The organism is Arthrobacter sp. 147(2020), assembly GCF_013116715.1.
GTDB lineage: Bacteria > Actinomycetota > Actinomycetes > Actinomycetales > Micrococcaceae > Arthrobacter_D.
In genome coordinates, this window is sequence record NZ_JABFOM010000016.1 from 1 (window position 1) to 56,959 (window position 56,959).

The window sequence follows — 56,959 nt, forward strand, 5'->3', positions numbered from 1 at the left end:
CAGGTGGCTCAGTTTTCAACCGTCACAACGGCTCAATTTTCGACCGTCACCGACATGAGGTTCTGCGGGTCGGGATTGGCTGGTGTCAGACCCCTGTGCTTCTATCTGGCACATCTAATGTGCGCTATGTGTCTGTGCCGGGAGAGTGGTCTTGTTCGTCGGACTTGGAGGTGACTAGGTCGATGGCTGAACCGATCCCTGATGGGTCGGATGCGAGTGGGAATTGTTGATTCCGGCGGTGGGACGCCGATGATGTGACATGGTTTGTTAGCAACGTTAGTTGGTGTTCAAGGCACGCCCGCCGGTCTGGTGGCGCGACTGCGATCAAGTCCTCCAACGCGAATTTGAGCCGTCGGGCAACTTGGGGCGATTCGGAGCCGGCTTCCCGGATTTCTTCAAAGGCGATCAGGACGAAACCGTGCCATTGTAGAAGTGGCATAGTGAGTCGGAGCGAGCCCTGGTCGTCACTGAATTCTCCTGAGTGTAGCGGCCGGTGAACGATGTGGCGTAGGACGTCGTGGATGCGGTCGATGGATTGCACGGCGGTAGTCGGATCTTCGAACGGCCCCGAAGATAAAGCACCGATTGCAATGTCGACCAGCATACGGAGGCCGTAGGCGACGTCCTGATTCATGGTTCGTTCCGGGCCAAGAGCTACGGCATTGAGGACCGAAATCATCGACACCCTGGCCGAGTCGAAATACCTCGCCGATGAATGGAAACAGATCTACGATCATGAACGGTCCCACGGATCCCTCAACGGAATGACACCGTCGGCGTACTGGGAAAACTGGACCGCAGAAAACCAACTAGCTATCGCATAGCCGCTGGACTGCTAATGGGGCCCCAACCATTCGCACAGGGCGACCTAGACGTTGAGAGTCCAACGGTCGCACCTCCGCTCGTTTTATAGATGTCCCCAGAGCCACAACGGCATCGGTGTTACAAGACTGGGACACGGATTGAATTAGACGTGAAGCGCCTCGAACTGTCTGTCGTCGGTCCCGCTTGGACCGGTTTCCTATTTGCTGAACTTCATGCGTCCCTTCGCGAGGATTGATCGCGAAGGTGATGAATTGTTTTACACGAGTACAACCCATTCGGCGTAGAAGATGCCGAGGGCGGTGGCGACGAAGAGGGCCGCAATTATCCAGAAGCGGGCTACGACTGTGACTTGCTCCCATCCCTTGAGCTCGAAATGGTGGTGCAGCGGAGTCATCCGGAAGACACGCTTTCCGCCGGAGATTTTGAAGTAGGACACCTGGATGATGACGGACATTGTGACCATCACGAACAGCCCGGCCAGGATGATTAGGAGGAGTTGGGTGTGGGACAGAATGGCAAATCCGGCCATTGCCCCTCCGAGGGCAAGCGAGCCAGTATCGCCCATGATGATCTTTGCTGGCGAGGTGTTCCACCAGAGGAATCCCACGAGAGAACCGCACAGCGCTGCTGCAATCAAGGCCAGATCGAGTGGATCTCGTACTTCGTAGCAGATGTTCTCAGCGACACCGTGGGCAGCGCAGCGCTGGTTGAACTGCCAGATACCTATGAGCATGTAGGCACCGAAAACGAAGATAGAGACGCCTGCGGCTAGACCGTCCAACCCATCGGTGACATTCACGGCGTTGGACGTAGCAGTGAGAATAAAGGTGGACCATAGGATAAAGAGGATTGCCCCGCCCAACGGTCCGGCGAATGCCAAATCAAAGGAGGTTTCGCGGACGAACGATATCGCAGTTGAGGCCGGAGTTCGCCCGTTCTCATCCGGGAAGTTGAGGGCCGGAATGGCGAATGCTACGCCGACAGTTGTTTGCCCGATGATCTTCGCGCGTCCGGTGAGACCAAGACTGCGCTGCTTAGAGATTTTGATGTAGTCATCGAAAAGCCCACCAAGCCCATGCCGATGGCGACTAGGAGTAGTAAGAGTCCGGAGGCCGATGGGCCGGTCGCATCACCGAACAGCATCTTAATGCCGTGTGTCGTGAAGTACGCGATCACTACCGCTCCAATGATCACTGCCCCACCCATCGTGGGAGTTCCGCGCTTGGTGTGGTGTGATGTCGGGCCGTCTTCGCGGATGAACTGGCCGTAGTTCTTATTGATCAGGAAACGCGCGAACAAGGGCGTACCGAACATGGACAGAATCAGGGCCAAGGCCGCAGCAACGAGCAGCGCGATCATGTATCGAGCACCCACTTACCGTCTGAACCAAGACCGGATGCTTCGCTATTCACGTTCCCCCCATGTATGGCCTGCAAGACTTCGCCGAGGTTATCAAAGGACCAGAGCAGGATCAGGGAGGCCCGCACAAACGAACCCCCAGCGTTCGTGCGTTGCTGCTGCCATCATCGGTGCTGATTTGAGCAAACTTCCGTTCGTGGCGCTGCCTAATAAGGCATTGCGTGTGATGCTTCGAGGCCGGTCGCGCCGCTATCGTCTGCTGAGGATCAGGTACCGGTCGTCTGTGACGGGTTCTCCCCATAGGGCGACGTTGTTGCTCAGCGGATGAAGTGTTGCTTCGTGTCGGTTCCGGAGCACCAGCTCTACACACTCGTCCGATGCGAGGCCTGCTCCGGTTGTCCACCGCCCTTCGATAAGAATGAGCACTCCGCCGGGGCGGAGTAGAGCAGCCCATCTCCGTAGGACAATATCTGGATCATCAAAGACCCACAGGACGTGCCGGGCCAGCACAACATCGAAAGCGCCGTTTCCGAAGTCGGGGGTGGAGGCGTCGTCGTGAACAAATTTGATGTCGAGGCCTGCCGCCCCAGCCTTCGCCTTCGCGAGGTCGACCATTTTCTTAGAGACGTCCACACCCGTTACTTGGTGTCCTTGTTCGGCGAGGAGGATGGACAGGCTGCCAGTTCCAGACCCGAGATCGATAATGTTGCAGGGGGCTTCGGGCAGGATGGGGAGAAGGAGTGATTCCCAGACCGCTTTAACATTTGGGTCCCGGAGTCCATGGTCGGCGCTCTCGTCGAAGCCGTCGGCATACCCATCCCAAAGAATTTCAGCGCCTGATCTCATCCCGGTGTCATTTCTCACCGCATCGCGTTGATTGTCCACTTTGTGTACCTTTCCTTGTGATGGATCCTGGACCGCAGACGGGGCCAGATGGTCGGAGCATCCTGGGGAGTTCGTACACCGGCGCCGTATCCGGGCGGGGTCGGCCTGGTCAGGGTCGAGGGCAGGGCGGGTTAGGCGTGTGGTGGTTCGCCGCTGACGAGGTGGTCGGCGTGGTTAATTCCTTCTTCGACGAGTCTGGAGAGGTGCCCGTCGACGATGCTGTAGACCACATGCCTGCTGTTTCTGCGGGTGCTTACCAGGCCTGAAAAGCGTAGTTTTGCTAGATGTTGGCTTACCGAGGTTCTGCTGGCGCCGGTTTGTTCCACCAGCGAGGTGACATCGGCGGGGCCTTGCGTGAGGAGCCACAGAATGTGTAGCCGAGTGGGGTCAGAGAGCATCCGAAATGTGGCAGCGCCTGTCTCGAGGCGAACCGTGTCGGGCGGGTCCGGGTGGTGCAGGCTCGGCCTTTGGTGCAGTTGTGGTTCGTTCACTACAGTTCCGCTTCCGCTCTGCCGGGATGCTTTGGACGGGTGGATGTGGGCACTTGTTGCTCGACGGACGGCCAAATCCGTAGTGCAGTTACTGTGCCAAGTGTAGCGAGGACCGCCAGGACTGTGGCGGCTGCGGGCTGACCCGCGGTCGCGCCTACCCAGCCGGCGACGGGGTAAGTGATGATGAAGCAAGCGTGTGAGAGTGAGAACTGGGCGGTGAAAAGGTAGGCGCGGGTGTTATTGGTGGCTGCGCGTCGCAGCAATCGGGCGGAGGGCGTGTTGATCATCGAGGTTCCGGCCCCGAGGATCGCCCAGGTGATGAGGAGCAGGAGCCAAGACTGTCCTGTCCACGCGATGACACCAGATCCGAAGATGGCTACCGGGACAATAGTTCCTCCGAGAAGCATAAGTGAACGATCAGTGACTCGATCCAGAATCCGCGGGGCGGTGAGGGCGACGATCATGGAGCCAGCGCCGTAGCAGGCCAACGCGACCGCAAGGCCGGTAGTGGATCCCTCGAAAATGTTGAGGACGTAAACCACGGTGTTGACCAGCACCAGGGCGGTCCCGCTAGCGACGACGACATTAAGCCGCATCAAGCCGCGCAGTGAAGGTTCTTGCAGGAATATCCGGGTGCCCAGGGTGGTGCGGTGTAGGAAGGATCCGGATCTTTCCACTGGAGGTATCTGCGGTAACCAGGTGGTCATCACCAGCAGGGCTGAGACAAGAAATCCTGCGACCGTGCCGATGAACAAGTTGTTGTATGACATGACGGTCAGTAGCGCGGCCGCCAGTACCGGGCTGAGTAAGGATTCCAGGTCATAGGCCAGACGGGAGAGAGACAACGCCCGGGTATAGTCCCGCTCTTTCGGCAGAACCACAGGGATGAGTGCTTGGAAAGCTGGAGTGAAGGTCGCTGATGCTGACTGCAAAATAAAGATCAGGACGTAGATCTGCCAGACCTGGTCTACGAAGGGCAGCGCCGTAGCGATACCTGCACGCACTAGGTCCGATCCGACCAGGACCGCTTTGCGCGGTAAGCGTTCCACGAGCGCGGCCATTACCGGGGCGAGGAGAACGTAGGCCAGCATTTTGATAGTCAGCGCTGTACCGAGCACGGCGCCAGCCCGACTACTGGCCAGATCGAACGCCAGTAAGCCAAGAGCGACCGTCAACAGTCCCGTTCCCAGCAGGGCCACGATCTGCGCAATGAACAGTCTCCGATAAGCCGTGACACGAAGTACCCCGAACATCCTGAGCCTCTCCCATCACAGCGGACCGGACCTATTTATAGCATTAAGTGCACACTTGTGCACTTAATGTCTATGTAGTTGTCGGCTGTTATTGATCTTTGGCGCTGTAGGAATGAATGCGCGTAGGAACGAAGCGGAACGGGGCAGGTTGTGGTGAGTAGTGATTAAGCCGGGACGACTCATTTCAGTTTCAGAGCCGGGGGAGAGAGGGCATTACCGTGCAGGCGGTGGTGCCGCTCATATTGGGCTTTTTCCTGCTGATCGCGTTCGCCTCTTTAGGGGACGCGGTTTAGTGCCTTCAGATCGATCTGGCACCACTCCCGCGCCATCTTGGTCTGCCGGAAATCTAACATCACGGATCCATAAATAGTGGAACTGTGCGATGTGATCGTGGAGACCCAGCGAGAGGAAATCAGCCGAATGTAGTCGATCTTCGAGCGATACGCATCCGAGTGACAGGGGGACAGGGAATTGAGGAAGTCCCACGCTTTGCTCTCGGCCCGTCATTGTCGGGAAAAGTACAGAAGAGGGTGCCTTGACTTATACCCCTAGGGGGTATACTTTGTGGGTGCCGGAGCTGGAAGTCCGAGCCCGTCATAGGCCGCTTACTCCTTGAAGGTCCCTCGAGCGGCTGTAGCCAACGTGAATGACCACGGGTGGCTACACCCACTGATTCTCGAATAGCCATTCCTCATATTTTGGAGACTCTCATGTGCGGCACCCCTTCCAATCTGACCCTGACCGACACATCATCTTCTGAATGCGCCTGCTGCGCACCCCAGGACAACAAAACCAAATCGGTTCCCGCAGCTGGTAGCCTCAGCGCCAGCTTCGGTGTCACCGGCTTGACCTGCGGGTCGTGCGCATCCCGGGTTAGCTCTGCAGTCGGCGAGATTGATGACGTCACCGACGTCCAGATTGATCTTGTGTCCGGCGGGACCTCCACGGTCACCGTCCTCAGTAACCAGGCAGTTCCCGCAGCAGCAGTACGCTCCGCGGTCGAACAAGCCGGGTACCAGCTTTCTAACGCCTGATCTTTTCTCAGGTCCGGGACACGATCCCGTTTGACTGAAGGAGAAAAACAATGAAAAACCAGCACCACACGAATACCGATACACACGGCCAGGCCATGCCCACGACGGAACCGACTTCCGCTTTGGATCCCGATCAACACGAAAACCATGGTCACCAGACCCGGTCCGGGCATTCGGATCATGAAGTGCACTCCCACGGAGAACATGCGGGACACTCCACCGCAATGTTCAAAAACAAGTTCTGGTTGAGCCTGATCCTGGCTGTTCCGGTGGTCTTGTTCAGCCACATGTTCGCCATGATCGTCGGCTACACGCCACCGGATTTCCCGGGGGCGACGTGGATCTCACCCATCCTGGGCACCATCATCTTTTTTTACGGCGGTGCCCCGTTCCTCAAAGGTGCGGTTATTGAACTAAAGTCCCGACAACCGGGGATGATGTTGCTGATCGCGATGGCTATCAGCGTCGCGTTCATTGCTTCCTGGGTCACGACGCTCGGGATTGGTGATTTCAACCTGGACTTCTGGTGGGAACTAGCTCTGCTGGTTGTCATCATGTTGTTGGGGCACTGGATGGAAATGCGTGCCCTCGGATCCGCTGCGGGTGCACTGGACGCACTTGCCGCGCTTCTCCCTGATGAAGCAGATAAGGTCACCGACGCCGGAATCGAAACCGTTCCCGTGAGCTCGCTGGCCACGGGCGACGTCGTTCTGGTCCGGTCAGGGGCCCGGGTGCCAGCTGATGGTGAGGTCGTTGACGGTGTGGCCGAGTTCGATGAGGCGATGATCACCGGCGAATCCCGCACCGTGCAACGCACCGTCGGTGAGGTGGTGGTCGCCGGAACTGTGGCAACCGACAACGCGGTACGGGTGCGGGTGACCGCCGTCGGGGCAGACACCACCCTGGCAGGGATTCAGGGCCTGGTCGCCGAGGCGCAAGCCTCGTCATCGAAAGCCCAGGCCCTCGCCGACAGGGCCGCCGCGCTGCTGTTCTACTTCGCACTGGTAGCAGGCATCATCACTTTCATCGCATGGATCCTGCTGGGCAGCCCCGATGATGCGGTCATCAGAACCGTCACCGTCCTGGTCATCGCGTGCCCGCACGCCCTGGGTTTGGCGATCCCGCTTGTCATCGCCATCTCAACGGAGCGCGCGGCGAAAGCCGGGGTGCTGATCAAGAACAGGATGGCGTTGGAGCGCATGCGCACCATCGACATAGTGTTGTTCGACAAGACCGGAACCCTCACCGAAGGGCGGCACGCAGTCACCGCAACCGTCACCTCCGGCGAAATGGCGGATGGGGAGTTGTTGGCTCTGGCCGCAGCGGCAGAGTCCGACAGCGAACACCCGGTAGCCCGGGCCATCGTTCAGGCTGTCGAGCACAATCAGGAGGCGAATGCGTTCGGCTATCGCGGGAGTGACTTATTTTCAATGACCGGCCGGGGTGTTCGGGCGAAGGTCAACGGGTCCGAGGTCATTGTTGGCGGCCCAAATATGCTCAAGGAACTTCAGCTGGAGACTCCTTCGGACATGAGAGATACCGTCCAGGAATGGGTCGGCCGTGGCGCCTCTGTGCTGCACGTGGTCCGCGACGGCTCGGTTATTGGTGCCGTGCGGCTCGAAGACCGGGTCAGGGATGAGTCCCGGGCCGCGGTGAAAGCGCTTCAGGCCATGGGCGTGAAAGTTGCGATGATTACCGGCGACGCACGCCAGGTCGCGGACGCAGTCGGGACCGAACTCGGTATCGATGAAGTCTTCGCGGACGTGTTGCCACAGGATAAAGACTCAAAGGTCGCCGAGCTGCAGGCTCGCGGCCTGAAAGTGGCGATGGTCGGCGACGGCGTGAACGACGCCCCCGCGCTGGCCCGGGCAGAGGTGGGCATCGCAATTGGTGCCGGGACCGACGTCGCAATGGAATCGGCTGGCGTGGTGTTAGCTGGCAACGATCCACGATCAGTTCTGGCGATGATCGACCTGTCCCGGGCCAGTTACAGGAAGATGATCCAAAACCTGGTGTGGGCGACGGGATACAACCTCATTGCCGTGCCGCTAGCCGCTGGCGTGTTGGCCTTCGCTGGTTTTGTGCTCTCTCCAGCAGCGGGGGCAGTACTGATGAGTGTCTCGACTATTGTGGTCGCGCTGAACGCACAACTCCTGCGAAGGATCGACCTCAGCCCTGAACGCTTCACCATCTAGTGGAGAAAGGAGACTCCTGGCGTCATCCTCCTGATTGGAGGACGAGGCCGGGAGTTCACTAGGCTGGAAGTAATCGACGGACATGAAAGGGTAAGGCAGTGGCAGGCGCGATCAGACAACGGGCAGTGCTCGATCTGTCGCGGTCAGCCCTCACCTTTCTATGGTTTACCGCCATGATCATCGGGATCCTCGCCATGCACGTATGGATGGGCGGTCACGGCACATCAACTCACGGGGTTTCAGCGCAGGGAGTTTCAGCGCAGGGTGCCGCAACCCACGTCGTCGTGCTCTCGACGAGTTCCATGACATCGGAGACCGAACCTGCGACGTCTATGGGCGGTTCGCACCACGTTCAGGCAAACGACGTCTCTGCCGTTCCCCCCGATGGGGGCGCCGGCGAAGGGGGGCAGGGGTGTGTTGGGTCCTGCGGGAATGACGGCGTGGCCCTAGGAATGTGTCTCCTGGCGGTCATCGTCATTGCCGTGATGGCGTTCCTGATACGTTCTGGCCGGTTTGTTCCCGGGTCAGTGCTTCTGCGTGGTCCGCCTTTGATCTGGTTGCGACCCTTATCGATTCCTGTTCCTTCTCTGATTCAACTCTGTATCAGCCGGACATAAAACACCGGTACCTACCTTCTTCGTGTGCTGCACATGCTTGCACCAGTTGGCAATGCACGCCCAGTACAGGCCCCATTACAGACTTTCATTAGATGAATTCGCAAAGGATCAGATCACCATGACGCGTTACCTTTCTCTGTCAGCATTGAGCGTCGCAGCTGTCATCACCCTCGCGGGGTGTGGAAGCGACAACGAACCCGCGACCCCGGCGACGGAGCCTACGGCTTCCACCCAGGAATCATCGCCTTCGGCAACCGGATCCGGTGCTGAGGTATCCGCCGAGCACAACGACGCAGATGCGATGTTCGCTCAGATGATGATTCCCCACCACCAGCAAGCGGTGGAAATGAGCGACATGATTCTCGCCAAGGACGACATCAGCCCCGAAATAGCCGACCTCGCCACCAAGATCAAAGAAGCCCAGGGCCCGGAAATCGAAACCATGACCAGCTGGCTGGAGGCCTGGGACCGGCCGATCATGCCTGAAGGTGCCATGGAGGGCCACGATATGGGGTCCATGGACGGCATGCTGGACGAGGACCAGATGGCCGACCTCGAATCAGCCGAAGGCGACGAGGCGATCATGATGTTCCTCGAATCTATGACCGAACACCACGACGGCGCGATTGACATGGCCCAGGAAGAAATCGACAACGGCGAGAACCCTGAAGCGATCGCTCTCGCTGAGACGATCGTGGAAACCCAACAGGCTGAAATCCAGGAAATGGAAGAACTGCTCGCCGAACTCTAACTCGGCACTAGTTAGCTGGTGGGGAGGGCCGGACATCTGGACCTCCCCACCCTCGCCCTGTACTTGCTCGTGACACCGAAGGATCATCACTGTGACCCGCTCCGAATTTCCTCACACATACCCGCTACTATGCGCCAAAGTAACGGTCCTCGCCGCCGGCCTCCTGGTCTTTACGAGCTGCTCACCGCAAGTGGAACCGAGCCCGGACACCAGCAAATCCTCTGTTGCTGCTACTAGCGCGCAAGGCTATCCCTCCGGTCATGTCCACGGCATGAGCGTAAACCCGGATACGAACCAAGTCTTCCTGGCCACCCATGATGGGCTCTTCGACGTCACGGAGTCCCCGGCGATTCAGCTCGGACCATCCATCGATCTGATGGGTTTCACCACGGCAGGAAACGGTGATCTATATGCCTCAGGCCATCCTGGTCCAGGAACCAATTTGCCCGATCCGGTGGGGCTGATCCGGTCGACCGATCAGGGCCGGACTTGGGAACCGCTGTCCATGCAAGGTGAGTCCGATTTTCACGCCCTCGCCGCCACGGACGGCGGAATAGTCGGGTTCGACGGACAGCTCAGGGTCAGCGCCGATGGAATAACTTGGGAACCCGTGGATGAGCAGGTTCCGGCTTTCCATCTGGCCGCAAATCCCCGGGACAGTATTGTGCTGGCGACTACGGAGGCCGGCCTGCAACGCTCCGTCGACGACGGCGCCACATGGGCCGCCGTACCAGGGGCACCATTGCTGATGCTCACCGCACTATCTGAAGGGAAAGCCGCCGGAATCACAACCGAGGGGCAAATCCACACCAGTGATGACGCTGGTCTGACCTGGGTCGAACAAGGCCCAGCTCCCGGCGAGGCAGCGGCGATCGCAACCCAGATGCTCGACGACTCCACACTACGGATCTGGGTGGCGACCGAAAACAGTGTTCAAGTCTCCAACGACAACGGGCAAACCTTCACCGACATCAGATCGAACCATCAGTAAACATTGGTAAGCACGAATACTCCGCCACATACAGATCACTGCATAGATTTGCAGGATTCGGTGTCGCGGGGGCGTTGCCCGAGCCCCCCTTCCTTAGGCACTATTCAGGCGATCAGGCCAGTGAATGCGATCAGCAAACCTCAAATAGTCTCGCTTGACTTGTCAGGGTGGTATCCGATGGAATGCTGCACCGTCACTGAAAAAACCATGGATTTACCTCAATTGATGACAGATCAATCCGGAGCGTAGAAGACCGGGTTGGGGATGGTTCTCCGCCGGTAAGCCTCCATGAAAGATACTGGACCTGCGCCTCATGGGAGAGGGCGGCTTGGCAGGGATCGTTTGTCCGGAAGTCTGACAGGAGGATCGGAAGTGTGAAAAAGGATGAAGAGGTGAGGGTTCCGCATGGTGGTCGCCCTGTGGTTCGTTTGTTCTCTGGTTATGCAGATTCACCGATCTGGGCGGCGAGCGGTCCCGTCGATTATGCGGACTCTGCGTTGACGGAAGAACTCGTCGCGGATCTAACCACTTGGGACAGTGGTTCCTATGGGGGAGTGGATGGTCTGCTTCTCGAGAGCTCTGAACGGTCTGAGGCTCTTGCCGAAGAATTGGCTGGGAGGCTCGCCGCAGAGTTAGGCGATGGGTTCGTCGTTTCCTGCGATGGAGCAGCCGGACCGAAGATCGTCACTAGCGACATGCCTCCAACGAATCCCGACGCCGCGGCGGCGTTCACTGAACTGATTGATGAAGAGCTGAAGCTCCGGGACAACATGTACTACTACGCATCGCTTTCTGGGCAGGTCTTCACAGGCCCGGACAAGCACCGCGATAGCCGAGGACCAGGACCCTCGCCTTGAGGTGATGGACCCCCGTTGGGAGACCCGGGTTTGCCGGAGTGCCGCGCAGCGGTCCACCGGCACTAGCGCTGCCGGCCGATAGGCCGTCTGGATAAACTCTTTCTATGGATGAGAACTGGATTGAACATCGTCGTCCCGGCGGTGACCGTATCGGATGGATTCGCATGTGCGGGGAAGGCTTCGTCGCTCACGACGCGCTTGGTACCGAAATCACCGAGGAAGTCGATTGGCTATCCGCCGAAGAAGCTTTGGACGAGAAGGGCCTCGCGTTCTTGGCCGATATGTGGGTACTCGACCTACCTGGTGGACAATCAGTCCATGTGCGCATCGCAGAAGCAGGGCCAAGCGGAATCCGCGTCCAGGAAGATGACTTAGGCGCTGCGGCGGCGGTGGGCTCAGATGTGCGTCATCACTCGCTGCCATTCCCTGCGCCTAACTCGCTGCGGAGACTCTGACCCGAACGTGACTGGCCTCTACGAAACCGTGTCGTAGCTGTAGTCACTCACCAGGAGTGAAACGCTCTGGGACGGTGCTATAGATATCAAGTGAGTCCGAGGTCGGTTTTGAGGTCGTTGAAGACCTCACGGTCGATGAAGCGTTTGAGGCAGCGGAGGATGTCCTTTTTCGAGAGTCCTTCGGCCAGGCGTCGTTGCATGTAGTCGATGGTCCGTGGGTCGTAACGGAGTCTGCAGACCGCGATCATGTGGAGTGCACGATTGGCTTGCCGGTCGCCGCCGCGGTGGAGTCTCATTCGGTGTGTTCTGCCGGAAGCGACGGGGATCGGGGCGACACCGCAGAGACGCGCGAAGGCCGCGTCGGATCCGAGGCGGTCAACGTTCTGCCCCGCGGTGATCAGGAGTTGAGCGCCATGCCCGGTGCCAATCCCGAGTCGGGACACGAGGGTTGGGCAGTTGTGGCGACGAGTTTCTCGAGTTGTGCATCGAGGGCCGTGATCTCATCATCGAGCGCGTGAATACGTTTGGCGAGGCTGCGTAGCGTGAGCTTCGCCGCTTGGGCCGGATCATCGAGTCGTGTGGCATCGGCACGGAACTTTGCGCACTGGGTGGCTTGCGCGTGCCCGCCTTTCGCGGTTATTTGATCGCGGAGGTGGGCCGGTGCGGTGACGAGGACATCCTGTAGTTGAACGAGGGCGGCGGAGCGGGCTTTTATCGCGGAGTTCCGGGCCACGGTGAGGAGCCGGATCGATTCGACCGCTCCGGTCGTGGTTTTCGGTCGGGTTGTTGCATCTCCGGCGAGTACCTTTCGGGCGGCGGCCTCGGCATCGATCGCGTCGGTCTTGCCTATCCTTGCTCGGGTGTGAGCGTGAGGGGTGTTGACTTCTCGAACTTCGACCCCAGCGTCGAGCAGGAACCGGGTGAGGCCAGCCAAGTACGAACCGGTTGATTCCATACCGATCTTGTCGAGCACCCCGAAACCGGTGACCCAGCCGAGCATTTGCCGGTAACCATCGGTGGTGACGGGGAACTGTTTATCGGCAAGTCGTACGCCGTTACCGTCCAACACGACGACGTGATGGGTGTCTTTGTGGGCATCGACTCCGGCGATGATGACGGGTTGCTTGTCAGGTGGCACAGCGGTCATTCTGGAATGGTCTCCTTCACTCGTAGCGTGCTGGATGACCGAACCGGGCCGGGCGGACACAACAGTGACCGGGCACGTTGAACAGGGTCCTATGAAGTCACGTCCCCGCCCGGTCCGGCCTTCCAGACCATGGACGAGCCCCCGGCGCGGCAGACGGGTCCTAGGCAGGACAACACCCGAAAGTGCGTCAGTTTATTGGGAAGTCAAACCCCACCGGAAGCTCACTATCATCTTCACTGTTTGATGGAGACTCGCGTTATTTGATTTCCACCAGTTGATTGATGGTGGTTTTGCCAGCATAGAGCGCCTGCTCGAATTCTGCGGGCGGAATGTCCCCGAGATAGCCGTGCAGACGTTCGGTGTTGTGCCAGTGGACCCAGCCGAGGGTTGCTCGCTCGAGGTCTTCAACCGTCTTCCACGGACCAGGTCGGGCGGGGCCGCGGACGAGTTCGGTCTTGAAATTGCCGTTCATGGTCTCGGCCAGCGCGTTATCGTAGCTGTCGCCCGCTTGGGGCTCCTGAGGGCGAGAGCCGACGACGACCTCGATGGTCACGCCGGCGCTAGGTCGAAATCCGGTGAACGACCACGCCGTCTCGAGGCCAGCGTCGAGGAGAGCTGGAATGCTTGCCCCGGGGTCATCGTCCACATAGAGCCGTGCGCTTAGCCGCCTACTCATTGGGCTGCCGTCGAAGGAATCCCACATGTATGACCCGGTGACGCCGGACAACTCGTTGAGCCGGGACTCGGTCTCCCTGAGCCCACCGTCCGTGCTGCACCCCCGTCAGTGGGGCGGCGATCGCCAGCAGCCCCGCAGCAATCCCCAGTTGTCTCTTCTTGATCCGCATGAGTTCTCCTCGCCGGGCCGACGGGGTTAGCGCAGTCGCCCCCCGGTTCATCTTTCCGTAAGCCGACATGATCAGCCGGTCAGAAGAATGACTGACACGTCGGGTTCCTCGAACCTGCCCCGCCTGCACCGAGCGCCACTCCCTACGGATGCCATGTCGTCGTGGATTTGCCTGCCCAAGAGGGTGCTCGACGATCCCGGGTGATCGGGGCGGACCGAAACCGACCTCAGCGCCTCAGACGATAGGTCCGACTCAGCTGCGCCACACGGGCGAAAGTGATGACGTGGTGGTGATCAGGTGGCACAATCGGCTCCGAGCGCGGCCCGCGCACCGAACGGACCGCGGCATGAGCAGACGCACTGGCACCAAGATGAATCCGCGCTTGAGCCCCAACAGCAAGGTCGCCGACCGCCCCGCACCACCCGGTCTCGGCCAGCGCCAGATGCGCGCGATGAACCGGGTCGCTCTGGGCATCCTCTTGATCGGCCTGCTCGGGTGCGCCGCCATGCTGGGCACCATACCGTTCCTGGGGTACGCGCCGGAGAATTCGTACGCCGACGCATCCACTTACTTCCTGAGTCCCGGGCTGGTGCTGCCGCTGGCGCTGGCTCTGTTGGCCGGCTCGCTGCCCGCCATTTGGTTCAGCGCAGCGGGCGAGTGGCAGGCCCCGCAAACCGCGAGCGACGGCGCCGTCAAGATAGCTGGAACCGCCGCCGTGGGGGCGCTTGCCCTCGCCATGATCGCAGGGTCGGCCGCTCCCCTCCTCGCGATTCCCGCCGTGGCGGAGGCCATGTCCGAGTCTGTCGCGTAGTTCCTGATCGGGCTTGTGCTCTTCTCGTTGGTGCTGTCTGCGATCGTGGGCGCCATCGTGCTGGGCGGTTGGAGCGCGGGCCTCATCGGACTGGTGTTCGGCGCCGGGTTCGTAGCGCTCGTCTTCGGCGACGTCAACGCCGATCGGACGTTGATTATCGCGGGCATCATCGCCCTCGCGCTGAGCAGCGCCGGATTCTTCCTGACGGGCGTGATCAGCGAGAGGCTGCCACTGGGCCATCTCGAGACGTACCGTCAGCCCCTCGCCGCGGTCGCGAGCGTCATCGTCGCCGCCGTTGGGTTCCTCACGGGGGAGACCCTCCTGATACTCGCCGGCACCATGGGAGTTGCGGCCTTCATCGGCATCCACCTCGCACTCCGGATGCACCGGCGCTAGGTATAGAACTGAGGAGGTTGTTGACAGTCGGGTCTTCCAGTTGAAAGGAAGACTCCACGACGTCAACACCATCGGTATCAGCCCTCCGAGCGCTCGAGCGGCGCTCCGGATCCTTGATGACTGGGGGGAAACCATGGCGGGACCGAGCGGCCAACACGCCTTCATTCAGCATCGGCAGAAGAGCGTCGAGCAGAAGCAGGGTAGTGCAGGGAAGTGCGCTGGCGAAGCTTGTCGCAGCTACTTTTTCTGCTTGGCTAAAGGATGTTGCTTCGGACTAGGCGTGGAACCTGGTACCTCGGGAGCCCTTCCTAAGGCGGCTTCGTGCCCGGCAGGGTCGCGGAGTTCCTGGATCATTGCGGCAATGTAGGCCTGCGTGTAGACGTGGCTGTTGTGTGCCTTGCTGTCGATGCACCGTGCACCGTCGGCGTATTCTGCCGATGGACCGTGGCCCTTCTTTGGTCCGACACCGTCCCGATGGCGCATCTTCGTAAAGTCGTTAACTGAGAACCTGAACTTGGTCTGCTCCTCGATCGCCGCAGCTGCATTTTTCGGCAGCATTTCGTCGGCAAAGCCGCTGGCTTTGAGCTTTTCATTGATGAGGATTGGGCCCTGTCGTCCCTCGGAATGTTTCTCTTCAGCACATCCCTGACACAGCGGTTGGCCAGTTCCGCGCAGACCCCGGCCCAGAATTTCGCTCCGTCACCGCCGCAGCCTTGCGTTCCAACTCCTCCGGACGCACTTCACGGGGTTCAGTCATAGCCACAATGATCTCCAATCACCCCGACAGCTACATCCCTCCTACACAAACAATCTGACACCCCCAGATCGCCGGCCATCCGCCGGCCGATAGACAGGTCCACGGCGACCAGCATGAGCGCGCCCGGGGCAGCGACGGAAAAACGACTTCCCACACCAGCAGCAACCGTCGACGTGCCGGCCGCGAAGCCAGGGCTGTTCCGTTGGCACGAACACCATCACCGAGATCGTCGCCAGCAGAACCACGCCGCTGAAGATGAGTGCGCCCTTCCAAGGACGCCGACGGGTATATGTCACAACTATCAACTTTCCGGATCGTGCACGGTCACCGCCGAAACGGCGGGGGAGAACACGACAACGATTAGAGGCGTCTCTCGCAAGAACACCCGACTAGGGGAGGCCGGGATTCTAAGCTGCCCGGAGGGTCAGAATTGCCTTTGAGGCAAAGACAGCACCGGGAAGAATGAGAAGGATGGCGGACCCGATCAGGTACCAAACGCCGTCGGAAGTCAGTGCGGTGTATACGCCGATGAGAGAGAAAATAACTGCCCCTAGCGACCAAATGAGGGTTGCCCTTTTGGTGTTATTCATGCGCCCAGCCTAGTAGGAGGACCAGCACGGGCGTCCGCTGGCGCGGCCGGTTGTTGGGTCCAGTGCCGTCCGTCGCAGGGCTCCGGCCTGCCCTGGCCCTGTCTTGCCTACGACGATGCTCCTGTAGACGATGCTCCTATAGTCGTCAAACCGCGAAGGGGCCAAGGGCCAAGGATGCTCATTTCCGCGATTAGTAGGGACCCGGCGAAGGTGTCTTGAGCGCACGAGGCCACACGTCCCATACGCTGACCCTCCACGCGAAGTCCCCGGTAGATCGTGCTGTTGTCCGGCGGGCAGGTTTGACGGTCACGCGAGTCCCGAATGCCAGGCTACCGATCGGCAATGGAACTCGCAGACCTCATATAAAGGCCGGAGTTGTCATTGATCAGCGACTACACCGTGAACAGCGCATATTCCGTAGCGAGGTCCTTGCTGGCTGACACGCAGAACCGTCCCACCGCAATATGCTGCGCTTCAGGAGCTTCGCGCCGTCGGGCCGCAGCTCCCCGCTCGGGGAGACGTGGCAGTAAAGGGTTTGGCGGGTGACGCCCAGTTGCGCGCAGAGGGCGCCGACCTTGGTTTCCTTGTGCTCCATGGCGGCCATGGTGCAATCCTTGTAGCTCGTGATCTTGGCCTCCGGGTCCCAGATCAGCTATCCGTTATCGGAGTGGACAAGCACCCGCTTGGAACGGTTTTCGGATTGACGACTATCGATCAATTCGTGGAGGAACAGGGGACGCGGGCAGCACTCGAACTCCTGAGCGAACTAAGCGTGTCCGAGAAAGGGGACAGTAGTTCACCGGTACTGACTGAACTTCCAGTCAGTATCGTGGCACGTTCCTCCACGGCGGCCCCGACGACGAACAGAAATCCTACCTTTCACTGAGTTTTCGAGTTAAGGTCACCTTGAAAAACACTGGTGCGTGTTTCCAGATGACTCGATTTATCGTCAGTGCGCTACGCGCTCCCGGTGCCAGGACTTTGGGGACCCGGACTCCGTGCCCGCGTTCCCGAGCGGAATTCTTCCTTGCCCGGAGTGGTTCCAGGAGTATGGCCCTTCCCCTTCTTCGTATTTCCATTCTCGACCGTGCCAATGCCCGGGACGGGTTTTCTGCTTCGGATGCCCTGAACCGCGTGCTGGAACGGGCCCAGCGGGCCGCGGAGTGGGGTTACCACCGTTTCTGGGTCGCAGAGCATCACGCGGTGCCAGGCATTGCCGGTTCCGTTCCGGCCGTGCTGATGGCCGCCGTAGCCGCACGGACGCACTCCATCCGGGTGGGCTCAGGCGGCATCATGCTTCCCAACCACCGACCACTCCTGGTGGCCGAACAGGCGGCCACATTGGAGGCTCTGCATCCTGGGCGGATCGACTTAGGCGTGGGCCGATCTGTCGGTTTCACCCCGGCCGTCCGGGATGCGCTGCGCGCCGGGAAACAGGAGGCGGAGGAATTTGAAGACCATCTGGCCCAACTGCTTGCTTACCTGTCCGGAGCCGCGGCCATCACTGCCCGGCCACGGAACGATTCGGCTACACCGGTATTCGTGTTGGCCACCGGTTCGGGAATCGATATTGCAGCCCGTGCCGGCCTGGGTGTGGTGCTGGGTGGGCCAGCCGTGTTCCGGACGGATCAGAACGGCACATTCCCGGCGCTGGATAGGTATCGCACACAGTTCCGTCCATCACGCTGGTTCGAGCGGCCCTACATTATGGTTTCCGCCAACGTAGCAGTGGCCGCCACCCGACAGGCGGCGAGAGAACTGCTTCTGCCCGAAGCCGTCGCGCTGGCCCGCTCCAGGACCACCGGCGAATTCGCTGCCTTGGCGCCCGTGAGTCCGACTGAGTGGGCCGTGCTGACTCTCCGGGAGAAGGAAGCGGTCGAAAGGAGCCTGTCCACATCGATCTACGGCACGGCCTCAGAGGTTTGGACCCAAATCCAGCACCTGCTCGCGACCTCCGGAGCCGACGAGTTGCTGATCACGGGCGGAGCCTTCGACGTCGCGGCACAGGCGGAATCCGATCGGCTCCTGGCCGGAATCTTCCTCCAAGACGAGCGCCGCAGCCTGGACGACCGCCCGGGGATCCGCGCCATCCCATCGACGCCCACCGGGCTTGACGCCACCTAGCGCCATCCCAGCCCGAGCAGCCATTCCGGCCCGGCCCGGTGCTGTAGTAGGGCTGCGGTGGACGAGTTACTGCTCGGCGCCACCGCGCAGGGAGGTGTCGCCGGCGTCGCTGTCTGGTGTTGCCCCGAAAGCTGCCGGACGTTTTGACGGCATTCGGGATAATTTCGGTCGTCGATCGGGTTGTTCGCTCGCATTACGGTGGTTTTCAATTGGCCGTGCCCTTTTTGGGGAGACCCAGTCGGGGGATTGCTTCCGTTTTGAGGCCGGACCTTAGGGGTAGTGCATGACACTGGACAAGCCATTGTCCCGCACCAAGGCAGCGTGTTAGAGCTACTCCGGCCGCCGGGTCGGGACCGCGTTCGCGGCCCTGACCTGCACGCGACTGGAGCACCCTCGGCAGGGGGCCACAGCTGTCTCCGGTTGCGCTATCACTTTGGCCACCAGACCGCCGGCAACGCCGCCGAATCTGATAGCGCAAAGGGTGCCGGAATGCCCGGACGTGGGACAGAATGGGTCTATGACCCGAATCGCAATCATCGGCGGCCACGGAAAAGTGGCCAGGGAACTCTCCAAAGTCCTGGCCGCGGACGGGCAGGAGGTCACCGCTATCTTCCGCAACCCCGAACACGTGTCCGACGTCGCGGCAACCGGCGCCACCCCAGTCGTCCTGGACGTGGAGAATGCGACGACGGCGGAAATCGCCGAGGCGCTCTCGGGTCACGACGCCGTCGTATGGTCGGCCGGTGCCGGCGGCGGAAACCCCGGGAGAACCTACGCCGTGGACCGTGACGCCGCTATCCGCTCGATGGACGCTGCTGCCCAGTCCGGCGTCGGCCGCTACGTTATGGTGTCCTATCTTGGAGCCGGACCGGACCACGGAGTGCCCCCGGACAACCCTTTCTTCCACTACGCGGAGGCCAAGGCCGCCGCTGACTCCTATCTGCGCGGCACCAGCTTGGACTGGACCATCCTCGGCCCCGGCGCGCTCACGGAAAAGCCGGGCAGCGGCCTTATAGACGTCCACGTCAACGAGCCCTGGCAGGCTGCCGAAACCGCCCGCACCAACGTCGCCCTCGTTGCTGCGGCCGTCCTGGAGCTGCCCGCCGCAATCGGCCGGACTATCGGATTCCGTGACGGCAGCCAGCCCATCGCTGCAGCTTTGGAGGCGGTTGCCTAGCCCATTCGGGGAAAGTGGGCGCATGCAGCAGCTGGCACTCATTCTCGAACTGCTGCTCGCCGCGGTGGTTGCTGGAAACATCACTGTCATCCACCACAACCTCATGGAGTCCGCGAAGAACGTCGCCCCCGGCGGATACGGCGGAAGCGAGTCGTGGCCGGGCGGCCGGTGCACTGCTTCGCCTTTTCCGGAACAACCGGGGCGGCGCGGTCCGCTGTGTTCCGCCGTGAAATACGGGACGCGGTGCATCCCACTACGGGAGCGGGCATTTTCTGACGGGAGTTGCGATGCGCGAGATATTCTTCCGTCCGGCGATGCTGTCCCGGTGCTCGGGATCGGAACGTGGGGAATGGGTGAGTACCCCGGCAACGCCGCGCGCGAGACGGCAGCTATCCAGATGGCCTTGGACCCGGGACCTGCCCCATTACTAGGGCCTGCAAGAGTGCATGCACGTCGGGCAAGCGTATCCACCTCCGAGGACGCCCAGTTCCAGAAGGCCGTGCCGTTCGAGGCGCAACGCTTGCTGAAAGCGCTGAGGGGCGCTCGACGGTGACGTTCCGGTTCCGGTGTCAGGCCCTCATTCGCCGTGCTAGCGCCGCGCAGCCTTCCTTGCGGCGTTTTTCAGTGCCTTGCGGGACACCGGCTTTAGGGCCTTTCGGGCGGCCTCTTCGGCGAGGGCACGGTGGCGTCGGGCGTCGATCACATCATTCCAGAGCGCCGTGGCGAATGCCCCGCCGTCCTGGGCGTACACGTGATAGGGGTAGTCCGAAAAGACGGCCGGCGGTGTCCCTGCGGGGAGCCCGGTGCCGGATGTCCGCGCTGCGGCGTCGGCGATGGCCCAGGTCTCGGTCAGGTGGGCCGTGAGGTTCTCCTGGACAAAAATATTGACGTCGGGGGACTGGGCAGCCCGTTCCAGCAGGCCCTCAAGCCGATCCGCCAGCAACGCGGAGGCTACGTCCTGGAGCGGCGTTCCGTCAGCCGTGGCGGCGTTGAGACGGGCCTCCTGCTCGCCGACGGCACCCGCCCAGTCGCTGGTCAGGCGGAACTTCTGCCAGGTGGGAAACCATACGACCGCCCCAGTGGCGTGGTTGTGGATATGCTGCAGGCCGCTGTTCTTCTCCGTGGCTGCATGGTCGTGTCCAGCGGCGTCGGCGCCGGCCAGCAGTTCGGACAAGGTGTTCGTGAGTGAAGAGCTCATGGTGGTGACTGGATGCTTTCCTGTAGGGCGGGGATTCGGTCTGTCCATCACGACAACCTGTGGCGGGGACTGACTATTCCGCTTGGCGGTCGTGCCCTGCTACGGGCGCGGTTCACTGGCAGGCCCGTGGAGTCAGTCTGTTGTCTCAGTACAGCTAACCGCGGTCGACAGTCGTTAGTCGTCGCCTGGCCAGGGGCCGTAACGGTCGGTCATCACCTTGGGACTCACATGGACTACGTCGCCGAACGACGGTACTCCCACACCGTCGATGTCGAGCCCGATCTCCGGCAGGACGTCCTTAAGCACAACACGGTCGTCCCAGTTTGAGGCCACGGGTTCTGCGGGGCGTTTCCCGACCACCATTTGGAAGGCGATCCCGGCGGTCGGCTCGAATCCGGTGAACGACCACGTTGTTTCCAGGGCCGCGTCAAGCAGCGCCGCAAGTTCTTCCCCGGGGTCGGAATCCACGTAAATCCGGGCGCTCAGCCGGCGGTTGGTCGGAAATCCGTCCGACGAGGTCCACAGGTACGACCCGTTGACACCGGGCAGCTCATCAAGCCGGGCCTCAGTCCGCCGTAGGTCACCGGTGGAGCTGCAACTGACGAACAGCACGACAACCGCCAGCAACAAAGCCAGGACCACCACGCCAAGGCCCAGTCGTCTTTTGGAACGCATCCGTTCACCGTCTCACGTAGGGTTTGGTTGACGATCACTGCCATCGCCCCGAAAAGGGAAAGATGCTGGCTCCGTCCAGGAGTTCAGACTGTACCGTGGCGGACGCACCATCTGCGCCAGTGCCTCTTGCGGGGATGGTGTCCGAGCACAACACCACCAGGTTGCACGTCGCCGTCGACCTTTTTTGGAGAATCACTCGCATGGATAAAGTCTCTCGCCGGATTCTCTGGGGACCGCCCGAGTTCAGGCCAGTCCCGGACGCAGCTCCCACGACGCAGGAGATGGCGGTCTCTGCCCGCCTGCGCTCGAGCGTCCTGGCCGTTGGCCTGATCCTTGTCGTGGTGTCGGTGGCAGGCTACGCATCACTCATACTATTGACCGCAGCCGGTGGGTCCTCCGCCGGTTTCCTCGCGGCCTCCTGGGACCTGAGCGGTATTGGTTTCGACCCCCAGTTGCCGCGCACTTTCTATTTTGCCGCTGCGGCCGTTGTCGGATTCCTGATCGGCTCCTGGCTGCTCCTGATCCACAGCATCAGTTCGCGGCAGCCCGACGCCGTCGTGCAGTATCAGTCTTTCCCGCGTCTGCTGCACAGCGTCAACCGACCCGTCCTGCCAATCGGACTCCCATTACACTGTGCCTGGGTAGCCCTCCTGTTGGGACTGTACGTACTCCTGCTTCCAGTGCAGCAGGAGTACGGCGTTCTCTCCCCTCGTAACCTTGTCCTGAACGAACAGCACCTGTACCTGCTGCTGATCGTCCCGGCCATCGCGGCGGTCGGCGCGGCGACCGCGACGTTCGTGTCGGTGATCAAGAAACTGTCATATCCCGGGCAGATGAGGCGACACCCCAATTTCGTTCAAACCAAGCCAAAACCCTACTTCTACCGCAACGACCGGAGAGGCCAAGGGCTCGACCTGGCAGTGGCTTTCATCGGCGGTGTGCTGCTGTTTCTCGGTCTGTTCGCCGGGTCCCGCGACTATGTGGGTGCAGCACTCCTCATGATTCCCGGCGTCATCACCATCGTGATTGCCATCGTGATGGCCTTCCAGACCTGGCGCCGTGGCGAACCGCTCTACCTCGAACCCGCCACGGAGCCCAAAACAGACAAGGCTTAGGCATGCGCGCGTCGGTGACCCACACACGCACCAGGGATCTCACCACGCCCCGTATTCGCTCAAGGAATCTCTTCCTTACGAGATATTCAGGACTGCAAGTGAGCGCCAACTTGTCATCGTTACATGCGGGGTGACTTGGAGACCCGAGACGTTCAAATTTTCCTCATAGCCCGGAAATAGGCGGAGAAGGGTTGAGTATTGCTTCGGCGGCGCTGGTGAATGCATCGAAGAGCTTCGTTGACGGGGGTAACACTTGGGTCATCAGGACGACTGCCGCTCGGTGCTCGGGCCAGCTGTACCAGAGCGTGCCTAGCCCCCCGCCCCATCCGTAGCGACGTCCACATTCCCCGTCGCTCACCCCCATTCCATACCCCCATCCGCCTCTATCCAGGAAGGGTTGCGCTGAGGGGCCGGATCTTTGTTCCGCGGTGAGCTGGTCGGACGTCATCGCCGCGACTGATTCGGCGGACAGCAATTCGCCGCTGTTATCGAGCAGCATGCCGGCGAATCGCAGCAAATCACTTGCCGTGGATACCAGGCCACCGCGCGCGTCGGGGAACGCCGGTGGCGTCGACCACCGGCTCTCGAGGATGTTGTCAAAGAGCATCAAACCGTTCTCGCTTTGCGCGAAGGCAGGCACAAGGTGTTGGGGCGTGGCGACGAACCCAGTCTGAGACATGGCAAGGGGTGTGAACAGTCGCTCACGCATGAGGACGTCAAGCGACTGTCCTGTCGCGCGTGCAAGCACGATTCCCAGTACCCCGAAAGCTAAGTCGTATCTCCAGGCTGTGCCGGGCTGCTCCAGCAAGGGCAGTCTGGCGAAGCGGGCCAGCCATTCATCGGGTGAGGGCATCGCCGAGGGGTCAGGGGGGCCAAACCCCAGGCCAGCTTTCTCAGCGTCTTTCATTGCGGGACAGGCACTCTCAGGGACGAATCCGAAGCCCATCCGCATCGTCAAGAGATCCTCGATCGTGATTGATCGTTGAGCTGGGACTGTATCCATCGGGTGGCCATCAATCCGGCGCAGCACGCGGCGGTCGGCCAATTCAGGGACAAATCTCTCGACCGCATCGTCGAGGTTCAACACACCGTCTTGAACCAGGAGCATTACGACCGCGGCGACCAGTGGCTTCGTGTTGGAGCTGATGCGCATGACCGCATCAGGGGTCATTGCGGTAGCCCCGCCAGGTTCGGTGGTCCCCACAGCGGCCACCGAGGTACGGCCGTGATCCACGACCCCCACGACAGCCCCGGGAACTTCACCGTCGTCCACCATCGGACGGATCGTCTCGATCAGCTGTAGCGCTTCCATCGCCTGGTCGTAACAGTGGCCGGTTTTGGGGTGATCGAACTCCTTGAAGTTGGTTCGGCATCGGATTTACTGTTGCACTGGAAGGGCTGTCGGGTCGCGTATTGGAGGCGTTCACGAATGTCGGGGTGGAACGACAAAAAACGTAGTCACCTTGTGTGTTCCCGATTCTCTTGCGACCAAGCCGGCTTCCTGACCTTCCCCACTTCGTTTCCGGCCCGATTGCGGAGGTGAGTGTGAAGACTTCGCATACGATCAAGGCGCTCACTCCGGCGACTTTCCCCGCCTGGCTAGCGCTTGCGCAGAAACACAACGGAGTCTGGGGCGGGTGCTACTGCTCGTATTTTCATGGTGACACTGCGGACACAGTCAAAGCCAAATACGACGGGCCAACGTTCAAACAACGACTCGTGGAGGAGGGCGTCGCACATGCTGCGCTCGTTTTCGACGGCGAGGACGCGATCGCCTGGTGCGAGTACGGCAGTCCGGCTGAGCTGCCGGGGATCTACCACCGTAAGGAATACGACGCTGGCGAGACTAGGCCAGCACCGTGGCGCATTACGTGCTTTTTCGTCGACCGCGACCACCGACGATCGGGCGTAGCGCGGGAAGCGCTCGACGGCGCGCTCCAGCTGATCGCCCATGCCGGCGGGGGCGAGGTGATCTCGTTCCCCAACGAACTTGTCCCCGGCAAAAGGACGTCGTCCTCGTTCCTTCACAACGGCACTCGCGCCATGTTCGAGAAGGCTGGGTTCACGTTCGAGCGCCACATCGGCAAGCGCAAAACCGTAATGCGCAAGACGATTCAACCTGCCCCGGGCTGAGCAATGCCGCCGTGAACCCAACGCACAAGTGTTCGGTATTGATCACTCAAACTTCTTCCATTGCCCTTCGGAAACCACCTCGACGGAGCCGTTGACGACCTTGATGGCGGTTTGTTCGTCGATCGCATAGGCCGGGCCTCCGAGGTCGGCGGCCCACCGCTCTGCGTGGGTAGGAGTGTTGGTAGGGAAAGCATTTAAGTGCGGGAAGACCGAAAAGTCGACCACTCCTAGCGTGCGATCGTCCGGCGCAGCGGGCCACTCGACGAAAGAGTTTCCGACGCGGGGCGCCATCACCATGCTTCCGGCACTCACTCCCACCCAGACCGTGTCGGGAAGTGACGGCAGCAGGTCGGCTAGCCCGGACTCCCGCATCCAATGGGATAGGTAGGTCGCGTCGCCGCCGTCGACCAGTAACACGTCCGCTTCCTGAAGCCAGGGTACCCATCGCTCCTTGCCGATGGTGGGCAGTGCGGTGAGCTCGAGAACTCCGAGCGAAGCCCAGCCCAGACCGGACAGGTGACGGAAATCTGGCTGGGCGGCTAGTAGGCCCCACACCGAGGCCGGTCCGCACAGTGGGTGCCCCCACTGCGCCGTCGGGACGACCAAAGCGCGGCACTGGCTGATCGGCTTATTGAGAAGTTGCACGAGCGCCGAGTGAATGCTCGGGTTCGTCACACCGCCTGACGTAAGCAAGAGTTTCAAACGTTCCTCCGAAGTTTTGCGCGGATAGTGGGTGTGCCTGACGACGAGGAACTGGGCGGGAACTCACCGGCCTATCTAATAAGCCTGCCGGCGTCGCGCTCGGCACTTCAATAGGTATTGCGTAGGAAATGTTCTTACCCACCGCCGGGGAGCGATTGGCGCCATGCGGCCTACTCTTGCAGGTCTGTAGGTGGAGCAGTTTGCGCTAGTGGTGTTTTTCTTGCAGGAGTAGAGTCCGGCTATGTCAAAGGACCCTGTTGAGACGAATCCTGAGAACTACCGGCTGGTATTCGAAAACAATCGAGTGCGCGTGCTTGAGTACACGGATAGCCCTGGGCACACATCGACCGAGCATCATCATCCCGACAGCGTGATGATCACGGCCAGCTCGTTCCGCCGCCGACTTTCATCAAATGGTAGAAGCATCGATGTGGAGTTGCCAGCTGGTGTGGCACGGTGGTTACCGGAGCAAGACCACTATGGTGAAAATACTGGCGACACGGATACGCATACATTCTTTGTTGAACTCAAGGAAGCCGCGCCCGACTCATCTGGGGAACACGCCGATTATCTTGGGCCCATCCGATCGTAGACGGCGCCAATATAGCAGGAGCAAGAGTCGGTACCTTGACCCGCCTGCTTGGAAGGATCGCCTAACCGGGTGCGTCCCAGGTGGTCGAGGCGTTGCGGACTGGTATCGGCTTGGATCCACGACGACCCGCGGAGGCTTACGTGTTCAGCTTGGGAGCGGCTAGTTCGGCCAAATGCTGCAGTGAGTTGGTGAGACGCTCCGGAGCGAACGGTGGGAATCGCAGGTACTCGCGAATAGATTGCGGCACCGCCGCCCAATCGTAGGTGAGCGTCACCTCGGTCTCCGACTGGTCGACGAACATCAGGTCGTAGCGCCAGAACCAACCGCCAAACTCCAGTTGTCCATCACCTTTAGGGTCGTGCCCAGTCCGCCAACCGATGGCGCGTGGTGGGTCGAACACATGAACCTTATTGACCGTCTGGTAGTTACCCTCTGGGTGGTTCGGATGATTCATTCCCATCCGGAACATCTGTCCCATCTCGGTCAGCCGCGCCTGGTCGACAGCTTGCTGAATCCGGCCCGTACCGTCGGCAACGGAGCTTCTGCCATCGATGGCAGAGTGCATCATCGGATCCGCCAGTACCGCGAACACGTGCGGGGCGGACGCGGAGATCCTCAAGGATGCGCTTACATGTTCCTGGTCCACGATATGCATGCTCCTAGCCATCTGACCCGATTGTAGTACGAACCGAAGGGCAGTTGCCGCACCTAAAGACGAAGTCGTCGTGGTGCGTATGCTTCGGCGAGCCCGTCCATAATGGCGTCCATGTGTGCGTCCACTGTTCGGCGTGTCGGGTCCGAGTCATGCCAGGCGATCATCTCCCGCGCGCCCTGACTAAAGGGGATGCTGGCGGTGAATCCGGGGACCAGTGAGCGGATTTTTGTGTTGTCGAAAATCATTGTGTGCGATTTGTCGCCCAAGAGGCCCGCGCCCCACTCAGGGTCGGCTTCGGCGATAGATTCCGAGGCGACATGGACCAGGACGGGGTCAGGGACGCCGGCAGCTGCCGCGACCTGGGTATAGATCTGGTTCCACGAGGGTGTCTCTTCGCCGGTGATGTGCACAGCTTCACCAATCGCTGATGTATTTCCCAGCAAACCCGTGAACCCTCTAGCGAAATCACGGCTGTGGGTGATCGTCCATAACGAGGTTCCGTCGCCGGGCACAATGATGGGTCGCCCGGCGCGCATGCGTTCCACAATCGTCCACCCTCCGTCGAATGGGATCATCGTTTCGTCGTAGGTATGAGAGGGCCGGACGATTGTGATGGGGAATCCTTCCTCGCGGTAGGCCGCAGTAAGGAGGTCCTCGCATGCGATCTTGTTGCGGGAGTACTCCCAGAAGGGATTCTTCAACGGAGTGGATTCCAGTACGGGCATGTGTGTCGGTGGTGTCTGATATGCCGATGCTGAACTGATGAAGACGTATTGTCCGGTTCGTCCGGCGAAAATTTCGACGTCCTGCTTCACTTGCTCCGGAGTGAAGTTGACCCAGCTGACGACGCAGTCGAAGTGGTGACCGCCTATGGCATCAAGGACTGCCTGCTTGTCCCGGGAATCAGCGACGAAGGTGGTCACGCCCTCGGGTACCTGACGCAAGTTCCTGATGCCGCGGTTGAGTAGATAGACGTCCATGCCTGCATCTACTGCCTGTTTCGTGCAGTGGGCGCTGATGATTCCGCTGCCGCCGATGAAGAGTACTTTCAAGCCCTGCATGGTTTTCTCCTGGTGATTCATTTGAGCCCGCCTATTGAAAGTTCGCACCGCGTTCGCGCCGGCCCGTCAGCCCGCAGCCGGCGGGGCCGTGCTATCACGGACGACGAGCCGCGTTGCGAGGTCCATCCGGGGGATGGTTGTGAGGGTACTCTCACTCATGCGGATCACGAGCCGCGCCGCTTCCTCGGCCATTGCCGTGAGCGGCTGGTGCACAGTCGTGAGGGCAGGACTGGACCACTGAGCGAGCTGCAGATCGTCATAACCGACGATGGACAGGTCAGCGGGCACCCGGAGCCCAAGCGTCCTGGCAGCCTCGATGACGCCGAGCGCCTGGAGGTCGCTCCCTGCGAATATCGCTGTGGGGCGGTCCGGCAGCGTCAGGAGTTCGAGAGCGATGCTGCAGCCACCGTCGACCCGGAAGTTGCCGAACCGCACGAAGCGTTCATCGATTTCAATGCCGGCCGTGTTCATGGCGGACCGGTATCCATCGACGCGGGCGAAGGAGCACATCATGTCGTCGCGACCGGTGATCGCAGCAATCCGGGTGTGTCCCAATTCGATGAGGTGGCGGGTGGCGTCGAGGCCGCCGGACCAGTTGGCTGACCCAATCGCGGGGACATCCGGGGCCGGATCTCCGGCCGGGTCGATGATCACGAACGGGATGGCGCGGGATTGGAGGGTTGCCTTCGCCTCCGCGGCGAGATCGGCGAAGAGGAGCACTACCCCGACCGGGCGTCGACGGAGAACCCCGGTGATCCAGGCCGGGGAGGGGGAGTGGCGGTCCCCTGACTCGGTCAGGACAATGCTCATATCGTTGGCGCGAGCGACATTTTCGACCCCCCGGATAATCTCCATGGCCCAGGCTGTCTCGAGTTCGGGGAAAACGAGCTCGATCAAGGAGTCCCTGTTGGGCAGGCCTGGGCGTCGCTGGTATCCGTGTTTGTAGAGGAGCTCTTCGACTTTTGCCCGGGTCTGCGCGGACACGTCTGACCGTCCGTTGAGGACTTTGGAGACCGTGGAGAGCGAAACTCCGGCCTCATCGGCTAATTCGTTGAGCTTGACCTTACGACCTGAGTCGATCATGGGGAACCAATCTTCTTCTTTTTTCGCGGGAAACACTTGCGTTTCACCGGGCCACTGTTACGCTCATCACATACTAATTGATTTCGACAAAAATGTCGAAACTTTCGAGAGGTGTTCAAAGATGAACAAGCACAGCACCAGGAAATTGCTGACCATGGGAGCGGCGACAGCAATCGCCCTCGGCGGCCTGTCAGCGTGTGGCTCCGACAGTGGAGCAACAGAAGACGGCGACGTCACCATGACGTTCTGGCACAACTCAACGACGGGTGATGGTAAGGCCTACTGGGAGAACACGGTCGCAGCGTTCGAGGAGGAAAACCCTGGCGTGACCATCGAGATCCAGTCCATCCAAAACGAGGAGATGGACGGAAAGCTCCAAACCGCGCTGAACTCCGGCGATGCACCCGACATCTTCATGGCGCGCGGCGGCGGCAAGCTTGCGGATGTCGTTGCGGCCGGACAGGCCATGGACATTACGGATTCTATCGACGATGCCACCAGGGCCGCTGTGCCCGAAGGGGTGTTGAGCGCCTTCGCGGTCGAGGGGAAGATCTACGGAATGCCGACCGCCGTGCTGCCTGGTGGCATCTACTACAGCGGAGACCTCTTCGCCGAAGCGGGAGTTGAGGGGACACCGACGACGATCGACGAACTCGGTTCCGCTGTTGAGCAGCTCAAGGGTGCAGGAATCGACCCCATCGCCGTCGGCGCGAAGGATGCCTGGCCTGCCGCGCACTGGTACTACTTCTTCGCGGTTCGAGCCTGCTCACAGGATGCTCTCAACACTGCCGCTGAAACCATGGAGTTCAACGACCCATGCTGGCTGGAGGCCGGTAACAACCTGCAGGAGTTCGTCGACACAGAGCCGTTCAACAACGGATTCCTCACCACCTCCGCGCAGCAGGGTGCAGGTAGTTCGGCTGGACTTCTCGCCAACAAGAAGGCATCCATGGAGCTCATGGGGGCGTGGAACCCAGGTGTCATCGCTTCGCTGACACCTGACGAGGAGCCACTCCCGGACCTGGGCTGGTTCCCGTTCCCTGAGGTTGAGGGCGGCGAGGGTGAGCCCGGCGCAATGATGGGCGGCGTGGACGGTTTCACCTGCTCGGCTCAGGCCCCGCAAGAAGAGTGCACCGCGTTCCTGAACTTCTTCATGCAGCAGGAGCACCAGGAAGGCTACGCGGACGCGTTCCAGACGATCCCTGCCAACCAGGATGCTCAGGAGGTCGTGGAGGATCCAGCACTGCTTTCGATCATCGAGTCGTACAACGAGGCACCGTACGTCACGGTGTGGCTCGACACGCTGTTCGGACAGAACGTCGGAAACGCGCTGAACAAGGGTGCCGTCGACCTGTTCGCTGGTCAGGGCACAGCTGAAGACATCGTCTCCGCGCTGAACACCGCAGCAGCACAGGGATAGCAGCAGATAATGACTGAACCTGCAGGGGGTGCTCCGTTGTTGACGGACCAGCAGCCGCCGCGGGGTACGGTAACGGCAGGGGATGGCGCTGGCGCGGCGTCCCCTGCCGCACCGCGGCCCAGACGGCGTCCAACGGATTGGCGCAAGCGCCTCGAGATCATGCTTCTGGCCGGGCCCGCGATTGTCGTTTTTGTCGGCTTCGTGATCCTCCCGGTCGTCCTCGCCGGCTATTACGGTTTCTTTCGCTGGAAGGGTTTTGGGCCAGCTACCGATTTTGTCGGTTTCCAAAATTACATGATCATCTTCGCGGACAGCGCGTTCCACGACGTGCTGCGCCACAACGGGTTCATCCTGGTGCTCTCCCTGATCCTCCAGGGGCCTATTGCGATCGTCCTCGCGCTTTTGCTCAACCGGAAGATCCGTGGCCGGTCGCTTATCCGCGTGCTCATCTTCGTTCCCTACATCATCTCCGAGGTCATTGTCGGGATTGGCTGGGGTCTCATGCTGCAGACATCCGGTTCCGTCAATGGGGTGCTCGAAAACATCGGGTTGGGAGCCTTCCAAAGGGACTGGCTCTCTGACCCGAGCATAGCCATTTGGTCCCTCATGGTGATCATTTCGTGGAAGTACATCGGCTTCGCCGTCATTCTTTTCCTCGCCGGGTTGCAGAGCATCCCGGACGAACTGTACGAGGCGGCCGCGATCGACGGCGCCAGCTACTGGCAGACTCAACGCTCCATCACGTTGCCACTGCTCGGGCCGACCGTGCGGATCTGGGCGTTTCTGTCCATCATCGGTTCGCTGCAGTTGTTCGATCTGGTCTTCATCATCTGGGGCCAGTACGTCGCTTCGACTGCCGGAACCTCAACCATGGCCACCTACATGGTCGCTAACGGGCGCACGTCCGGCAACTTCGGCTACGGCAGTGCTGTCGCCGTCGTCATGTTCCTGATCTCCCTGGTCATCGCATTGATCTACCAACGGTTCGTTCTTTCGCGGGACACCGCCGGTGCTCTAACAGAAGGAAAGAAGTGATGGCAGTTCTCGAAGCTCCCACGCGCCCGCACAAAAAGCGTCTATCGAGTGACCGCCAGGAGTGGGGCAGCCCGGCGACCTACTTCATCGCCTTTGTTTTCATCGCGCTCTGTCTCGGACCCGTCATCTACATCATCCTCGGTGGGTTCCGCGACAACTCCCAGATCACCAATTCGCCCGCAGGATTCCCGAACCCGTGGAACTTCGACAACTATGCGGAGGTGCTCGCGAGCTCGACCTTCTGGCAGCAGGTCGGCAACTCGATGATTGCCGGGCTCGCGACGACCATCGGTGTGGTGACGCTCGGCCTGATGGCAAGCTTCATCCTCGCACGCTACAGGTTTGCCGGTCGCGGAGCGATGTATTCGCTGTTCGCCGCCGGGCTCATGTTCCCGATGACCGTGGCCATTACGCCCCTTTACATCCTCGTCAGGGATCTGGGCCTGATGAACAGTTTGGCTGGCGTGATTCTCCCGCAGATCGCCTTCGGCTTGCCGGTCACGATCATCATCCTGGTGCCGTTCCTCAAGGCCATCCCCGATGAAATCGAAGAGGCTGCGTCGATCGACGGCACCAGCCGGCTGGGTTTCTTCTTCCGGATGGTCGTTCCTCTGTCGCTGCCGGGCGTGGTGACGACGGGTATCCTCGCTTTCGTGGCGAGCTGGAACAGCTATCTTCTGCCACTGTTCATCCTCAGCGACCAGGCGACCTATACCCTGCCGCTCGGCGTTCAGGCGTTCGCCTCGCAGTATTCGGTGGACACGGCAAAGGTACTCGCCTTCACCTCACTGTCCATGATTCCTGCACTGATATTTTTCACGCTGTTCGAGCGTCGCATCGTCGGCGGACTCACCGGCGCCGTCAAAGGTTAGGACTTCCCTTGAGCACCACGACATCCACGACGACCACGCTGGCATGGCACGACGTCACCTCATCCGCTTCCGACCGAGCCGAAGCGCTCCTTGCTGAGCTCACGCTCGAGGAGAAGATCGCCCAACTGTTTGGCGTCTGGGTCGGCGCGTCCAATGAAGGCGGGGACGTTGCTCCGCATCAAAACGACATGGACGACGTCGTCGACCTCGATGCGCTCCTGCCGAACGGGCTCGGCCAGTTGACTCGGCCGTTCGGCTCCGCTCCGGTAGACCCGGCGCTCGGAGCGCTGTCGCTCCTCCGCAGCCAGCGCCGGATCGCGGCATCCAACCGGTTCGGCATCCCGGCTGTTGCGCATGAAGAGTGCCTTGCCGGCTTCGCCACCTGGGGGGCGACCGCCTATCCGGTACCCCTCGCCTGGGGGGCCTCGTTCAATCCGGGGCTCATTGAGCGGATGTCACACCGCATCGGGTCCGACATGCGCTCGGTCGGCATCCACCAGGGCCTTGCTCCGGTGCTCGACGTGGTCCGGGATGCCCGCTGGGGTCGCGTCGAAGAGACTATTGGTGAGGACCCGTATCTCATCGGCACCATCGGAACGTCGTACGTCCGTGGCCTTGAGTCCGCAGGAATCGTTGCAACTCTCAAGCACTTCGTCGGGTACTCGGCGTCGAAAGCCGGCCGGAACCTCGCGCCGGTATCGGTGGGTCCTCGTGAACTCGCTGACGTGCTGCTCGTCCCGTTCGAAATGGTTATGCGGGAAGGCAAACCGCGTTCGGTCATGCACTCCTATACCGACATCGACGGCGTCCCATCCGCGGCCGACGAGTCGCTGCTCACCGGAGTTCTGCGCGACACCTGGGGTTTCGACGGCACCGTTGTGGCCGACTACTTCGGGATCGCCTTTCTAAAACTGCTGCACGGCGTCGCGGGTTCGTGGGGCGAGGCCGCCGCACTCGCGCTTACCGCGGGCGTGGACGTCGAACTGCCGACGGTGAAGACCTTCGGCGCGCCGCTGGTTGAAGCGGTCCGGTCGGGCGACCTGCCCGAGGCGGTCATAGATCGTGCCCTCCGGCGTGTGCTGCGCCAGAAAGCCGAACTCGGACTGCTTGACCCTGACTGGGATGCCACGCCCACAGCGTTGCGGGACGTCGCCGTGGACAACGCTGAAGGCATCCGCGGGACCATCGACCTGGACAATGCCGGCAATCGGGCGGTCGCCCGAGAGATCGCCGAACAATCTATCGTGCTGGTGAGCAACGACGGGACTCTTCCACTCGCAGGGCCGCGCCGGATTGCTGTCGTCGGACCGACGACCGACGACCCCTTCGCCGTGCTCGGCTGCTACTCGTTCCCCGCGCATGTCGGCGTGCAGCATCCTGACACACCCCTCGGTATCAAACTGCCAACCCTGCTGGATAGCCTCCGCATCGAATTTCCCGAAGCCGACATCGAATACGTGCCAGGCACGACTATCGACGGAGGAGAAACCGCCGGGATTTCCGCAGCGGTGGATGCTGCAATGCGGGCGGACGTCGTCATCGTCGCCCTCGGCGACCGTGCCGGGCTTTTTGGCCGCGGTACAAGCGGTGAGGGCTGCGATGTCGAGTCGCTCCGCCTGCCCGGCGCCCAGCAGAACCTTCTCGACGCCGTCCTGGCAACATCCACTCCTGCCGTCGTCACCCTGCTTGCTGGGCGTCCGTACGCACTGGGATCGGCTGTCACGGGCGCCGCCGCGATCGTGCAAGCGTTCTTCTCAGGAGAAGAAGGCACTGCCGCACTCGCCGGCATCCTCTCCGGCCGGGTTAATCCGAGTGGGCGCCTGCCTGTCAGTATCCCTGCCTCTGAGGGAACGCAGCCGTCCACATACCTGGCCGCCCCCCTGGCGCGCTCCAACGGAGTGTCGAGCATCGACCCGACCGCGGCCTTCGCGTTCGGGCACGGGATCGGGTACACGACCTTTGACTGGAGCGCCGGCCAGCACGGGCCGGATACGGTCGGAGTTGACGGCACGGCGACCCTCGGCCTCCGCCTCCGCAATACGGGAGACCGATCTGGGTCAGAAATCGTCCAGGTTTACGTCCACGATCCGGTCGCGTCAGTGGTACGCCCGGTGCAGCGTCTGATCGGGTTTCAGCGCGTTGATCTGTTGCCGGGGGAGTCCGTTGAGCTTTCGATACACGTTCCAACAGATGTCACCTGCTTCACTGGCCGAAACGGCGAACGGGTAGTCGAACCGGGAGGGATCGTCCTTGCTCTCGGAGCGTCGAGCACCGACCTGCGGGTCACGCACTCGGTGCAGCTCTCCGGCGAAGCCCGCGTCGTGGGCTTCGACCGGGCCTTCCACCCGAGGTTCATCGAGGTCGCTCGGACTGCCTCATGAGTGTCGATCACCGCGCGCTGACCGCGCAGGTCACCGTGCTGGACTCCGTCGGCAACCCGGTGCGCGACGCGGATGTCACTGTTGAACAGCTGCGTCATGACTTCGCCTTCGGCAACATCGGTTTCGACTTCATTCCGCTCGCCAATGGGGAGACCGAGCAGGATGCTGCGGTGGATCCCGTTTTCGGAGGGGCCGGGCTCGCCAGCCTGCCGGAGCTCGAGACGATGTGGTTCGACCTCTTTAACACTGCGACCCTTCCGTTCTACTGGCGAGGATTCGAGCCGACCCGCGGCAAGCCTGACACCCGAAGACTTCAGCGGACCGCCTCGTGGTTCGCTGAGCACGGGGTGACAGTGAAGGGGCATCCGCTTACCTGGCACACGCTCGCGCCCGAGTGGCTCACCGGTCTACCGGTGGCCGAGATCGAGCGGCTGCAACGCGAGAGGATCCGACGTGAGGTGACCGACTTTGCCGGGGTCATCGACACGTGGGACGCCATCAACGAAGCCGTCATCATGCCCGTGTTCACTGCAGAGGAAAACGGTATCACCCGGCTTGCGCAGAGCATTGGGCGCGTGCCCATGATTCAGCTTGCGTTCGAGGAAGCTCGGGCCTCGAACCCTTCGGCGACGCTCGTTCTGAACGACTTCGACTTGTCGAGCGACTACGAAGCTCTGATCGAGCGCGTGGTTGAAGCGGGGATCGCCGTGGACGCGATCGGCCTGCAGACGCACATGCATCAGGGATATTGGGGTGAAGAGACCATGCTCGCGATGGTCGACCGATTCGCCCGCTTCGGGTTGCCCCTCCATCTGACCGAGACGACTCTGCTGTCGGGGGAGCTCATGCCGCCGGAGATCGTCGACCTCAACGACTATCAGATCCCATCCTGGCCATCAACGCCCGAGGGAGAGGCGAGGCAAGCGGACGAAATTGTCCGCCACTATCGCTCACTCGTAGGACACCCAGCAGTGCAGGCCATCACCTACTGGGGATTCACCGACGACGGGGCGTGGCTCGGCGCGCCGGGCGGGTTGGTTCGCGCCGACGGCACGCCGAAGCCGTCGTATCACGCACTCCAGTCGCTGGTTAAGGACGAATGGTGGCTGCCACAAACGTCGATGCGCACGGATGATGACGGTCGCTTGTCGATCACGGGCTTCTTCGGTGATTACGTGATCAAGCGCGACGGGCAGAGTGCGCCCGTCTCGCTCTCCCGGGGGCGTGAAACGGACCGTCCGATTCAGCTGACTCTGGCGTGATCCCGCCAACTAACATACCCACGCCCACCCGACAGATGGTCCGGAATCGGGCTGCCCTCATACGTAATTATGAACAGGATGATGTTGTGACCAAGGCCCATATTGTCATTGAGCGTTCGGCGGTCGTCGCGCCCCTGAATCGGAGGATCTTCGGTTCGTTTGTAGAGCACCTTGGCCGGTGTGTATACGGCGGGATCTACGAGCCGGATCACCCCACCGCCAACGAGGACGGGTTCCGGCTCGACGTGGTCGAGTTGGTCAAAGAGCTCGGCTCGACAACGATCCGCTACCCGGGCGGCAACTTCGTCTCCGGCTACCGGTGGGAAGACGGTGTGGGCCCACGCGATCAGCGCCCGGTCCGCCGTGACCTCGCTTGGCATGCTCTGGAGTCGAACCAGGTGGGCATCGACGAGTTTGTTCGCTGGTGCAAACTCACCGGAGCCGAGTTGATGATGGCAGTGAACCTCGGGACCCGCGGGATCGAGAGTGCCCTCGACCTCCTGGAGTACGCCAACCACCCATCGGGAACGGCATTAAGCGACCAACGGGTCGCCAACGGCGCTGTAGAGCCCTACGACATCCGCATGTGGTGTCTGGGAAACGAGATGGACGGACCCTGGCAGACCGGATACATGAGCGCCGACGCCTACGGGCAGCTCGCTGCCCGCACCGGACAGGCTATGAAAGCGGCGGATAAAACCCTCGAACTTGTAGCCTGTGGATCCTCCGGTTCCTCGATGCCCACCTTTGGCGACTGGGAGCGCATCGTGCTTGAACACGCCTACGAACACGTGGACTACATCTCCTGCCACGCCTACTACCAAGAGCGCGGCGGCGACCTCGATTCTTACCTGGCCTCGTCGTTGAACATGGAGTACTTCATCCAAGCCGTTGTCGCCGCCGCCGATCACGTCAAACACAAATTGCGTAGCGACAAGACCATCAACCTATCCTTCGACGAGTGGAACATCTGGTACCTCGACGAGCACCAAGCCTCCGGCGAGGTCAACGACCAGTGGACCTATGCGCCCCGCCAACTCGAGGACGTCTATTCCGTCGCCGACGCCGTCGTTCTCGGCAACCTCATGATCACCCTGCTCAAGAACCACGACAGAGTCGCGTCTGCGTCCCTGGCGCAACTGGTCAACGTCATCGCGCCGATCATGACCGAACCAGGTGGTGCTGCATGGCGTCAAACCACCTTTTTCCCTTTTTCGGTCACCGCACGCCTAGCCCGCGGTGAAATCCTTCGCCCTACCATCGAGGTAGACACCTACGAGACCTCCGTCTACGGCCGTGCGCCCCTCGTCGACGCGGTGGCGACCATGGATGTTGAGGCCGGCGCGTCGGCGGTGTTCCTCGTGAATCGCAGCCAAACCGAATCGATCGACGTCTCGATCGACGTCACCGATCTTCATGCCACCACGATCACCGAGGCGCTCACTCTGCACGACGACGACGTCTACGCGAAGAACACGTTCGATAACCAGCACCGGGTCGGCCTCAAAGCACTCGACGGCGCCTCTGTCGACGACGGGACGATTACAGTGACGCTTCCACCCGTGTCATGGTCAGCCATCAGTCTCACCTAGCTGTGGTGGGTCATGATGTTGGACACGTAGAGATGTATCACACCGGAGTTGAGCTGCCCGAGACTGCAGCGAATGCGCACTATCTGTAGGAATGACGAAGCTTTCGCGCAGGGTCTGGGATCCGCCCCCAACCAGAAGAATTTCGAACGTACCCTAGAAAAATGTAGAAGACAGGTCATGCCGAGCGTTCGGCGGTGATCGGTGGCGGCACCTGGTGACGACTGCACGCCTCACCCGTGAATGACTTGCCTCACATATGGGTTAAACAAAGCACTTCACTCTCACATCTCAGGAACACAATGAGCACAGTCCCAGCTTTTCCCTCAGCCCGCATCTTCGACCGCGTCTGGACACCGAGTCAGCTGCGCGCCATCCACACCGCCAACATGGTTGCCCAGACTCACATTGAGCACCACCCAGCCCGGCTCGCCCTGGCCAAGCACGGCATCTCGATCGACCGGCGTCGTATCAGTGCAATGGTCTCCGACGTCATGGGCGGCGTCGATGGCACCTACTGGATCACCTCGGCCCTGTGTCATGCGCACTTGGCCATCAGCTTCCCGCTCCTTCTCACCAAGCAGCAGGAAGCCCTCTTGCTCCGACCCCTGTGTGCCGGTGAAATGGCTGTCGAGGAAGAACCTGAAGCAGTGCTTTTGGGCCATGCTGATGATGCTTTCGAACGAACTGAATCGCCTGCGGGTTACGACGCCTACGCCAGAGCCTAGGCGGGGCCGCCGCGATCAACACGGAAACACGGACCAGGGCCGTCGCCTGCGCGGTAGGAGATCAATGGCCAGTTGGGTCTGTCCGTGACTGGCATGGGGCAGTTATATGAATTTGTGTGACGGCTATCACCCTGAAGTTCATTGGGCCATCTAGTGTCTGAGGTGCAGCCCAAGTCCGGTTGGGCCGGAGATACAGGAGATTGTCATGTCGCATAGCAGCACAAGCATCAAGGAGCAGGTGGCAGAATTTAACCAGGGATTCGATTCCCAGATTGGGAAGGATCTGGCTGGTACCTTCGCCGCGGAACAGGCGGACCTTCGATCCGCTGGAGTACCGGTCGAGGCAGTCACTGTCGGTGAACAGATGCCGGATGCTCTATTGCTCCGGCGGGACGGCAATGAGGTGAAGCTATCGGAGGTACTGTCATCCGCGCCTGCAGTGCTGGTGTTCTACCGCGGTGCTTGGTGCCCTTACTGCAACATAACGCTCAAGACCTACCAGAGTGAACTCCTGCCTAGCCTGGTCGAGCAGGACATCAAGTTGATAGCGATTAGTCCGCAACATCCCACCGGCAGCGAGGCCGCGGTCCAGGCCGGCGACCTAGATTTCGAGGTCCTTTCAGATCCCGCCAACGGACTCGCTCTCAAGCTCGGCATCGTCACGGAACCAAGCTCCGACGCCCGCAGCGCCCACACCAAGCTGGGGTTCAATGTTGCGGACAGCAACACTGACGGCACGCCTGCCATTCCGTTCCCGACTGTCCTCATTGTCGATGCGGGAGGGACGGTGCGGTTTGTGGATATCCACACCGACTATACGACGCGTTCCGAAGTGCCCGACATCCTGCGAGCAGTAGGGAATCTCTAAACCATTCGACCACGGTGACAGGGTCTACGTTTCCGAGACCGTACTGGGCCGGTCCACGGTGGACAACTCGAATCTCCCACGCCCTGGATCGCCCTGATTGGTGTATTCACGCTGGGATGCGTAGGGTCGATTATGCACCGCGGGGTGGAGCAGTTCGGTAGCTCGCTGGGCTCATAACCCAGAGGTCACAGGTTCAAATCCTGTCCCCGCAACGACAGAAGGACCCCGGACTAGGCAATGTGCCCAGTCCGGGGTCCTTCGCTTTCAATCAGGCTGTCACGGGACCCCTAGCTTGCAGTATTGATGTCGGTCGTTCTGTAGGGCGCCTGTGGGGTGATCACAAATCCTCAGTGGAGCTGTTCTGGGACGAAAGAGGCTGCACTCTCCAAAGAGAGCGATCCAGCCAGCAAGACCCGCCTGGAAGAGCTGAGGCGGGAACAGGCAGACCTGCGCGCCGAGGCGGACGCGAAGCGTGCCCAGTGGGAAGCCGAGCGTCAGGCGATTCACAAACTCCAGGAAATCCGCAGTGAACTGGAGCGGCTGCGGCTGGAGGCTGAAGAAGCCGAACGGAACTACGATCTCAACCGGGCGGCGGAGCTACGCTACGGCCAACTCGCCGACCTTGAACGGCGGCTGGCTGCTGAGGAGGAACGGCTCACCGCGAAACAGGGAGAAAAACGCCTGCTCCGGGAGGTCGTGACTGAAGACGAGATCGCCGACATCGTTGCGGCATGGACGGGCATCCCGGTCGCAAGGCTGAAGCAGGGCGAACGCGAGAAGGTCCTGCACCTGGATGAAATCCTGCGCGACCGTGTCGTGGGACAAGAGGAAGCGATTAGCGCGGTGTCGGACGCGATCATCCGCGCCCGCTCCGGCATCCGAGACCCCCGCCGTCCCATCGGCTCCTTCATCTTCCTCGGACCGACCGGCGTCGGGAAAACCGAGCTTGCGAAGGCTCTGGCCGCGGCACTCTTCGACAGCGAAAACGCAATGATTCGGCTGGACATGAGTGAGTACCAGGAGCGCCACAGCGTGAGCCGGCTTCTAGGGGCCCCTCCCGGTTACATCGGATACGACGAAGGAGGACAGCTCACCGAGGCAGTACGCCGGAAACCCTACTCGGTGGTGTTGTTCGACGAAGTGGAAAAGGCCCATCCGGATATTTTCAACACGCTGCTGCAGGTGCTCGATGATGGACGGATTACGGACTCCCAAGGCCGGACCATCGATTTCCGCAACACCGTCATCATCATGACCTCCAATATCGGCTCCCCTTATCTTCTGGAGGGCTCGACGGAAGGCGGGGCGATCACAGACGAGGCGCGCAGCATGGTCATGGGTGAGCTCCGGGCGCATTTCCGTCCCGAATTCCTCAACCGCGTCGACGATACGGTGCTGTTCGCACCCTTGGGATTACCGCAAATTGAGCGGATTGTTGACCTGCAGTTCCACCAGCTGCGGGAGCGCCTGGCCGAGCAGCAGATTGAGCTGCAACTCACCGAGGAGGCCCGCCTGTTGATCGCCGAACGCGGCTTCGATCCGATCTATGGAGCCCGCCCCTTGCGCCGCTACATTTCCCATGTGGTGGAGACACAGGTGGGCAGGGCGCTGCTGCGTGGCAGCATCGCGGAAGGCGGAATGGTGACAGTGACAGCAGCCGGAGGGGAACTGGTTGTCGACTACAGCACCATGGAACTGGAAGGGGCTGGAACCTCATGAACAAGGCCATCATCAAGTGTCCCCACTGCGGCAAATCCAACCGCGTTCCGGCGGCCGCCGACGGCCGGCCACGCTGCGGCAATTGCCATGAGGATCTTCCCTGGGTGGTTGAAGCAGGTGACGACGACTTCGGAGAGATCGCTGAACGGTCCGGCGTCCCGGCGCTGGTGGACTTCTGGGCGGTGTGGTGTGGCCCGTGCCGGATGGTGAGCCCTGTCCTGGACCAGCTGGCTCACGAACGCCCTGGGCAGATCAAACTTGTGAAGGTCGACGTCGACCGCTCGCCGCAGCTCTCCGCCAGATTCACCATTCAGGCAGTGCCCACATTAATGATCATCGTCGACGGAAAGATTGTCGCCAGGCAGGCCGGGGCAGCCCCCGCACCGGTGCTGAGGTCATGGTTGGAGGGGGCGCTTTCGAAGTAGCTCAAGGACCGCCGGCTGGTTCAAGTCCTGCTTCATTCAGGGCGCGGTGTGCTCAGAGATGGATCGCTCCGGGCCTGAGCTGCCCAGGACTGTAGGAGTGGAAGTAATGCAGCGGTCGCGGAGTCCGGTTCTACGGTGTAGACGATCAGTCGCTGATCGGGGTCATGCGGCGTGTTGACGGCCTCGATGCCGAACACGAGGATCCCGAAGTGGGGGTGCTCGATGCGCTTGGTGACCGACGTCTGGTCCGTGACTCCGTGATCATTCCACCACCGCGCGACGTCCGGGTCCTCGGTGCGTAACTTGGCGACAAGCGTTTCGAGCTTGCGGTCATAGGGACGCCGTCCGGTCTCGTAGCGCAAGCCACCGACGGCTGCGGCAGCGAAGTCAGACCAGTTGAGGATCCGCTCCCGTGCCTCCGGGGCCTGAAACAGCCATCTCATGAAGGACGATCCCGGATCGAGTTCGGTACCCAGCACGGTGCACAGGAGCCCATTGCGTGCGAGAACGTCGCCGCGCCTGCCCAGGAGCAACGCGGGAACATGGTCAAGCGTCGTCAGCAGGCGAAGTAGACCGGGGTCAGCTCGCTGGGGTGCCTCCCACCCGGAATCACGGGACTTAGCGGGCGAAACGGCCAGGTCAAACAGGTGCTTCGTTTCAATCTCGTCCAACCGGAGTGCCCGTGAGAGGGAGAGCACGATGTCGCTGCTGAGGTGTTGTTGACGACCCTGCTCGATCCGGCTGTAATGATCGGTGCTGAGGCTCGCAAGGTGCGCTACCTCTTCTTTACGGAGCCCTAATACGCGGCGGCGGCCAGGCAGGGGATCGATGCCAGCCTGTGCCGGTGTCAAACGGTCTCGGCGCGTGCGGAGGAAAGCGGCGAGGGCGGTACGGTCTGCGGGCACCCTCCCAGTATAGGAAGCGACGTCAGAACGAGGGTGGTCATCCCATGCCTAGGCACCGCTTGCACTGGTGCGTCCCCGGCAAGTCGGTTGGAATGAAGAACATGACCACAATTAATCAGTCCCAGTCAGATTCCCTTTCCCTCTCCGGCCGCCGTGCGGTTGTTACCGGTTCCACCAGCGGCATCGGTGCCGCTACCGCCCGTCTCCTCGCCGCCCGCGGCGCCCACGTACTCATCACCGGGCGGGACCGCGGGCGCGGCGAAAACGTTGTGGCGGGCATCCACCGCGACGGCGGTGCGGCCACTTTTGTCCCGTCTGACCTCTCGGCTCCTGCTGACGAACTGCGCTCCGCCGCGCGGTCCTGGGAATCCGCTCTTGGCGGTGCAGTCAATCTTCTGGTGCATAACGCTGCCGTGTGCCCGGCTGTGGATACGTTGTCCCTCACCGACGAGCATCTTGAAGCTACCCTTGCGGTCAACATTCGCGCTCCGCACGTGCTCACGGCTGCGTTGGTACCGGGCATGCTTGAGCAGGGGGACGGCACTATCGTGGTGATCGGATCCTGGATGTCGACAGTGGGCCACGCGATTGTCGGACTGTACTCGGCATCAAAGGCCGCGGAGGAACAGCTCGCGCGCAGCTGGGCTGCGGAGTTCGGGCCCCGAGGCATTCGCGTCAATACCGTCTCGCCGGGAGCCACCCGTACTCCAATCAATGCAGGGGCCGGGGACATCATCTCGCAAATGACTGCTGGGACCCCCGCGGGCCGCCCGGGTACTCCCGATGAAATTGCCGCAGCTGTCGCGTGGCTGGCGTCGCCGCAGGCAGCCTATATCCACGGCGCTACGTTGGCCGTCGACGGTGGCATCACCACTACCCGGGCATCCTGAGCTGGCGGATTCGCAAATGACCTACTGAATTCACAATCCGCTGGCAGCCGATCCCGATCGTCGATGTAGTGGCCCATGATTGCAGGGCGGCAAATCCCGTTTGGGACGTGGACCGCCCAGACACTGTCTGCTCTATGCTGAGCCGATGAGGAAGGGGACGGTTCTTGCGTCAGCGGTGCTGGGTCTCACCGGACTTATGGCGGTCCTGACATGGCGCGGACCCCGCCTGCCGTCCGGTACCAGGCAGACGATCGCCCGGGTCCGCGGCGGACCCATAAGCGGAGTGATTCGCGGTGAAACAGGGAATGCCAGGTCGGGTGGGGTGGACATTTGGTACGAGTCCATCCCTCCCGCCGGCGTCGAGCACGGTGTGGTCCTGCTGAACGCCTCTCTCGGTGTGAGCTCACTGTTCTGGCCTCCGGAGTTCCTGCGCGGCCTGGCGACAGCAGGGTACCGCGTCGTCAGGTACGACCATCGGGGCACTGGGGGCTCGAGTTGGATGACTGACTGGAGTCGGAAGAACCCGTACTCGCTGATAGACATGGCGGGCGATGCGATAGCCGTCCTCGACGAGCTGCGCATCGCCCGCGCCCACGTGGTCGGGCTCTCACTCGGGGGTTTCGTCGCCCAGGAAATCGCGATCGCCCACCCGGGGCGTGTTCACTCGCTGAGTCTCATGTCGACCTCCGCGGACCCGACGGACCCGTCGATGCCGGGACCCCGAACCTGGCAGCTGATCGAATCCGCGATTAAGGGCCTTCCACAGTTCCGCTATCGGTTGCTGGGAGGGGAGACGAATCTTGTCAAAGAACTCATCGCGGGGTTAGTTGCGCAGGGCGGCGACGAACCTATCGACGTCGAAGAGTGGACCAAAATTGTTCTTTACGACCTGAGAGAACGAAACGGACTTAACTTTCGTGCACTCTGCCAGCACCAGGCCGCGGTCGCTGTGACACGCTCTCGGTACCCGCTTCTGGGAACAATCACTGCGCCTACCCTCGTGATTCACGGGAAAGCCGACGTGATCTTGCCGATCGAACACGGACACCGACTCGCTGCAGCCATTCCATCGGCCCGCGGCCTTTGGTTGGACGACGCAGGGCACCCGTTCCCGTACCCACACATGGCGCAGGTGATAGCAGCAATTACGAGACATCTAGAAGCAATGGATTCCGATGAACTCGATCCGGACGGACAGGACCACACCAACTACAAGTGAGCTGCGGATTCGGCGGCACTCAACGGGGTGCGGGCGACGCCGAGAAGGGTTCGTAACCGTAACGTGACTTCCCAACCAGTGTGGGGTACTCTCATTCGAGTGATCCCGGCACCCCGCCGAGATCATAATCCCGCGCAGAATGCCGAGCCCTGCCGCTGCACCGGGACCCGTTCGCACAATCCAGATGGCAGGGACGGGGGAACCACGTTTCCACCGGGCCACCGCACGCGGTGACCCTCGGGGTTAAGTCGATCTGACTATCCAGTGCAAGACCTGCAGCATCGTTCGCGATTGCCGGGAAGCTCAGGATGGCGGACGGCCGGGTGACTCCCATCCGAACCCGACAGCTCACCCCGCAGGCATGGGAGAGGCAATTACCATGTCACGTAAGACCATTTCGGCACGCCACCGCGCAGCCACCACCCATTCCATCGCTCTTGAAGGCCTGACCCAGTCCGCCAAGAACAATGCAGTAGCACTGGGCAAGCCAGCCATCATCGCCGTCGCGACCGGTAGCCTTGTCGTCTCCGTCGGAGCAACTGCCCACGCAAGCAGCTATACCCAGGACGCAGCAACAACCGCCCCCGCAGTGTCAGCGCCCGCCGCTTCCGGTGTCTACACCGTTGCCGCCGGGGACACCCTCGGCGCAATCGCTGCACAGCACGGTATCAACCTCGATACCCTCCTCGCGCAGAACGGCCTGTCCTACGCCTCAGTCATCTACCCCGGACAGCAGATCCAGCTCACCGGTGGCGCAGCAGTCAGCGCAGCCGCCGTTCCAGCAGCTACTGCAAGCCAGGCCTTCTACGCGGCACCAGCCGCTCCGGCAGCTGCACCTGCCGCACAGGAAGCAGCACCCGCCGCACCGGCAATCATGACCTTGGCTTCCGGCTCGATCACCCCCATTGCATCTGCAGCTAAGGCGGCACCGTCGGTTCCGGCCAGCGGAGTCGGCGCAGCGCTGGTCGCTTCGGCCTACAGCCAGATCGGGTCCATCCAGGACTGCACCGTGCTCGTCGAACGCGCTCTGCGCTCCATCGGCCTGAACGTCGGAGACCTCGGCCCCTCGCAGTTCGCTCAGTACGGCTCGGTCGTATCGTCACCAGCACCGGGTGACCTCGTGATCAACGCCGGACACGTCGCGATCTACGTTGGCGGTGGCAAGGTCATCAGCAGCGGCATGAACGGTGCCAACCTCACCATGGAGCACCCACTGTCGGATCTCGCCGGATCATACTTCGTGCGAGTCAACGGCTAACATCTCAAGCTCTCGGACTAGTTCCGCGAACTGAACATAAGTGGCAGGTGTCCTGGACGGAGGGCACCTGCCACTTTGTCTTGTTGTCAACTGCTGCATCAGATGCCGCTGCTGTTCTCAGGGGTCGTGCCTGCTTCGGCGGAAATGCTTGCTGCGTCGTACCAGCGCAGAAGCCGAAGTGCCCTCAGGGTGTTCCACCTGCTCGGTGTTCCATCGGGTTCTTCGAAACGGAAGTGGACCGCACCGGGATGAGTGTTCTCCAGCGGCCACCGTCCATCTGGCTGACGCTTGGCTCGAACCAGGTCGATCGCCTCGGCCAGCCGCGGATCGGCCGGACCACCACGCAGAGCGAAGTAGCTCGTCGCCTTCAGCAGGTCATAGTGCCAGCGGGGAGGGTAGGAGAACTGAAGCCATCGCAGGTTCACCACCTCCCTAGTGCGCAGGGACCGAAACAGACCCCGCTGAAGCAAGTATTCCTCGCCCTTCTGGCGAGCTCGCCGGACCTCGTCCGATCCGCCGGTGAGTCGCTCCCACCTCAGTAAGGCGTCGACGACGTCAAGTGTGCTCGCGAAAGAGCCGGGCGCCGAGGGCGATTCAGCCCAGCAGTTCCAACCACCGTCAGGCAGTTGGTCGGCCATGAGTCGCTGCACCACCTGGTCGACGTCGATGTCTAGGTAAGTGCCGATCAGAATAGTGCCAGCATTGATGCAGCAGTCGACTTCCCCTGCGAAAAATGGCAACCCGTCGTACTCCCACCGGCAGTTATGCGCGACCAGCTGTGCGGTCTCGCGCATGACTGCGCTGTTCGGCGGTACACCCAAGTGACAGAGGTCGAGCAGCACCGGGTAGGTAGGGGTCCATGGTTGCCCCGCCTGTTCACCAGGTATATCGGTCGGTTCGGCGTCGGGTGATGGGAATGGTGGGGGTGGCTCCCCGTTCGCAAGGGCTTGAGCGGTGTTCTTGGTGAACGCCGCGGTGTTCGGGAAGCATGCCCCGTTAGCCCACTGTCCATCAGGTGCTCGTAGAGCGAGGAGCCCAGCGCCCCACCCTTCGTGCTCTACCCGTGCTCGCTCGGCTACGACCTCATCCTGCGGGGCGTCGAGGAGATCGCTCAGTACCTGCCACCGGATGGCGGGATCACCTTCCAGCAACCACTCCACGACCGGGTCTGTCCCCGCCATCGGAGGCTTCTTGGGTTGGTAGGGGCAATACTTCAGCGAAGCGTCCACCGTCGCATAGTAGTTGAAAGCAATGACGCAATAAAGGGTGAAGGAAGCGTCAGCGAGTCGTCATCGATGAGCCGGGAGGGTTCCGCATCCCGTATCTTTAACTGGTGGTTACCCGACGTGTTGCAGCTCAGACCCTTGATATCCCCCTGGAGATGGCACACCGCCACGGTATCCCAAGCAGGCTGACCGACGCCGAGCTGTCCGAGCTCGTGAACAATCCGCCCGCGTGGCTCGTCCAGTCCAGAGAAAACCGCACGGGCAAGCGGCCAGTCTGGGTCCAGCTGACCTGCGTTGTCTGCGGCTTCTCGGAAGCCGCTCGCCCCAAGAAGTGGTGGCCGCCGTTCACATATGTCGCTTGCTCCCACCACGCCCACGATGAAATCCCGCTAGTACTGCCGAGACTTGTTCGGAGCGAGTACGAGGGTATTGGGAGCAGGTTCGTCGGCATCGTCGATGTAGAAGTGCCCGCTACCTGACTCCAGCAGTCACGTCTCGGTGTACCGCCTCCTTGGAGAATCTTGAACCGTGAAGCCGGTGCCGGCCAGTCCACCCCATCTGCGTCGATGACCCGTGACTGACCGGTATGGCAGAGTCTCCGCTATTAGGCAGCAATACCGGGGGCCTGGACCAACCCGGCACCAATATCCAGTGGATCCGTGGCGGGATCGAGAGGTTTGAACGTCCCGGAACCGATGACTTTGGATTGAAGAAGTACCGGGCTCAGCGGTCCTTGTGCCAGAAGGCGTTCAGCCCACAAAGCGGTTACGCCAGCCACGTGCGGGGTTGCCATGCTCGTTCCGCTGATGGTCTTGGTGCCCCCGTTGAGCCAGGCGCTGAAGACGCCGACTCCGGGGCCAGCAACCGTTGCCAACGTGTTGGAGAACGGTGCTACGGTGAGGCGGCCAGTGCCGTTTCCATTGGCCAATGCTGCGACCGAAGTGATTCCAAACGCGGCGGCCGGCGGCGCCACGTTGACCTCGTAGGCGGGCGTACTGGACCGTTTGCTTTCATTGCCAGCGGCGGCAACGACGAGGGTGGTCTGCGCGACGGAGGCACGGGCATTCAGGAGGTTAGCCAGCTGCTCGAATAGCCGGACATTCGCGCGATAACCTTCGAGGGCGATCGAAGTGGCTGCCGGGATAGACAGGCCATGGACCGTGACAAGCTCGTCCACCCAGCCCGGGAAATCTATCCCAAGCGACATGGATATGACGTGGGCACCGTTGTCGGCAGCCCACAACATCGCTGAGGCAAGGATGTCGCTGCTGCCACCGTTCGGGCCACCGAGCACCTTCCCAATCAACGCTTTCTGAACACCTGGAGCAACACCTATCCGCTGGCCGGCAATGTCCCGGCCAAAGATGGTTCCTGCGCAATGCGTTCCATGGCCGTTGTCATCCTCGGCGCTACCGGCACCCGTGAAGTCCTTGGTAATTAGGTCGACCCCCGCAAAGGCTGGGTGATCGGCGTCGATACCCGTATCGAGGACCGAGACGGTGACGCCGGTGCCAGTGAACGGCGAGGTATCTGCTCCAACGGCTTTGACTCCCCAGGTCACAGTCGAAGCGGCAGCTGGTTCCGCTTCGAGGGGTTCAACAAGTTTCATGGGCATCGCGGGGGCGACGCTCAGGACCGTCGAGTCATTCCGCAAGGCTCTGAGGGTTGCATGCGAGGGGTTATCGTCCTTCTCTACAGTCAATCCTGTGGCACGTTCCGCCAGGTCCTGGGCAGCGGTTTCAAGCCCGCGGGCGCCTGGTCCGTCGAAGGGGTCACGCGTTGCCCGCGCGGGCGCACGAAGAATGACGATCCCAGGGTTAAGCATTTCGGACATCGTAGGCTCCTTCGCCTATATATCTCTGAAGTGGTGTTAGTTTCGAAAAGCGGGCCGCAGTGCTGCGCCCGGAAGATCGGGAAATTCCGATCCACGGTTGACGCGATCAGCTTCCAGCCTGGCCACTCATTCCAGAGTTGAGTTGATCCGCGCCATGGAGTCAGGTGTACACCGGGAGGCGTTACTTAGGCGTTACCCGCTGGCGAATGGCTGAAAGGCGATAGGGCCGGACAGTATCGGCTGGAGTTAATCCCGGCTGTTACTGGAGCGGGTTGCGCTGTAGGAACCCGATGACGTGCGCGGTTGCTTCGGATTCCTCGAGATAGTATCCGTGCCGGGCTGCCTGGAGGAGGATCAGTTCGGCATTGGGGATGGCCGCGGCAATACGCTCGGCATTGCCAGGAGGAGTCATTTCATCGTCAGTGCCGTGAATCACCAGGGTAGGTGCAGCAATCAGGTGCAGGCTATCCCAGGCGTCATGGTTGCGGCTGGCCGCAAGATGGAGACGCCGTGCATGGCGTGATGCCGATTGGTTGAAGAACGCTTCGGCGTCTTCTCTGCGGGTGCCGCTGCGAAAGAACAGCTTCGCGATCAGGTCGGGGTCACCGCTGGCCAGATCCGCGGTGGCCTGCTGGGACCGGGGCACGCCACGCCTGTCGCCGGCGGTCGTAGCCCCGAGGATCAACGATCCCAAGCGATCGGGGTGATCGATCGCCATCCACTGTGCAACCCGGCCACCCATGGAATGGCCATACACGTGGGCCCGCTCGACGCCAGCGGCGTCGAGCACCGCGACCGCATCGCGGGCGAACCCGGCGGTCGAGTAGGCCTCGTCGGGCCCGATCGAGCTCTGCCCCGTCCCGCGATGGTCAAACGTTATGACCCGGAAGTGCCTACCAAGCGATGGAAGCAGCGCATCCCACGAGCTGGAATCGACAGCCTGCCCACTAATGAGGAGCAGCGGTTCCCCGGAGCCAGCTTCCCGCCATGAGAGATGGGTACCGTCCGGTGCAGCCGCCAGCTGCTGTAGTGCTCTGTCATGCATGGTTCAAGTCTGCCCCACCCGGGCAGCCAGGCTAGTCCGGAACGGTGACACTGCTACTGGCGGTGTCGTTGCGTGGCTCCGAGGCTGCCTCGGCGGACAATCCGTCGGGAGAGATCTCCAGCATGCTCGCTGTACCGAAGATTCCCTGCCCGACGACGACGTCGTGCCCGCGTGCCCGGAGCCCGTCGATCGTCGTTTGGGGGATGGAGGATTCGACGTCGAGCACGTTGTTTGCTGCGTAAGGGAAGGTTGAGGCGGGGAACGCGGTGCTCACGAAGCGTGGCCTGGCGATCGCTTGCGTGGGGGAGAGCCCGAAGTCCACCACACTCATGAACTGCTGCAACTGGCCCTGCGGCTGAGTGTCTATCCCGGTGTTCCCGCCGAGAAGGTACGGCTTGCAGTCCCGAAGCGCCAGGTAGGGGTTGGAGGTGTGGCGCACCGTGGCCCCGGGGGCAACCACATTCACGTTGCCCTCCTCCAGGGACATGAAACGCATCCGCTCGTTGATGTGGATTCCGGTATCGCCGACCACCAGGAAATGGCCTCCAATGCTGGTGGTCACCGCAGCTGCGTTGCCGAAACTGTCGGCGACATGGAAGGTAGTCGTGTCGGAGGCGCTCCGCTCGATCCCGCTGTCGATGGGCCACTCTGCCGCCGTGTCGGGATCGATCCGGGATCGTTGTGCGGCGGCGTAGTCCTCGGACAGCAGTTCGGCGACGGGCACCGGGGCGCGATCCGGGTCTCCGACGAGGGCGTACCGGTCGGCGTAGGCGAGCTTGATGGCCTCGATCTGGGTGTGAACGACGGCGGGATCATCGGGGGAGAGACTGCTGAAGTTGTCCTCCCTCAAGATGCTGAGGGCCTCGAGCATCGCGATGCCTTGGCTATTGGGAGGATTCTGGTAGATGGTGATGTCGTCGGTGTATTCAAGCTCGATTGGATCGACGATTTCCGCTTCGAAAGAGCTGAGGTCCTCAGCGGTGAGATAGCCGTCGGATTGCTCGGAGAACGCGACGATTGAATCGGCAATGGGACCGCGGTAGAAGTAGTCACGTGCGGCGGTGACTGCCGCTGATCTTCCGGACGGCAGCGCTTCGTCGTACGCGGATGCCAGGGCTTCGAAGGTGTCCGCCAAATCGTTCTGGTAGATGGTCTGACCCGGCGCCGACAGCGAGCCCTCGCGGAGATAGATGTTGCTCATCACCGGGCTGGCCCGGATTTCATTTTCGTGGACGCCGAGCCAATAGGACATCTCGGTGCTGACGGGGTAGCCATTACGGGCGAGACTGATGGCGGGGGCGAGCACTTCGTCGAGGTCCATGGTGCCGTACTCGCCGAGCCAAACCATCCAGCCGTCCCACGCTCCGGGGACGATTGCCTGGTGCATGCCAGGGGTGCCAGCCCGGGGACCGTAGTCAGCGAGGGTAGCTCCACTGCCAGCTGGGCCCACACCGTTCACACTGGTTACCGCTTCAGCGTCGGCGTCGTAATAGAGTCCCCAGGTGTCCCCGCCGAGCGCGCTTGAGTAGAAGGGCTCCACCACGCTCAGGACGGCGGCCATGGCAACCGAAGCATCAGCGGCGGTGCCGCCGGCGTCGAGAATTGCTGCGCCCGCATCGGTGGCCAGGCTATGCGAAGAGACCACCGCTTCCACCAGATCGGGGCTTGGCTCCGGTTCCGGCGAGGTGGTGACGGGGATCGGCGACGGCGTCGCTGGAGATTCCTGAGCATCGGTCGTCGCGGGGGTGACGGTGGGCGGCCGCACCAGGCTGGCGGTTGCCAGTCAGGCTGACCACCACGACGACGGCGATCACCGCCATGGCCACCAGAGCGATGAGGGCCGGAATCCTAGGTATTGAGCGACGCACCAAGAAAACTCCTTCACAACGGGTCAAACCGACGCAGGTACCTATTACACGTGCGGGGGCCCTTCTTGGTTCGCGCCGTGCCGGGCGTCAGGGTGCGACGGGTGGAGCGCCCGCGGCACTTCCCTATCGCCCAGAGTTACCGGTAGTCCACGCCCGCCGTGCGAGCGCGGGAACCGGCGGAAATGATTCGTGCCAGCGCCCACCCAGCTGCAGTCACCAATGGCACGCTGACGATGATCAGCGCAACAGGGTTTGCCTGAAACTTCGGCCCGTCGGGACCATCCACATAAGCGCCGATCGGGAGGGTATAGCCACCCCCGCCACCACCGCTTCCTTCACTTTCATTTCCGGGGGTCGACTCGCGCTGGACCCACTTGCCAGCCCCTCCGCCGCCGCCAAAACCAAAGATGACCAACGCCGCAGGGACTACTTCCCGGCCGCCCACCGTGATGCTCTCACCGAAAGCCATCTTCGCGCCCCATGACGGTAGGGATTTCGTCAGCATTTCGATTGGATCTTCCATCAGCTCACCGCTTCCACCTTGCCCGAATGTTGGCCGCTCCAACACCGGTTGTTGCCGCGTAACTGGCACGCCGTCAGCGGATCCTGACTCCCGACAATGTGCGTCCGGCACCAAGGATAGGACCCGCTGAACCGCGCCGCTAGAGCCTAGGGCATGCGCAGAGCGTTCCTGGCAGCTCAGGTGTAGGACTCGACCCGTTCAATAGGAAGACCGGAACGCCACGCGTTGAGTGCGAAGCGAAGCGAAAGGACCAACAGTATGATTCCCGCAGCAGTGAAGGAGAGACCATAAGGTGCGCTGTTCAGGTGGAGGCCGAGCGGTGCAAGCCCAAGGGCCGCTCCTCCCAGCGCCGCAATACCGAGTTCGGTCCGCCAGATGTGGGAGACATTCCGCCACCACAGCTGGGTGGCGGACCCCTGCTCAACACTCCATCCATGTCGCTTCAAAGCTCGGTTATAGGTCAGCTTCTTCACCAACGACATACCGACCATGGCGGCTAGTGCACCGGTGATGGTGCCGTACACCGTCACGATGAACCAGAACTGCTCCCGTGCGGAGGAACCGTCCGAGGCGGCTATCTCGCCGCGAAGGTCGAGCACGAGGGGCATCACCATCACGAGAATCCAGGCAATGATGGCAAGGCCCAGCAGGAGGGCATGGAGCCAGACGCTGATAGGCCGCAGATCGACGGCGAAGCTGCCGCCCGAGGAACCGAATACCCTACTCTCTCCCCAGCGTCCACGCAGCGCGAACTGGCCAAAGAAAAACCCAATCATGGACAGCAGCGCCATCAGGGTTGGAAACGCAATGGTTGAGGTGCCGGCGACGTCATCCTCAAAGACACTGCTAATCGAGTTGTCTCCGGCCGTGAGGGGCAGAAGCCAGAACACGGCGCCGGCCGCAACGAGCAAGGCACCTGCCCCAACAAGATTGCCCACGACGGCAACGATCCGTCGGGTGATTGCGACAGGACCGGTGGTTCGTCGGCCTTGATCGTCCAAAGGCTGGTGGTCGCCTGAATCGCCCGCCCATTCCGTCGACGACGTTCTGCGGTACTTTCCTTTTGCCATGCGTGCTGCCCCTGAATGATTGAGGCATGACCGCTGCCTGAGTGCCTAAATCAAACCACGCCGGCATTCCCACCCGGGAACGAAAGCCCCAGTTGCGAGTCGTCGTAACGAAAAGCCTGCGTAGCCTAATGAGCTTTGTCGGTCGACTTCGGTAGGCTCCGGATACCGCTACAAGCGGTTTGATGATCGAGGAGGAAACCAGCATGGCGGGAAATGTGGTTGTTGGGGTCGATGGTAGCGACACCGCGTATATGGCTGCGTCACGGGCTGCGGTCCTTGCTGAGGGGCTGGGAGTAGAACTTGTGGTGCTCAGCGCCCACATCAAGGGCAACACCGAGGTGGTTCGGATCGGAAATGACACCTGGATACTCGACGACGCCGAGCAGGCCCTGAAGCTGGCTGAACGGGTAGCGGTGAAGCTGCGCGAAGAGCACCCTTCGGTGAAGGTCCGTTCGGCTGCGGGCCGGGGGAAACCGCAAGATGTCCTCATCGAGGAAGCCGAACGCACTGGTGCCCAGTTGCTGGTGGTGGGCAACGTGGGCATGACAGGCCTATTGCGGGTTCTGGGAAGCGTGGCGTGGAGCGTTGTGCACAACGCTCCCTGCGACGTACTCGTGGTGAAAACTGCTTCCTAGTTTCTCCAGGCATTGCTGTGCTGCGCTTAAGGGCCGCGGTGGAGCCCGGGATGAGCAAGTGTCGCCCGGCGTGAACGACGACGGTACTTCGTCTGCGCCCGGGCGCCGGGCGACGTAACGGGCCTGCTAATCTCACTCAATGGTGATTGTCCAGCGAGCAAATATGGCTGTTGTAGACGGTGCTCCTGCTGCCCTGGTGCTCCCCGGGGCGCGCTATACGGTTCAAGCCCCGTTGCTCTATTGGCCGATCCTCGCCCTGATCAAGAGCGGATGGGATGTGTGGTGCATCGACTGGCATTCAGAGATCGAAACGGTGGACCGACAGGACATCGCTGGTTTTATGAAATCTGCGTTGGCGCGTGCCGAAGAGTTGATGCCCGCCCAGCCTGAGCTAGTGATCGCGAAGTCGCTAGGGACGTACGCGCTGCCCCATTTCGCGACGCGGCAGGTGAAGGCAGCCTGGTTGACCCCGATCCTTAGCGATCCAGCTATCGCTGACGCATTATCCGGGATGCATCCAGGTCAGCATCTCGTGATCGGTGGAACGGCGGATCCATCGTGGCGTCCAGACCTTATGGGGAGCACTGATGCCCGGGTCATCTCGATCGACTCGGCCAACCACAGGCTGGAAACCGCATCGATGGGCTGGCGTACTTCTGCAGATACCGGTCTCGATGTAATCGAGAAGATTATCGACCATCTCGGTATCTCGTAGAACTGCCCTCGGCGGGACGGGTAGGCTCGCCGAATGCCAAACCCCGCGTTCTTTCTCTATACCCGCAGTAACGATATTGCAGCCTCCCGCCGGTTCTACCGGACCTGGTAGGGGCTTGAGAAGTTCTTGGTCGGCTACTGGAGTTACGTGATCAAAGACCCCATGAGACAGACGGTGGAGATAGCCGACCCAATCAGCGGAGGCCCCCGAAACACCTCGGTCGCTCTCGTCAGCGGACCCGGCCCACACCGCAAAAGGACACACTTCGCAACGCGAACGACGGTCTGAGCGGCCGCAGCCGTAACGTTTAAGCGCATACGGATCTTATTTTCCACACTTCGCTTCAAAGGACTCTACGAACTTGTCACTCGAATCATTGCCCGTCCTGGACTACTCACTGCTGAGCGCTGGCCAGGAAGAGGCCGCACAATTCAGAGCCGATCTACGCGACGCGATGCACGACGTCGGCTTCCTCTACCTGGGCGGGCATGGCATCCCCCAGGACCTCACCGATCAGATGCTCGCGATCTCCCGTCGCTTCTTCGATCTGTCCGAGGAACAGAAACTTGCGCTGGAAAATGTCAATAGCCCACAGTTCCGTGGCTATACCAGGATGGGTGCCGAACTCACCGACCGGGCCGTGGACTGGCGTGAACAGATCGACATCGGTGTCGATCGCGACGCCGTCGAGCCTGGCCCAGGCGTGGCCGACTATTGGCGCCTGGAAGGTCCCAATCTGTGGCCCACAGATCTTCCTGAGATGCAGGAGATTGTCTCCGACTGGACACAGCGCCTGAGCACCATTTCCCTCGATCTGCTGAGGGCAATAGCGGTGTCCCTCGGTGCACCGGAAAATAGCTTCGACGAAGCGTTTGGCGACCGGGCGTTTCCGATGCTCAAAATTGTGCGCTATCCGGGGGAGTCCGGCGATAAGCCCAAACAGGGCGTTGGGTCACACCGCGACGGCGGCGTGCTGACACTGCTCCTCGTCGAACCTGGAAAGGGCGGACTCCAGGTTGAACACCAGGGAAAGTGGATCGACGTGCCCGAGGTTCCTGGTACCTTCGTGGTCAACATCGGCGAAATGCTGGAGCTCGCTACTAACGGTTTCCTGAAGGCGACGTTGCACCGGGTGATCTCACAGGCGGACGGCGCGGAGCGGATCTCCCTGCCCTTCTTCTACAACCCGGCGCTGGACGCCACGATGCCCGCGCTGACCATGAGCCCGCAGTATCACGCCAAAGCCACTGGACTCTCTGTTGATCCGACCGACAGCCCGATCCTGGAAACTTACGGGGATAACGCGCTCCGGTACCGGCTCCGCGCCCACCCCAATGTCGCCGCTGTGCACCACGCCGATCTCGTGGCACAGAACAGCACGCCGACCTCCTGACAAACGGCGGATACGGTGAGGAGATAGCCCGGGGAGACATCCCCGGGCTATCTCGCGACTGGGCGGGCACCCGGAGAGTACTTCTGGTGACACCGTCGTACTTTCCGTCAGGTGTCACTGGGGATCAGATCAGGGCGCGCGCAACACGAAAAAAATGAAGCTCAGAAATGAATCGCGCTCCTTCAAACCCGGTGGAATGAGGTCCGCCGGGGTATCGGACGAGTAGGGAGGCTCGCTGATCACCTCGATCTGGAACCCGGCCCTGGTGAACGCGTCAGTTATCGCGTGAAGCGGCCGATGCCAGTAGGTCAGGGTGGCGGGTTCGCCATTGAAGGTGAGCTCATCCGAGTACTTCGTCACCTGGAAATAGTCCTTGCCGGGGTTGTTCCAGGGGAACAGGATCGGATGATTCACCGACACAAGGAGTCTGCCCTCCGGACGTAGGACGCGCCGGATCTCGGAGAGCGGACCAGCCCAGTCCTCCAGGTAGTGGAAGACCAATGACGCAACAACATCATCGAAGGCGTCGTCGGCAAAGGGGAGCCGTTGGCCCAGGTCGGCGGCAACCAGTTCCGCCCTGTCGCCATTTCTTTTCTTCGCCAACTCAAGCATCGCCTTGCTGGAGTCAAACCCTGTCACGTTCGCGCCACGATCAAGGAGCGCCGTCGTGAGCGGGCCAGCGCCGCAGCCGGCGTCGAGAATACGACGATCCCGAACGTCTCCGGCTAGCCCAATCATTGCCGGGCGTTCGTAGTATTCGTTGAGCAAACTCGACTCATTTTCGGCCGAGTAGGAGTCGGCGAACGCATCGTAATCAGTGTCCTGCAGCATGGGGGAACTCCTCCGGATCGCAGATTGAGGACTAACCACCCCGAGGGTAACAGCCTTCTTCGGCTAACCCATGGCACCTCGGCGCTGCAGCCTGTCGGTCCGCCATCGATTCACACCCCTGAGGGCTCCGACTACGGTCCGCGCAGCCGGAGATTGCAGCTGTGACCGGGTATGGGCGATCGCAGCATTCCACAGGGCATCGTTATAGGTCGGATAAGGATGTGTCACCCCCGCGAGGGCGCGGGTGCTGAGCCCCTGATCTACGGCAAGAGTGAGCTCAGCCAGCGATTCACCAGCTCGCGGTCCGACGATCGTTCCGCCGAGGATGCGGCCGCCCTTGCCGATGATGATCCTCGTGAACCCGGAAGTTTGCTCCTCGGTGATCGCTCGATCGGTGTGCGCGTGCGGGATGGTCACTGCGGTGTGGTTCCTTGCCGTGGCGTCGGTGAGGCCGACGGCGGCGACCTCCGGGGA

At 61.5% G+C, this 56,959-nt stretch carries 55 protein-coding genes, 1 tRNA gene, 4 pseudogenes and 1 riboswitch (1 of these 61 cut by a window edge); of the genes and pseudogenes, 34 read left to right on the forward strand and 26 right to left on the reverse strand.

What is annotated here, in order from left to right:
- Nucleotides 1-124: 124 nt before the first annotated feature.
- Nucleotides 125-634, reverse strand: coding sequence for a DUF2254 family protein (locus HMI58_RS11325; protein ID WP_171619869.1), 510 nt, complete (start codon nt 632-634; stop codon nt 125-127).
- 37 nt (nt 635-671) lie between these two features.
- Between HMI58_RS11325 and HMI58_RS11330 the strand changes: the two are divergent.
- A pseudogene (locus HMI58_RS11330) lies at nt 672-824 on the forward strand (IS3 family transposase); the annotation flags it as partial.
- Between the two features lie 257 nt (nt 825-1,081).
- Here the strand turns inward: HMI58_RS11330 and mraY are convergent.
- The 4 genes and pseudogenes from mraY to HMI58_RS11350 form a co-directional block, all read right to left on the reverse strand.
- Nucleotides 1,082-2,184, reverse strand: a pseudogene (mraY, locus tag HMI58_RS11335) (phospho-N-acetylmuramoyl-pentapeptide-transferase).
- Between the two features lie 249 nt (nt 2,185-2,433).
- Nucleotides 2,434-3,069, reverse strand: coding sequence for a class I SAM-dependent methyltransferase (locus HMI58_RS11340; protein WP_318779200.1), 636 nt, complete (start codon nt 3,067-3,069; stop codon nt 2,434-2,436).
- 131 nt (nt 3,070-3,200) lie between these two features.
- Nucleotides 3,201-3,545 (reverse strand): metalloregulator ArsR/SmtB family transcription factor, encoded by a 345-nt coding sequence (locus HMI58_RS11345; protein ID WP_205208123.1) that lies wholly within the window; start codon nt 3,543-3,545, stop codon nt 3,201-3,203.
- Nucleotides 3,546-3,559: 14 nt separating this feature from the next.
- Nucleotides 3,560-4,813, reverse strand: a complete 1,254-nt coding sequence (locus HMI58_RS11350; RefSeq protein WP_171619871.1) for an MFS transporter — start codon at nt 4,811-4,813, stop codon at nt 3,560-3,562.
- A 710-nt stretch (nt 4,814-5,523) separates the two neighbouring features.
- Between HMI58_RS11350 and HMI58_RS11355 the strand changes: the two genes are divergently transcribed.
- From HMI58_RS11355 to HMI58_RS11380, 6 genes are all read left to right on the forward strand, one after another.
- Entirely contained in the window at nt 5,524-5,847 is a 324-nt protein-coding gene (locus HMI58_RS11355; RefSeq protein ID WP_171619872.1) for a heavy metal-associated domain-containing protein, read from the forward strand.
- A gap of 95 nt (nt 5,848-5,942) precedes the next feature.
- A complete protein-coding gene (locus tag HMI58_RS11360; protein WP_225668064.1) occupies nt 5,943-8,042 on the forward strand; it encodes a copper-translocating P-type ATPase in 2,100 nt (699 codons plus the stop codon).
- Between the two features lie 735 nt (nt 8,043-8,777).
- On the forward strand, nt 8,778-9,410 hold the full coding sequence (locus tag HMI58_RS11365; protein ID WP_171619876.1) for a DUF305 domain-containing protein: 633 nt from the start codon (nt 8,778-8,780) through the stop codon (nt 9,408-9,410).
- Nucleotides 9,411-9,501: 91 nt separating this feature from the next.
- On the forward strand, nt 9,502-10,401 hold the full coding sequence (locus HMI58_RS11370; protein ID WP_240153770.1) for a F510_1955 family glycosylhydrolase: 900 nt from the start codon (nt 9,502-9,504) through the stop codon (nt 10,399-10,401).
- A 374-nt stretch (nt 10,402-10,775) separates the two neighbouring features.
- On the forward strand, nt 10,776-11,258 hold the full coding sequence (locus HMI58_RS11375; RefSeq protein ID WP_171619878.1) for a hypothetical protein: 483 nt from the start codon (nt 10,776-10,778) through the stop codon (nt 11,256-11,258).
- Nucleotides 11,259-11,362: 104 nt separating this feature from the next.
- Nucleotides 11,363-11,713 carry a hypothetical protein gene (locus HMI58_RS11380; RefSeq protein ID WP_171619880.1) on the forward strand — a complete coding sequence of 117 codons (351 nt, stop codon included), beginning with the start codon at nt 11,363-11,365 and terminating at the stop codon, nt 11,711-11,713.
- 86 nt (nt 11,714-11,799) lie between these two features.
- Here the strand turns inward: HMI58_RS11380 and HMI58_RS14720 are convergent, their stop codons facing one another.
- From HMI58_RS14720 to HMI58_RS11390, 3 genes and pseudogenes are all read right to left on the reverse strand, one after another.
- A complete protein-coding gene (locus HMI58_RS14720) occupies nt 11,800-12,156 on the reverse strand; it encodes a transposase (protein WP_318779201.1) in 357 nt (118 codons plus the stop codon).
- Nucleotides 12,111-12,860 (reverse strand): transposase, encoded by a 750-nt coding sequence (locus HMI58_RS11385; protein ID WP_225668060.1) that lies wholly within the window; start codon nt 12,858-12,860, stop codon nt 12,111-12,113. Before HMI58_RS11385 ends, HMI58_RS14720 begins: the two co-directional genes overlap by 46 nt.
- 256 nt (nt 12,861-13,116) lie before the next feature.
- Nucleotides 13,117-13,365: pseudogene (locus tag HMI58_RS11390) on the reverse strand (integrase core domain-containing protein); the annotation flags it as partial.
- 686 nt (nt 13,366-14,051) lie between these two features.
- Here HMI58_RS11390 and HMI58_RS11395 point away from each other — a divergent pair.
- Together HMI58_RS11395 and HMI58_RS11400 are read left to right on the forward strand one after the other, a co-directional pair.
- Nucleotides 14,052-14,516, forward strand: a complete 465-nt coding sequence (locus HMI58_RS11395; protein WP_171619882.1) for a hypothetical protein — start codon at nt 14,052-14,054, stop codon at nt 14,514-14,516.
- Between the two features lie 27 nt (nt 14,517-14,543).
- Complete coding sequence (locus HMI58_RS11400; protein WP_171619883.1) at nt 14,544-14,912, forward strand: hypothetical protein; 369 nt, start codon at nt 14,544-14,546, stop codon at nt 14,910-14,912.
- Between the two features lie 1,164 nt (nt 14,913-16,076).
- Here the strand turns inward: HMI58_RS11400 and HMI58_RS11405 are convergent.
- Nucleotides 16,077-16,259: a hypothetical protein gene (locus tag HMI58_RS11405; RefSeq protein WP_171619885.1), complete on the reverse strand. Its 183-nt coding sequence runs from the start codon at nt 16,257-16,259 to the stop codon at nt 16,077-16,079.
- Between the two features lie 586 nt (nt 16,260-16,845).
- Here HMI58_RS11405 and HMI58_RS11410 point away from each other — a divergent pair.
- From HMI58_RS11410 to HMI58_RS14730, 4 genes are all read left to right on the forward strand, one after another.
- On the forward strand, nt 16,846-17,145 hold the full coding sequence (locus HMI58_RS11410; protein WP_318779202.1) for a substrate-binding domain-containing protein: 300 nt from the start codon (nt 16,846-16,848) through the stop codon (nt 17,143-17,145).
- Between the two features lie 164 nt (nt 17,146-17,309).
- The gene (locus tag HMI58_RS11415; protein ID WP_171619887.1) at nt 17,310-18,383 is read left to right on the forward strand and encodes an MsnO8 family LLM class oxidoreductase; all 1,074 of its coding nucleotides are present in this window, start codon (nt 17,310-17,312) and stop codon (nt 18,381-18,383) included.
- Between the two features lie 517 nt (nt 18,384-18,900).
- The gene (locus HMI58_RS11420) at nt 18,901-19,560 is read left to right on the forward strand and encodes an SDR family oxidoreductase (RefSeq protein WP_171619889.1); all 660 of its coding nucleotides are present in this window, start codon (nt 18,901-18,903) and stop codon (nt 19,558-19,560) included.
- Between the two features lie 22 nt (nt 19,561-19,582).
- Nucleotides 19,583-20,113: a hypothetical protein gene (locus HMI58_RS14730; protein WP_171619868.1), complete on the forward strand. Its 531-nt coding sequence runs from the start codon at nt 19,583-19,585 to the stop codon at nt 20,111-20,113.
- A gap of 36 nt (nt 20,114-20,149) precedes the next feature.
- Here HMI58_RS14730 and HMI58_RS11430 read toward each other — a convergent pair whose 3' ends face one another.
- Nucleotides 20,150-20,758, reverse strand: coding sequence for a hypothetical protein (locus HMI58_RS11430; protein WP_171619891.1), 609 nt, complete (start codon nt 20,756-20,758; stop codon nt 20,150-20,152).
- Nucleotides 20,759-20,932: 174 nt separating this feature from the next.
- Nucleotides 20,933-21,433: a hypothetical protein gene (locus tag HMI58_RS11435; protein ID WP_171619893.1), complete on the reverse strand. Its 501-nt coding sequence runs from the start codon at nt 21,431-21,433 to the stop codon at nt 20,933-20,935.
- Nucleotides 21,434-21,633: 200 nt separating this feature from the next.
- On the opposite strand from HMI58_RS11435, the gene HMI58_RS11440 reads away from it, so the two are divergent.
- Nucleotides 21,634-22,548 carry a hypothetical protein gene (locus HMI58_RS11440; protein ID WP_171619895.1) on the forward strand — a complete coding sequence of 305 codons (915 nt, stop codon included), beginning with the start codon at nt 21,634-21,636 and terminating at the stop codon, nt 22,546-22,548.
- A gap of 163 nt (nt 22,549-22,711) precedes the next feature.
- Here the strand turns inward: HMI58_RS11440 and HMI58_RS11445 are convergent, their stop codons facing one another.
- Nucleotides 22,712-23,860: a serine hydrolase domain-containing protein gene (locus HMI58_RS11445; RefSeq protein ID WP_205208120.1), complete on the reverse strand. Its 1,149-nt coding sequence runs from the start codon at nt 23,858-23,860 to the stop codon at nt 22,712-22,714.
- 227 nt (nt 23,861-24,087) lie between these two features.
- Here HMI58_RS11445 and HMI58_RS11450 point away from each other — a divergent pair, with 227 nt between their 5' ends.
- A complete protein-coding gene (locus HMI58_RS11450; protein ID WP_171619970.1) occupies nt 24,088-24,681 on the forward strand; it encodes a GNAT family N-acetyltransferase in 594 nt (197 codons plus the stop codon).
- Between the two features lie 42 nt (nt 24,682-24,723).
- Here HMI58_RS11450 and HMI58_RS11455 read toward each other — a convergent pair whose 3' ends face one another.
- A complete protein-coding gene (locus HMI58_RS11455; protein WP_171619897.1) occupies nt 24,724-25,383 on the reverse strand; it encodes a Type 1 glutamine amidotransferase-like domain-containing protein in 660 nt (219 codons plus the stop codon).
- A gap of 241 nt (nt 25,384-25,624) precedes the next feature.
- On the opposite strand from HMI58_RS11455, the gene HMI58_RS11460 reads away from it, so the two are divergent.
- A complete protein-coding gene (locus tag HMI58_RS11460) occupies nt 25,625-25,975 on the forward strand; it encodes a cytoplasmic protein (protein ID WP_171619898.1) in 351 nt (116 codons plus the stop codon).
- A 136-nt stretch (nt 25,976-26,111) separates the two neighbouring features.
- Here HMI58_RS11460 and HMI58_RS11465 read toward each other — a convergent pair whose 3' ends face one another.
- The 3 genes from HMI58_RS11465 to HMI58_RS11475 form a co-directional block, all read right to left on the reverse strand.
- A complete protein-coding gene (locus tag HMI58_RS11465; protein ID WP_171619900.1) occupies nt 26,112-26,630 on the reverse strand; it encodes a polyketide cyclase in 519 nt (172 codons plus the stop codon).
- Between the two features lie 53 nt (nt 26,631-26,683).
- Nucleotides 26,684-27,691 carry an NAD-dependent epimerase/dehydratase family protein gene (locus HMI58_RS11470; RefSeq protein WP_171619902.1) on the reverse strand — a complete coding sequence of 336 codons (1,008 nt, stop codon included), beginning with the start codon at nt 27,689-27,691 and terminating at the stop codon, nt 26,684-26,686.
- Nucleotides 27,692-27,757: 66 nt separating this feature from the next.
- On the reverse strand, nt 27,758-28,774 hold the full coding sequence (locus tag HMI58_RS11475) for a LacI family DNA-binding transcriptional regulator (RefSeq protein WP_171586800.1): 1,017 nt from the start codon (nt 28,772-28,774) through the stop codon (nt 27,758-27,760).
- Between the two features lie 154 nt (nt 28,775-28,928).
- On the opposite strand from HMI58_RS11475, the gene HMI58_RS11480 reads away from it, so the two are divergent.
- The 11 genes and pseudogenes from HMI58_RS11480 (at nt 28,929) to trxA (ending at nt 41,073) form a co-directional block, all read left to right on the forward strand.
- Nucleotides 28,929-30,194 carry an extracellular solute-binding protein gene (locus HMI58_RS11480; protein ID WP_225668066.1) on the forward strand — a complete coding sequence of 422 codons (1,266 nt, stop codon included), beginning with the start codon at nt 28,929-28,931 and terminating at the stop codon, nt 30,192-30,194.
- 9 nt (nt 30,195-30,203) lie between these two features.
- The gene (locus HMI58_RS11485) at nt 30,204-31,229 is read left to right on the forward strand and encodes a sugar ABC transporter permease (protein WP_171619906.1); all 1,026 of its coding nucleotides are present in this window, start codon (nt 30,204-30,206) and stop codon (nt 31,227-31,229) included.
- Nucleotides 31,229-32,101, forward strand: coding sequence for a carbohydrate ABC transporter permease (locus HMI58_RS11490; protein ID WP_171586797.1), 873 nt, complete (start codon nt 31,229-31,231; stop codon nt 32,099-32,101). Before HMI58_RS11485 ends, HMI58_RS11490 begins: the two co-directional genes overlap by 1 nt.
- A gap of 8 nt (nt 32,102-32,109) precedes the next feature.
- A complete protein-coding gene (locus HMI58_RS11495; RefSeq protein ID WP_171619908.1) occupies nt 32,110-34,482 on the forward strand; it encodes a glycoside hydrolase family 3 N-terminal domain-containing protein in 2,373 nt (790 codons plus the stop codon).
- Nucleotides 34,479-35,744, forward strand: coding sequence for an endo-1,4-beta-xylanase (locus HMI58_RS11500; RefSeq protein ID WP_171619910.1), 1,266 nt, complete (start codon nt 34,479-34,481; stop codon nt 35,742-35,744). Before HMI58_RS11495 ends, HMI58_RS11500 begins: the two co-directional genes overlap by 4 nt.
- A gap of 86 nt (nt 35,745-35,830) precedes the next feature.
- The gene (locus tag HMI58_RS11505) at nt 35,831-37,336 is read left to right on the forward strand and encodes an alpha-N-arabinofuranosidase (protein WP_171619912.1); all 1,506 of its coding nucleotides are present in this window, start codon (nt 35,831-35,833) and stop codon (nt 37,334-37,336) included.
- A 299-nt stretch (nt 37,337-37,635) separates the two neighbouring features.
- Nucleotides 37,636-38,061: a hypothetical protein gene (locus tag HMI58_RS11510; protein ID WP_171619914.1), complete on the forward strand. Its 426-nt coding sequence runs from the start codon at nt 37,636-37,638 to the stop codon at nt 38,059-38,061.
- A 205-nt stretch (nt 38,062-38,266) separates the two neighbouring features.
- Nucleotides 38,267-38,929 carry a peroxiredoxin-like family protein gene (locus HMI58_RS11515; protein ID WP_171619916.1) on the forward strand — a complete coding sequence of 221 codons (663 nt, stop codon included), beginning with the start codon at nt 38,267-38,269 and terminating at the stop codon, nt 38,927-38,929.
- A gap of 138 nt (nt 38,930-39,067) precedes the next feature.
- Nucleotides 39,068-39,141 (forward strand) — tRNA-Met (locus HMI58_RS11520).
- Nucleotides 39,142-39,298: 157 nt separating this feature from the next.
- Nucleotides 39,299-40,648: pseudogene (locus HMI58_RS11525) on the forward strand (AAA family ATPase); the annotation flags it as partial.
- Nucleotides 40,645-41,073 carry a thioredoxin gene (gene trxA / locus HMI58_RS11530; protein WP_171586779.1) on the forward strand — a complete coding sequence of 143 codons (429 nt, stop codon included), beginning with the start codon at nt 40,645-40,647 and terminating at the stop codon, nt 41,071-41,073. The pseudogene HMI58_RS11525 and the gene trxA, both read left to right, overlap by 4 nt.
- A gap of 32 nt (nt 41,074-41,105) precedes the next feature.
- Here the strand turns inward: trxA and HMI58_RS11535 are convergent, their stop codons facing one another.
- On the reverse strand, nt 41,106-41,978 hold the full coding sequence (locus HMI58_RS11535; protein WP_171619918.1) for a helix-turn-helix transcriptional regulator: 873 nt from the start codon (nt 41,976-41,978) through the stop codon (nt 41,106-41,108).
- Between the two features lie 101 nt (nt 41,979-42,079).
- Here HMI58_RS11535 and HMI58_RS11540 point away from each other — a divergent pair, with 101 nt between their 5' ends.
- The 3 genes from HMI58_RS11540 to HMI58_RS11550 all read left to right on the forward strand — a co-directional run bounded on the left by HMI58_RS11540 (nt 42,080) and on the right by HMI58_RS11550 (nt 45,345).
- The gene (locus HMI58_RS11540) at nt 42,080-42,868 is read left to right on the forward strand and encodes an SDR family oxidoreductase (protein ID WP_171619920.1); all 789 of its coding nucleotides are present in this window, start codon (nt 42,080-42,082) and stop codon (nt 42,866-42,868) included.
- Between the two features lie 145 nt (nt 42,869-43,013).
- Nucleotides 43,014-44,087: an alpha/beta hydrolase gene (locus tag HMI58_RS11545; protein WP_171619922.1), complete on the forward strand. Its 1,074-nt coding sequence runs from the start codon at nt 43,014-43,016 to the stop codon at nt 44,085-44,087.
- 130 nt (nt 44,088-44,217) lie between these two features.
- A riboswitch (cyclic di-AMP (ydaO/yuaA leader) is annotated at nt 44,218-44,464 on the forward strand.
- Nucleotides 44,465-44,466: 2 nt separating this feature from the next.
- Nucleotides 44,467-45,345 carry a LysM peptidoglycan-binding domain-containing protein gene (locus HMI58_RS11550; RefSeq protein ID WP_171619924.1) on the forward strand — a complete coding sequence of 293 codons (879 nt, stop codon included), beginning with the start codon at nt 44,467-44,469 and terminating at the stop codon, nt 45,343-45,345.
- Nucleotides 45,346-45,443: 98 nt separating this feature from the next.
- On the opposite strand, the gene HMI58_RS11555 is transcribed toward HMI58_RS11550, so the two are convergent.
- Complete coding sequence (locus tag HMI58_RS11555) at nt 45,444-46,574, reverse strand: hypothetical protein (protein ID WP_318779203.1); 1,131 nt, start codon at nt 46,572-46,574, stop codon at nt 45,444-45,446.
- Between the two features lie 104 nt (nt 46,575-46,678).
- Here HMI58_RS11555 and HMI58_RS11560 point away from each other — a divergent pair, with 104 nt between their 5' ends.
- Complete coding sequence (locus HMI58_RS11560) at nt 46,679-47,050, forward strand: DUF5997 family protein (RefSeq protein ID WP_171586774.1); 372 nt, start codon at nt 46,679-46,681, stop codon at nt 47,048-47,050.
- A 125-nt stretch (nt 47,051-47,175) separates the two neighbouring features.
- On the opposite strand, the gene HMI58_RS11565 is transcribed toward HMI58_RS11560, so the two are convergent.
- The 6 genes from HMI58_RS11565 to HMI58_RS11590 form a co-directional block, all read right to left on the reverse strand.
- Nucleotides 47,176-48,405 (reverse strand): S8 family serine peptidase, encoded by a 1,230-nt coding sequence (locus HMI58_RS11565; RefSeq protein ID WP_171619926.1) that lies wholly within the window; start codon nt 48,403-48,405, stop codon nt 47,176-47,178.
- Between the two features lie 259 nt (nt 48,406-48,664).
- The gene (locus HMI58_RS11570; RefSeq protein WP_171619928.1) at nt 48,665-49,450 is read right to left on the reverse strand and encodes an alpha/beta fold hydrolase; all 786 of its coding nucleotides are present in this window, start codon (nt 49,448-49,450) and stop codon (nt 48,665-48,667) included.
- Between the two features lie 31 nt (nt 49,451-49,481).
- A complete protein-coding gene (locus tag HMI58_RS11575) occupies nt 49,482-51,095 on the reverse strand; it encodes a gamma-glutamyltransferase (protein WP_205208122.1) in 1,614 nt (537 codons plus the stop codon).
- On the reverse strand, nt 51,079-51,318 hold the full coding sequence (locus HMI58_RS11580) for a hypothetical protein (RefSeq protein WP_171619930.1): 240 nt from the start codon (nt 51,316-51,318) through the stop codon (nt 51,079-51,081). The genes HMI58_RS11575 and HMI58_RS11580 overlap by 17 nt, the downstream gene beginning before the upstream one ends.
- A gap of 136 nt (nt 51,319-51,454) precedes the next feature.
- Nucleotides 51,455-51,841: a hypothetical protein gene (locus tag HMI58_RS11585; RefSeq protein WP_171586771.1), complete on the reverse strand. Its 387-nt coding sequence runs from the start codon at nt 51,839-51,841 to the stop codon at nt 51,455-51,457.
- A gap of 176 nt (nt 51,842-52,017) precedes the next feature.
- On the reverse strand, nt 52,018-52,911 hold the full coding sequence (locus tag HMI58_RS11590) for a hypothetical protein (protein ID WP_171619932.1): 894 nt from the start codon (nt 52,909-52,911) through the stop codon (nt 52,018-52,020).
- A gap of 203 nt (nt 52,912-53,114) precedes the next feature.
- Here HMI58_RS11590 and HMI58_RS11595 point away from each other — a divergent pair, with 203 nt between their 5' ends.
- The 3 genes from HMI58_RS11595 to HMI58_RS11605 all read left to right on the forward strand — a co-directional run bounded on the left by HMI58_RS11595 (nt 53,115) and on the right by HMI58_RS11605 (nt 55,654).
- Nucleotides 53,115-53,546 (forward strand): universal stress protein, encoded by a 432-nt coding sequence (locus HMI58_RS11595; protein WP_171586849.1) that lies wholly within the window; start codon nt 53,115-53,117, stop codon nt 53,544-53,546.
- Nucleotides 53,547-53,685: 139 nt separating this feature from the next.
- Nucleotides 53,686-54,261 carry a hypothetical protein gene (locus tag HMI58_RS11600; protein WP_171619934.1) on the forward strand — a complete coding sequence of 192 codons (576 nt, stop codon included), beginning with the start codon at nt 53,686-53,688 and terminating at the stop codon, nt 54,259-54,261.
- 361 nt (nt 54,262-54,622) lie between these two features.
- Nucleotides 54,623-55,654 (forward strand): isopenicillin N synthase family oxygenase, encoded by a 1,032-nt coding sequence (locus HMI58_RS11605; RefSeq protein WP_171619936.1) that lies wholly within the window; start codon nt 54,623-54,625, stop codon nt 55,652-55,654.
- A 129-nt stretch (nt 55,655-55,783) separates the two neighbouring features.
- Here the strand turns inward: HMI58_RS11605 and HMI58_RS11610 are convergent, their stop codons facing one another.
- The gene (locus tag HMI58_RS11610) at nt 55,784-56,485 is read right to left on the reverse strand and encodes a class I SAM-dependent methyltransferase (RefSeq protein ID WP_171619938.1); all 702 of its coding nucleotides are present in this window, start codon (nt 56,483-56,485) and stop codon (nt 55,784-55,786) included.
- A 63-nt stretch (nt 56,486-56,548) separates the two neighbouring features.
- Nucleotides 56,549-56,959, reverse strand: partial view of an NAD(P)/FAD-dependent oxidoreductase gene (locus HMI58_RS11615; RefSeq protein ID WP_171619940.1) — the end only. The gene runs 1,017 nt beyond the window's last position; the window shows 411 of its 1,428 coding nt (coding positions 1,018-1,428); its start codon lies beyond the right edge, outside the window; its stop codon occupies nt 56,549-56,551.

Coding starts and splice junctions, on each gene's coding strand:
- HMI58_RS11550 (WP_171619924.1), top strand. CDS start 44,467: ATGTCACGTAAGACCATTTCGGCACGCCACCGCGCAGCCACCACCCAT.
- HMI58_RS11600 (WP_171619934.1), top strand. CDS start 53,686: ATGGTGATTGTCCAGCGAGCAAATATGGCTGTTGTAGACGGTGCTCCT.
- HMI58_RS11490 (WP_171586797.1), top strand. CDS start 31,229: ATGGCAGTTCTCGAAGCTCCCACGCGCCCGCACAAAAAGCGTCTATCG.
- HMI58_RS11415 (WP_171619887.1), top strand. CDS start 17,310: ATGGCCCTTCCCCTTCTTCGTATTTCCATTCTCGACCGTGCCAATGCC.
- HMI58_RS11385 (WP_225668060.1), bottom strand. CDS start 12,860: ATGACCGCTGTGCCACCTGACAAGCAACCCGTCATCATCGCCGGAGTC.
- HMI58_RS11325 (WP_171619869.1), bottom strand. CDS start 634: ATGAATCAGGACGTCGCCTACGGCCTCCGTATGCTGGTCGACATTGCA.
- HMI58_RS11485 (WP_171619906.1), top strand. CDS start 30,204: ATGACTGAACCTGCAGGGGGTGCTCCGTTGTTGACGGACCAGCAGCCG.
- HMI58_RS11350 (WP_171619871.1), bottom strand. CDS start 4,813: ATGTTCGGGGTACTTCGTGTCACGGCTTATCGGAGACTGTTCATTGCG.
- HMI58_RS11365 (WP_171619876.1), top strand. CDS start 8,778: ATGACGCGTTACCTTTCTCTGTCAGCATTGAGCGTCGCAGCTGTCATC.
- HMI58_RS11440 (WP_171619895.1), top strand. CDS start 21,634: ATGGATAAAGTCTCTCGCCGGATTCTCTGGGGACCGCCCGAGTTCAGG.
- HMI58_RS11585 (WP_171586771.1), bottom strand. CDS start 51,841: ATGGAAGATCCAATCGAAATGCTGACGAAATCCCTACCGTCATGGGGC.
- HMI58_RS11540 (WP_171619920.1), top strand. CDS start 42,080: ATGACCACAATTAATCAGTCCCAGTCAGATTCCCTTTCCCTCTCCGGC.
- HMI58_RS11470 (WP_171619902.1), bottom strand. CDS start 27,691: ATGCAGGGCTTGAAAGTACTCTTCATCGGCGGCAGCGGAATCATCAGC.
- HMI58_RS11380 (WP_171619880.1), top strand. CDS start 11,363: ATGGATGAGAACTGGATTGAACATCGTCGTCCCGGCGGTGACCGTATC.
- HMI58_RS11475 (WP_171586800.1), bottom strand. CDS start 28,774: ATGATCGACTCAGGTCGTAAGGTCAAGCTCAACGAATTAGCCGATGAG.
- HMI58_RS11460 (WP_171619898.1), top strand. CDS start 25,625: ATGTCAAAGGACCCTGTTGAGACGAATCCTGAGAACTACCGGCTGGTA.
- HMI58_RS11355 (WP_171619872.1), top strand. CDS start 5,524: ATGTGCGGCACCCCTTCCAATCTGACCCTGACCGACACATCATCTTCT.
- trxA (WP_171586779.1), top strand. CDS start 40,645: ATGAACAAGGCCATCATCAAGTGTCCCCACTGCGGCAAATCCAACCGC.
- HMI58_RS11405 (WP_171619885.1), bottom strand. CDS start 16,259: ATGAATAACACCAAAAGGGCAACCCTCATTTGGTCGCTAGGGGCAGTT.
- HMI58_RS11360 (WP_225668064.1), top strand. CDS start 5,943: ATGCCCACGACGGAACCGACTTCCGCTTTGGATCCCGATCAACACGAA.
- HMI58_RS11515 (WP_171619916.1), top strand. CDS start 38,267: ATGTCGCATAGCAGCACAAGCATCAAGGAGCAGGTGGCAGAATTTAAC.
- HMI58_RS11500 (WP_171619910.1), top strand. CDS start 34,479: ATGAGTGTCGATCACCGCGCGCTGACCGCGCAGGTCACCGTGCTGGAC.
- HMI58_RS11430 (WP_171619891.1), bottom strand. CDS start 20,758: ATGAGCTCTTCACTCACGAACACCTTGTCCGAACTGCTGGCCGGCGCC.
- HMI58_RS11590 (WP_171619932.1), bottom strand. CDS start 52,911: ATGGCAAAAGGAAAGTACCGCAGAACGTCGTCGACGGAATGGGCGGGC.
- HMI58_RS11545 (WP_171619922.1), top strand. CDS start 43,014: ATGAGGAAGGGGACGGTTCTTGCGTCAGCGGTGCTGGGTCTCACCGGA.
- HMI58_RS11595 (WP_171586849.1), top strand. CDS start 53,115: ATGGCGGGAAATGTGGTTGTTGGGGTCGATGGTAGCGACACCGCGTAT.
- HMI58_RS11480 (WP_225668066.1), top strand. CDS start 28,929: ATGGGAGCGGCGACAGCAATCGCCCTCGGCGGCCTGTCAGCGTGTGGC.
- HMI58_RS14730 (WP_171619868.1), top strand. CDS start 19,583: ATGCAGCAGCTGGCACTCATTCTCGAACTGCTGCTCGCCGCGGTGGTT.
- HMI58_RS11610 (WP_171619938.1), bottom strand. CDS start 56,485: ATGCTGCAGGACACTGATTACGATGCGTTCGCCGACTCCTACTCGGCC.
- HMI58_RS11420 (WP_171619889.1), top strand. CDS start 18,901: ATGACCCGAATCGCAATCATCGGCGGCCACGGAAAAGTGGCCAGGGAA.
- HMI58_RS11395 (WP_171619882.1), top strand. CDS start 14,052: ATGAGCAGACGCACTGGCACCAAGATGAATCCGCGCTTGAGCCCCAAC.
- HMI58_RS11435 (WP_171619893.1), bottom strand. CDS start 21,433: ATGCGTTCCAAAAGACGACTGGGCCTTGGCGTGGTGGTCCTGGCTTTG.
- HMI58_RS11510 (WP_171619914.1), top strand. CDS start 37,636: ATGAGCACAGTCCCAGCTTTTCCCTCAGCCCGCATCTTCGACCGCGTC.
- HMI58_RS11565 (WP_171619926.1), bottom strand. CDS start 48,405: ATGTCCGAAATGCTTAACCCTGGGATCGTCATTCTTCGTGCGCCCGCG.
- HMI58_RS11465 (WP_171619900.1), bottom strand. CDS start 26,630: ATGCATATCGTGGACCAGGAACATGTAAGCGCATCCTTGAGGATCTCC.
- HMI58_RS11445 (WP_205208120.1), bottom strand. CDS start 23,860: ATGGAAGCGCTACAGCTGATCGAGACGATCCGTCCGATGGTGGACGAC.
- HMI58_RS11570 (WP_171619928.1), bottom strand. CDS start 49,450: ATGCATGACAGAGCACTACAGCAGCTGGCGGCTGCACCGGACGGTACC.